The organism is Flavobacteriales bacterium (assembly GCA_020635795.1).
Classification (GTDB): domain Bacteria; phylum Bacteroidota; class Bacteroidia; order Flavobacteriales_E; family Vicingaceae; genus Vicingus.
In genome coordinates this window covers 57,672-115,342 of record JACJZD010000004.1, presented here as the reverse complement: position 1 = coordinate 115,342, position 57,671 = coordinate 57,672, and the positions used below count along the sequence as shown (strand labels likewise).

The following is a 57,671-nucleotide window of genomic DNA, read 5'->3' as shown; positions in this document are numbered from 1 at the left end:
AGGATGGAGAAAAAACACCTAAATCAGCATATATAGTATCAACTACAACTCCAACAGGTGCATTAAAACTAAGTGGTATCGATGAATTAGAAAAAACTGAGCTACCATTATAATTAATATCAACCGAAGCAGTTACTCCTGCTTGTGCATTAGAACCTGGATTAAAGATAAACATCCCTAAATCTAAGGCATTTTCAGTACCATTTGTTGAAAGAAAACTAGGGATAGAAGTATGGTGAGCCATCACAATGTTTGCAGGACTCGATCCTAAATCGTTAACATTTAACCCAACTTTTGTACCAATAAATGCACGTACTCCTCCCATTGCAATAAAATCCCTTAGTTCATCACCTTCATCGCTTCCTATAGATACTACAGGGATAGTTACACTACTACCTACTGTACTTCCTCCCATTGCAAATGGACCTGGATCACGATTAATAATTATCACTCCAATAGCTCCAGCTTGTTGTGCATAATTAGCTTTAATATCGTGCCAACAAAAACTCCTATAAACAACAGCAATTTTACCTGTTATATCATTTATAACTGGTTCACATGCATCTTGCCAAGTGGGATTTCCATTTACATCAATGGTTGTATCAGTCGCATCATCAACAAACATCAATTCAGCTTCAATAGCATTTGTAGCATTCGTCATATCAGGAGTTGACCAACCTGTTACAGAAGGATCCGCCCAAATAGAAGGTATTACTCCTAATAATAAAGGATTGTTTGGGCTTTGTGTGATTTTAACAATAACCTGAGAATAGAATGTATTAATTAAAAATACAAATGGTAATAAAAGGATTATTTTTTTCATAATTCAATTAAATATGAAGCTAATTTACAATATTTTACGAATAAAAAACAAAATAAAAAAAGCCCCGCAATTGCGGGGCTTTTAAAGTCTATTAAAACCATTTTAAAAATTATCTATTTACAGAAACCTTAAATGTATCTTTAGAACCATCAGCAAATGTTAAATTGAAAACATAAGCACCGTTAGAAATTGAAGCAACATTTACTCTTAATGCTTCGTTTCCAATGGTTTGTTTTTCAGAAATTACTAACTTACCTAATAAATCATAAACTTCAATAGTCACATCACCTTTAACACCATTTCTTACTGGAACTCTCAACAAGTTAGCAGCTGGATTAGGATAAGGGGAAGCAACAACATTTGAAGCTACATCATTCTTTACAGAAGTAGCAACATCAAATTTAGCAGCTATTGCTGCTGTTGCGTCATACCCAAAACCGGCAGCATACCATCTAGCAGCTGCACCATTTGCTAATGTCTTAACTGGAGATATTGGTTGTAAGTAATTATTTACCGTCATCGAATAATCTACTTTAGTATCAAAACCTATTCTTACAGAATCTGAAGCATTGTATACACAAAATAAAACTCCTTTCAAGTTAGCAGCACCAGCAACAGTAGACAAATCAAACGGAGAGTCAAATTCTTGATAAACCATTTGTCCTTCTAAATTTCCGTTAGATGAATGATCCCAAAAATAAGTACCACTCGCTTCTTGATTTAAAGCAGCAAACGTAGGTGCAGCAACACTTAAATTAGTATATCCAGCTTCTGTCCATCTATATGCTCTAATTTCAACAACTTCGAAATCAATATTTGAACCAACAGGTAAGCCAGTAAAATACATACCTGTTACATTACCTGTATATGGACCTCGGTAATTGATACAAGCTTCCCAATCATCATATTGAGTTGTTGTTTCATTTAAAGAGTAAGCGGTAGAATGAACAGGTATGCCTGCAGCGTTGGTCGTTGATTTTGCAAAGATATCTTCATTATTTGTTACTCTGTAGTTAAATTTAAACATATTATCAGCTGGATCTTCATCAGTCGAAACAATGTTTAAAGTATAAGTAAATTCATAATTAGCAACATCAACAGTAACTCCATTAGCAGTACTTGGCAATGTAATTTGACCTAGATCAAAATACTGAGAATCAATTACAGTGCCTGCAGGTGCAACAAAGTTTAATGGTGCTGAAGTATTAGTATGGATTGTAGATCCGTCTTTTTTAACCACCACTGATGCAGTTACACCATTTTGAGCATTAACTCCATAGTTAAAAGCAAAAAAACCCAAGTCTAATGCTGTTGGTATTGCTAAATCAGCTGGAACTGTTGAAGATTCAGTCATAACTATATCCGCAATACTAGACCCCATATCATTAGTAAATACTCCTACTTTAGATCCAATAAAAGCTGTAACAGTTCCTGGAGCACAAGTATTAAGTGCTAAATATAAGTCATCACCAGCAACTCTACCAATTTGAACAACAGGAATTGTAACTCTAGTACCATAAGTACCTCCAGCCATACCTACGGCATCACCAGTATGATTAATAATAATAACACCTATTGCTCCTCTTTTTTGGGCATTTAATGCTTTTAACCCAAATTGACAAGTTCCTCGATAAACAACAGCTATCTTTCCTGTTAAATCTTGAGTAATATTGCCATTAGTATCACAACCTAAAGCTGACAAGGGCACATTGTTTAAGGGAGGCGTACCAACGCCTGTTACGATTCCTGGTGTTCCATCATTAATCATTTCTAATGGACCAGAAACTGCATTGTTTCCATCAAAAATATTTGGCAACCCCCAATCAGTTGATGATCCATCGAGATTACCTGCGTATTGAAAAGGATACGTACCTTCTAACCCTGTATTACAAGGTACTGAAGTTAATTTAACTACTACTTGTGAGAAACTCACTGTAGTCGCTAAAACTAACCCCATAAATAGAGTAATTTTTTTCATATTTTTAATTTTTTAGTTGTTATTGAACAAATGTAATGAGCAACTAGAAACTAAAAATATGTAAGGAGTCAATTTTAATCTAAATTTAATTCTTGTACTTGGTTATATATACTAAAAAAGCCCCGCAATTGCGGGGCTTTAAATAATATTAAAGTACTTTTCTAAAGATTATATTATCTGTTTACAGACACTTTAAATGTATCTTTAGAACCATCAGCAAATGTTAAATTGAAAACATAAGCACCGTTTGCAATAGAAGCAACATTTACTCTTAATGCTTCGTTACCAATAGTTTGTTTTTCAGAAATAACTAACTTACCAGCTAAATCATAAACCTCGATAGTTACATCACCTTGAACACCTTTTCTAACTGGAACTCTTAATAAGTTAGCAGCAGGGTTAGGATAAGGAGTAGCTGAAACACTTGAAGAAACTTCATCTTTAACTGAAGTAGCGAGATCAAATACAGCAGCAATTGCAGCAGTTGCATCATAACCAAAACCAGCAGCGTACCAAGTAGCAGCAGCACCATTTGGTAAAGTTTTAACTGGAGAAATTGGTTGTAAGTAATTATTTACAGTAGCAAAATAATCTACTTTGGTATCAAAACCAATTCTTACAGAATCTGATGCATTGTATACACAAAACATAATACCATTAACAGAAGCTGTTGTAGCTAAATCTAATGGAGTATCAAACGCTTGGAAAACCATTTGTCCTTCTAAGTTTCCGTTTGAAGTATGATCCCAGAAATAAGTTCCACTTGCAACCTGATTTAATGGAGAAAATGTTGGAGCTGTTGGAGAACTTAAATCAGTATAACCTGTTTCGTTCCACTCATAAGCTCTAATTTCAACTACTTCAAAATCAATATCAGTACCTACAGGTAACCCTGTAAAATACATACCTGTTACAGTTCCTGTAAATGGACCACGATATAAAATACAAGCTTCCCAGTCATCATATTGAGTAGTTGTTTCGTTTAAAGAGTAAGCAGTAGAATGAACAGGGATACCAGCTGCATTAGTTGTTGATTTTGCATAAATATCCTCATTATTTGTTACTCTATGGTTAAACACAAACATGTTATCAGCAGGATCTTCATCTGTACCAGCGATATTTAACGTATAAGTAAACTCATAAGTAGCTACATCAACGGTTACACCATTTGCAGTATTTGGCAATGTAAATTGACCTAAATCAAAATATTGAGTATCAATAACTGTTCCAGCAGGCGCAACAAAGTTTAATGGTGCTGAAGTGTTTGTGTGAATTGTATTACCATCTTGTTTAATTGTAACAGTAGCAGTAACACCATTTTGAGCATTAACACCATAGTTAAATGCAAAAAACCCTAAATCTAATGCCGCAGGAACTGCTAAATCACCAGGGATGGCAGAAGCTTCTGGCATTACAATATCAGCAATACTTGAACCCATATCGTCATTAAAAATTCCAACTTTAGAACCAATAAATGCAGTTACTGAACCTGGAGCACAAGAGTTTAATGCTAAATACAAGTCATCCCCAGCAACCCTTCCAATTTGTACAACTGGAATTGTAACTGCTGTACCATAAGTACCTCCAGCCATTCCAACTGCATCACCAGTATGGTTAATAATAATTACACCAATTGCACCTCTAATTTGTGCACTCCATGCTTTTTGACCAAACTGACAATCACCTCTGTAAACAACAGCAATTTTACCTGTTAAATCTTGAGTCCAAACTGACATGGATGAATCAATAGTACATCCTAAAGCTGATTTAGGCACATTGTTCAAGGGAGGTGTACCTATACCTACAACCATTCCTGTTGCAGTATCTTGAACCATTTCTAATGGACCAGAAACAGCATTATTACCATCAAAAATATTAGGTAAGCCCCAATCAGTTGATGAACCATCTAATTCACCTGCGTATTCAAAAGGATACGTACCTTCTAACCCTGTATTACAAGGCACTGAAGTTAATTTAACCACTACCTGCGAGAAACCCATTGTAGTTGCTAAAACTAACCCCATAAATAAAGTAATTTTTTTCATTTTCTTAAATTTTTAGTTAGTATTATTTTTATAGTTGTTTGGTCAAAAATACAAATTATTTTTAACACAAAAAAACCATTTATAGAATTTTACCTCCTCATTTAATTAACGGTTAAATATTAGCTTTCCTCGGTTAATTATCATTTAATTTAGACGAATAAAACAATTAATTATATTCCCTACTGTATTGTGGCATTCATTTTGATTTGCTAATTTGGTAGAATAAATACCTTGTTTATGAATTATTTTAAATTATTCGCTTTTGTTTCCATTATTTGTATTGCTTTTAGCTCCTGTACAAAAGAAGATGACAATAAAAATGTTACTGGCACAACAAGCCCTTCTGACCCAAGAAATGTATTTATTGGAAACTGGGTTTGTCAAGAAACAACTGGTACTTCTAGTTCAACATTTGGAGTTGAAATATTTGCTCACTCTACCATTAGCACAAGAATTGTTGTAAGTAATTTCAACAACTTAGGCTTTCAAGCAAGTTTGTGTAATATAGAAACTAGCGGCAATAGCCTTACTATATTTCAGCAAAATTTATCTGGATTTGATGTTGTTGGTTCAGGAACTTTGATTAATAGTTCAACCATTAATTTGACTTATCAAGTTGACGATGGGTCTGGAATTGTAGACAATGTTAGTGCTACATTAACAAAAACAAATTAATACTATCTTAACTTAGCTCCTAAATCATTAGATAAGGCAGTAATCAATTTTTCAATAATTTTATCTACCTGAACATCAGTTAATGTTTTTTCGTTATCCTGAAAAACAAAACTAACTGCGTATGATTTTTTACTATCTTCAAGATTTTTACCCTCATAAACATCAAACAAATTAACTTCTTTCAACAGTCTTTTTTCATTTTTAAAAGCCAATTCTTCAATCTGCTTATAATCAATTTTGTTATCGATTAACAATGCTAAATCCCTACGAACCGAAGGGAACTTTGAAATTTCTTTATACTGCACTTTAACCTTTGATGCTTGCTTTATAAATAAGTCCAAGTTAATTTGTGCATAATAAACTTCATTGTTGATATCGAATTGTTTTTGTGTTTTTTTAGCAACTCTTCCTATTTGTAGTAATTCTTTTTCATTTAATAAATAAGACAACAAATAATCATATACATCATTACCTTGCTGATTAAACACAAAGTTTGCCTTATCTAACCCAAACTTCTCTAACATGGTATTTACCACTCCTTTTAAATGGAAGAAATTGGTTGGCGTTTTTGTTGTATTCCAATTTTCTTGATTCAAATTTCCCGAAATTATTATACTCAAACACGATGATTCTTCAAATTTCTCGTTTTTCTTTTGGTAGGTTTTACCAATTTCAAATAATTTTAGGTTGGGTATTTTTCTATTCTGATTGTAAACTACCGATTCCAACCCATTAAAAAGTAGGTTTTGACGCAAAACGTCTAATTCACTACTTAGCGGATTAAGTAACTTAACCAGTGTTTCTTTTTCTGAATAATAAGATGATTTTGTTAATGAGTTTGATAAAATTTCGTTAAAACCTTGACTAACCAACAAATTACTAATGGTGTTTATCACCTTATCTTTATCTATAGATTGACGGTAAACAAGAGCAGAACTCATCAAAGAAGGAAGTTCAATGTTATTGTATCCATAAACCCGTAATACTTCTTCAATAACATCTATTTCTCGCTGAACATCTGCTTTAAATGCAGGGACTAACAAGGTTAATCTATCGTTAGTTTCATTTTCGATATGTATTTCAAGAGAATTGATTATTTTTTTTATAACTGCCTTATCTAATTTCTGACCAATAATTCGATAGCAATTTTCGAACGAGAACTCAACATTAAATGGCTCTATTTTATTCGGATAAACATCAACAATCTCTGACGAGACCTTACCTCCTGCAACTTCTTGCATGAGTAAAATGGCTCTTTTAAGCGCATAAACCGTTATTTCTGGGTCTGCACCACGTTCATAACGGAAAGAAGCATCCGTATTTAATCCATGATATTTAGCTGTTTTACGAACAGCAACTGAATTAAAATATGCACTTTCTAAAAAAATGTTTTTTGTTGAAGTAGAAACACCCGATGATGCCCCTCCAAAAACACCAGCAATACACATGGCATCTTTTTCATTACAAATCATTAAATCGTTTGCAGAAAGCGTTCTTTCTTTATCATCAAGGGTTATAAATTTTGATTTATCTGCAACCGTTTTTACAACAACTTTATTTCCCGAAATTTTATCAGCATCGAAAGCATGTAATGGCTGACCGGTTTCGTGTAATACAAAATTGGTAACATCAACAATATTATTTATTGGATTTAAACCTATGGCTTTTAATCTATTCTTTAACCAATCTGGTGATTCTTTTACTTCAATTCCTGACAATGTAACCCCCGAATATCGAGGACATTTTTCTACATCTTGAACATCTACTTGAATAGATAAATTGTTATTGTCAATTTTAAAAGCATCAACCGAAGGCCTGGTTATCTTACAATCAGTAGTTAAGTTAATTGCAGCAGCTAAATCTCTTGCAACACCAATATGGCTAACTGCATCAGTTCTGTTTGGTGTTAATCCTATTTCAAATACAAAATCATCTTCTATGTTAAAATAAGTCTTTGCCAACATTCCAACTTTCGTTGAAGGTTCTAAAACCATAATCCCATCGTGAGAAGTACCCAATCCAATTTCATCTTCAGCACAAATCATCCCCTCAGAAAGTTGCCCTCTAATCTTTGACTTCTTAATTTCAAAACTATCGTCTCCATTGTAAAGTGTTGTACCAATAGTTGCAACAACTACTTTCTGACCAACCTCTACGTTTGCAGCTCCACAAACAATATGCAAAGGCACTTCAGCACCCACATTAACTGTAGTTAAATTCAGTCTATCAGCATCGGGATGTTTAACTTTAGTCAACACTTCTCCTACAACCAATCCCTCCAAACCACCTTTTACAGTTTGAATTTTCTCAACACTTTCAACTTCCAATCCTGTATCGGTTAAAATTTGTGCTACTTTATCAGGATGTAAATCGGTTTTGATGTAATTTTTTAACCAATTGTAAGAAATCTTCATTTTGTTTGCATTTTTAGTGGTTCAAAAGTAACTATTTAGTTCTTTCTAATGGTTTTGATTTTTTAACTTTTCTCTTTTTCTTTTCTGCATCTTCATGAAAAAAGTAGCGGATATCAACGGTTATGTAATTTCCCGACAAATTTAACTCCACTTTTTCGTATCGCCTATTACCATTATACAAAACCACTTCTTTCGCCATATGAGAAAATGGACGATGGTAAGATGCTCCTAAGTATATATAACCACTTTTATCAGTTCTATATTCCCAACCAATGTTGGCAATTAAACTTGGTCTTATCCAATCATACATCAACACGTCGTTTTGAAAATTTTCGCTATAAGTATATAAGTCAGAAGGGTAAATATCTAATGCCAAACCTCCTGAAACATTCATAAAAATATACTCTGACAACCTAATGTACACCAATAATGAAATTGGAATTTCGTAATTAACAAGATTGTATTTAGATTTTTCTAAAAAATTTGTGTCTTGGTCATTAATGGACAGTTCAAATTTTCTGTTTAGGTAGTTAATTCCGGATTCAAGCGATAAGTTTTTGGTCATTCCTTTACGAATAACCATTCCAAAACTATAACCTGTTAGTGGCTCTACTCCAAACGTAACATTGTTTTGTTTAATTTCTTGTTTACCTGTATTGAACAACTCACTAGTAATAATTGGTTTAAACTGCACTCCAAAGGTAGTAACCCGTTCTTGAGCAAAAAATGCGTGAGAACAAACTAGTAAAAAATAAAATAAAATGAGTTTTACCCTCATGCTAATTTTTTGAATAATACAAAACTACTCTTTTGAACGAATTTAAGCCAAGAAAATTATTTAAACAGGACAGAATAACTATCTTTAATAAATACGTAACTTTAATGTTATAAATCATTAACCATGAAATTTAGCTTCAAATTAACAATTCTTCTTTTAGTTTTTTTTGTATTTATGCAAAAAGCTTCTGCTCAAAGTTTCAATTCATTTTATGGCAACATTGTGGCAAATTGTGAATTTGATTCCATTCAAAAAAATGTGTTGGATTTTGTAAATTATGGAGTTAAAGAGGTTGGTACCTCTGCTAATGCAAATTCCTTAAATTGGTTAATTAATAAATATCAATCACTTGGGTATACCGACATTAAAATTGACACGTTTAGTTATGCCAGTATGTTTGCTTACAATTTAATTGTAACAAAAACTGGAACTACCTACCCAAATAGATTTGTAATTGTAGATGGGCACTACGACACCAAAAATGGACCTGGGGCAAATGATAATGGAAGTGGTACGAGCATAATATTAGAAACCGCACGTTTACTAAAAAACGTGAATACCGAGTTTTCAATTAAGTTTATTCATTTTAGTGCTGAAGAAGTTGGTTTAATTGGTAGCTCTCATTATGTTAATTCAATTGTAATCCCTCAAAACATGGATATAAAAATTTTATTAAATATTGATGAAGTTGGTGGTGTGAATGGAATGACCAATAATACCATTATTTGTGAACGAGATGAAAACAATAACCCTTCAACCAACAATGTTGCTTCTGCAAATTATACCGATACTTTAGCACAATGTATGCAGCTTTACTCTAATTTAAATACAGAAATATCTTATGCGTATGCTTCAGACTATATGCCTTTTCAAGGTGTTGGAAAAGTAATAACTGGTTTATATGAGAAAAATCAATCTCCTTATCCTCATACCCCAAACGATGTTGTTGCAAACATGGATATGAACTATGTTTTTGAAGTCGCGAAAGGAACCATTGGAGCAACTTTATATTTTGCTGTAGCTTATGATACTGCAACATCTGTAAATACATTTGAAAATACTATAGTCAGTATTTTTCCTAATCCAGCCACAGATTATTTAACGATTGATTTCAAAAAAACCACCGATTCGTTTTATGATGTAAAACTCATCAATATCTTAGGCGAACTTATTTTTAGTGATAGATGGATAAACTCGAAAAATTCAATCAATACATCTAAATTTCCTTCAGGAATTTATTCATTAATTATTGATTCCGGTTCTGAAAGATTTAGTACCAAAATAGTTGTCAAATAAAAAAAGAGGAAGATTACTTCCTCTTTTTCTACTTAAAATCTGACTATGATTATTTTTCATCACCATCCGTCTCCTTGGTATTTTCTTTTTCTAAATCTCCCGATTTAAGTGCTTTCTTATTTCTTTCAGCACGTTGCATAGGGTTTTCTTTAGAGTCGGAATCCCATTTGTATTCACGTTGTTTAAACAATTCGAATTTCGAAGGTTGTACTTTTGCTGGCCAATTGTTATTGGTTAAATCCACATCAGCAGTTTCTAACCAAGGGTCAAGTTCAATACTAATCACTTCTTTTTCGAAGAAGAACGTTTTACTGATTTTTGTATCATTTTTTACCCAAATTTCAGCAGGAATTCTAAGTTCTTTAGTTTCACCATCTTTAAACGTAAAGTTTAAAATTAATGGCATTACTAAACCTCCAATGTTTTCAAATGTTACATTGTAATAATTGATTTTTGAATTTAACAATTCCAAATCCTTTTCATCTAATTTTTTAATGTAATTCTGATAATCTTTTTTATCTAACAACGTAACTTCAAACGGGTCGTAAGTAGAATAAAAGTCATTAATTGACGGGTCTTTCTCATCATAAGTTTGAGTAATGTCCTTTTTGTTTCTAGCTTCCCCAATGTGTTTATGACCTTGTGCTTCCATTTCTTTTTGAAAAGCTTTTTCCATTTCTGGGTTTTTCGAATCTACTTTAAACCATTCCACATTTTTAATGGCAATATCAACGTGGTCGGTTGTATAAAACCAACCTCTCCAAAACCAGTCTAAGTCAACACCCGATGCATCTTCCATTGTTCTAAAGAAATCTTCGGGTGAAGGATGTTTAAATTTCCAACGTTCGGCATAAGTTTTAAAAGCAAAATCAAATAGCTCCCTACCCATTACTGTTTCTCGTAAAATATTTAATGCTGCTGCAGGTTTCCCATAAGCATTGTTGCCAAATTGAAGTAATGATTCAGAGTTCGTCATTATTGGCATAATGTTATTTTTGTCTCCTTTCATATAATCTACAATTTTGTAAGCTGGACCTCTTCTTGAAGGATAGCCTCTTTCCCATTCTTGCTCACACATGTACTGAGTAAAAGTATTCAGTCCTTCATCCATCCACGTCCATTGACGTTCATCAGAGTTGATAATCATTGGAAAGAAATTGTGCCCAACCTCATGTATAATAACACCTATCATGGCATATTTCACTCTTTCAGAATAGGTTCCATCTTCGCTTGGTCGACCTCCATTAAAACAAATCATGGGGTATTCCATTCCAATATTTTTTGAATGTACCGAAATTGCAACTGGATAAGGGTAATCTACCGTGTGTTTTGAATAAGAAGCCACTGTATGTGCCACAACTTTAGTACTGTACTTTTCCCAAAGAGGATTTCCTTCTTTAGGGTAATAACTCATTGCTAACGTCTTTTTACCATTATACTCTACAGCCATCGCATCCCAAATAAACTTTCGTGAAGTTGCAAATGCAAAATCGCGAACATTAGTAGCTGAAAAACTCCATGTTTTTTTTGCAACAGCATGGTTTTTTTCTGCTTCTTCGGCTTCTTTTTGCGTAACAATTATAACAGGCGATTTAAACTCGTTTTGTGCTTTTGCAAACCTGTTTCGTTGTTCTGAGGTTAATACGTTTGAAGCATTCGTTAAACTTCCAGTTGCACCAACAATATGATCAGCAGGAACGGTAATGTTTACTTTAAAATCGCCGAAAGGCAAGGTAAACTCACCACTACCTAAAAATTGTTTGTGCTGCCATCCCTCCACTTCATTATAAACTGCCATTCTTGGATAGAATTGAGCTATGGTGTACAAATAGTTTTTATCTTTTTCAAAATACTCATAGCCCGAACGACCACCAATATCATCACGATTATTAATATTATACCACCACTTGATTTTTAACGAATAAGTTGAGCCTGGATTAAGCGCTGTTGGTAAATCCACTCTCATCATGGTTTTGTTTACTGTATATTTCAAGTCTTTTCCAGCAGCATCTTTAACATATTCTAATTTAAATCCTCCGTCAAAATCATTATGTAATCGAGCTAAATCATAAAAGTTTACTTTTTCATCAATTCTATCTGTTTGAATCAATTTTGTATCTGAATCTTTAGCTCTCATGTTTTGATCAAGCTGTATCCATAAATAAGTCAATTTATCAGGCGAATTATTTTTATAAGTAATGGTTTCAACACCTTTTATGGTTTGTTTTTCGTCATCCAACTCCAAGTCAATTACATAATCGGCTTTTTGTTGATAGTATTGGTGACCAGGTGCTCCAGATGCTGTTCTATAAACATTAGGCGTTGCAAACTCTTCTTTAAGTTGTTTGAATTTATCTATCCGACCTGTTTGTTGTGCCGTAAGTGATGCAGCAAATAACGCTACAAAAACTAGTATTACTATTTTTTTCATCTAATTAGTTATAGTGTAATGTTAAAAGTTGTTCGTTCAGAGTTAAAAGAGTGCGTGTACTTTTTAGCTTTTATTTGAAGATAAAAAATATTCTCCTGACCAGAAAAAACATCAGTTAACAGTGTGTTAGTAATGTCAATGGTCTTGATTTTTTTAACTTTTTCTGATTCAATGTAACAATAAATAAAATCATCATTCCCGACTTCTTTACCAATTAGCTTGAGAGCTAAAGGCTTGTCGTTACATTTAATTGAAAATTTTGAATTGAAGTATGTTGAAAGATAATCGTTGGCATTTTCAAGTTCGGTGGCTTCCCCTAAATGTAGGTTTGGTGTTCCAGATAACTCTAAAGCTTTTTCCAAATCATGACCAATAAACTTTACTGTAAACTGAAAGGTAGCTTCAGTATCGTGATACTCGCCATCGGTAACACTCACGAAAAATTCATGAAAAGTAAACCCAAAGCTCAAAAAAGCTAAAATAATTACAATTAATTTTCTCATTAAGTTTATGCAAATCGAACAACGAAATTACTGATTAATGATAAGATTCTTAACCTTAAATTAATTTAAAAATGACAACGCCTTTGTAATCGCAGCATCCAAGCCCTGAAGGTTATTACCTCCAGCAGTTGCATAAAAAGGTTGTCCACCTCCGCCACCTTGCATTTCTTTAGCTGCTTCTTTCACTATATTTCCAGCATGTAAATTTTTGTCTTTCAATAAATTATCAGAAACTACAATGGTTAAATTCGGTTTATTATTAACTTCTGCTCCAAGCACCAAAAACAAATTATCAATTTGCCCCTTCAATTGGAATGCTAAGTCTTTTATAGCAGCACTATCATCCAAATTTATTCGCTGTGCAATAACATTTATTCCGTTTACAACTTCAACCTTGGTTAATAAGTCTGCTTTAATGGCTTTTGCTTGTTCTTGATTCCCAACTTGATTATCTTTAGCATGTTGTTTTTTAGCCCTTATCAAATTATCAACTATACTTTTGGTTTCTTTAATCTTTTTTAATTGATTAATAGTTTCATCTATCTCTTTTACTGCAAAATTTTCATCAAATTCTTCAAGTTCTGGCATTCCAGAAATTAACTGATATTGTTTAACATATTTTTCTCTATAAGTTACTACTTGCTTCTGTTGCTCTTCAGTGAGTGTCGTTTTAAATATAATTTTATTCCTATCATAGACTTCAATAATTCTTTTCAACCATTCTGCAGCCCCTTTATTTGTCAACGCTTCAACTCTTCTAATTCCAGCAGCAACCGAACCTTCCGATTTTATTTTAAACAAGCCTATTTCTTTGGTGTTTTTTACATGAATACCGCCACACAACTCTTTCGAATCACCAAATTGAATCATACGAACGGTATCGCCATATTTTTCACCAAACAACATCATTGCCCCTTTTTCTTCAGCTTCTGTTATTGGAATGGCTCTAAACTCTTGCAAATCGAATCCGGCTTGAATTCTTTTATTAACTATCTCTTCAATTTTTGCTAATTGCTCATCACTTACTTTTTCGAAATGAGAAAAATCGAATCGTAAATATTCGGCATTTACCAACGACCCCTTTTGTTCAACATGAGTCCCTAACACCTCACGCAATGCTTGATGCAACAAGTGAGTTGCCGAGTGATTACAGGCTGTTAGTTTTCGCGTATTTTTTTCAACTGTTGCAACAAATTCAGCTTCAATATTAGTTGGTAAAACATCAACAAAATGGATAATTAAATTGTTCTCCTTTTTGGTGTCTGTAATTTCAATTTTCTCATTCTCATAAGCTATAAATCCAGTATCACCAACTTGACCACCACCTTCTGGATAAAATGGCGTTAAATTAAACACCAACTGAAATTGCTCTTTACCTTTCGCATTTACTTTACGGTATTTGGTAATGGATATTTTAGCCTCTGTTGAATCATACCCTACAAATTCTTCTTTTTCGCTTTTTCTTAATTCTACCCAATCGCCTGTTTCCATTTTTGTTGCAGCTCTCGAACGGTCTTTTTGTTGCTGTAATTCCGCATCAAACTCATTCATATCTACTTTAAAACCCGCTTCAGAAGCCATTAATTCGGTTAAATCTACAGGAAAACCAAAAGTATCGTACAATTCAAAAGCAAATTTACCGTCAACTGTTTTTTGTTGAGTTGTTGATATGTAATTTTCAAAACGAGAAATTCCTTTTTCCAAAGTTCTGAAAAACGACTCTTCTTCTTCTTTAATTACTTTTTCAATCAATTCTTTTTGCGATTTTAATTCTGGAAAAAAATCGCCCATTTGGTTCACCATAATTGGAACCAACTGGTGAATAAAAGCTTGTTTTTGATCTAAGAAGCTATAACCGTAACGAATTGCACGTCTTAAAATTCTTCGAATAACATAACCTGCGCCTGTGTTTGATGGTAACTGACCATCAGCAATAGAAAATGCAACAGCACGTAAGTGGTCGCTAATTACACGTGCGGCAACATCTTGTTTAGAGCTTGAGTAATTGTAAGTTAACCCTGATATTTCCTCTATTTTTTTGATAAATGGTGTAAAAACATCGGTATCGTAGTTCGATTTTTTACCTTGTAACACCATTGCCAAACGCTCAAATCCCATTCCTGTATCAACGTGTTGAGCTGGTAATTTTTTTAATTCGCCTGATGCCAATCGATTAAACTCCATAAACACCAAATTCCAAATTTCGATTACCTGAGGATGATCGTTATTCACTAAATCTCTACCTGGAATTTCTGCAATTTCAGCTTCATCTCTAATGTCAACATGAATTTCTGAACATGGACCACAAGGACCTGTATCGCCCATTTCCCAAAAATTATCTTTTTTATTGCATTTTAAAATCTTGTCTTCGGTTAAACCATTTTTAAGTAAAAGATTTTTCCAAAGGTTGTAAGCCTCCTCATCCCAAGGTGTTCCATCTTTTTCATCACCTTCAAAAACGGTAAAATAAAGTTTGTTTTTGTCAATTTTATATACGTCAACCAATAGCTCCCAAGCCCATTCTATCGCTTCTTTTTTAAAGTAATTTCCAAAACTCCAGTTACCCAACATCTCAAACATGGTATGGTGATAAGTGTCTACACCAACCTCTTCTAAATCATTATGTTTTCCCGAAACACGTAAACATTTTTGAGTATCAGCTATTCGGGCATACTTAATTTCTGAATAACCCAAAAACAAATCTTTAAACTGATTCATCCCTGCATTGGTAAACATCAACGTTGGGTCGTTTTTAACAACCATAGGTGCCGAAGCCACAATTTGATGTTCTTTTTGTTTAAAAAAATCGAGAAAAGTTTGACGAATTTCTTTTGATAACATACACGTTAATTTTTGTTAAATAACCGTTAACAGCTATTTGGTATATTTTTTATAAATGATAATTGACTAATTTAGCGTCCAAAATTAACATAAATCTTAACATGTCTAAAGTTAAGTACAGATATAATTCACATACTTTAAGCTACGATAAAATTGAAGTCAAATTCAAAGATCGGTTAAAAAAATCGCTTTGGTTTTTGGGCACAGGTTTAGTTATTGGTGTTATTATTTATGGTCTTACTTACTTTTACATTGATTCACCTAAGGAAAAACAACTCAAACAACAAAATGCTTTTCTAGAATCTCAGTACGAATTATTGAATAAAAAACTGGACGATATTTCGATGGTTTTAGAAGACATCCAACACCGAGATGATAATATTTACCGTGTAATTTTTGAAGCAGAACCTATCCCCACAGAAATACGACAAGCTGGATTTGGTGGTGTTAACCGTTATGAAAAACTTGAAGGTTATAATAATTCAGAATTAATTATAGAAGCTGCAAAAAGAATTGACCAACTTTCGAAACAAATTTACATTCAGTCAAAATCGTTTGACGAAGTTTTCCAAATGGCAAAACAGAAAGAAGGTATGATGGCTGCTATACCTGCAATACAACCTATACACAATAAAGATTTAACTAGAATGGCTAGTGGTTATGGAATGAGAATGCATCCTATTTTAAAGTACAAAAAATTTCACGCAGGCATGGATTTTACCGCTCCTGTTGGAACTCCAATACATGCAACAGGAAAAGGAATTGTTATTCAGGCTGATGCTGAATCGAGTGGTTATGGACAACACGTAAAAATTAGTCATGGTTACGGTTATGTTACAGTATATGCACACATGAGCAAAATTAAATGTAGAGTTGGCGACAAAGTGAATAGAGGTGATTTAATTGGATATGTTGGTAATTCTGGATTGTCATCTGGTCCGCATTGTCATTATGAGGTTATTAAAAATAACGAACACTTGAACCCTGTTAACTTCTACTTTAACGATTTAACACCTGAAGAGTACGATAAGATGTTAGAATTATCGAACACTCCATTACAATCGCTAGATTAATGATAAATTACAATCCAAGACTTTGGTTTACACATATTTTTCACGTTTACAAAAGTGACACGTTAAGGATATTACTGCCTGAAATAATTATTGTAGGGGTTTATACATGGTTGTTGAATTATGGGTTAGCTCACTTTTTTCCCGAAATAAATGTAAAACTGTTCAAAAATGCTTTTACCATACATACCTTAATTGGATTTGTAATGGGTTTATTGCTTGTTTTTAGAACCAACACTGCTTACGAACGCTGGTGGGAAGGACGTAAATTGTGGGGAGCATTGGTAAACAATACACGCCACCTTGCAATAAAAACTACTTATATAATCGAAGATAGTAATGAGCGTAAAGCATTTATCAAACTCATTCAGGCATTTCCATTTATTTTAAAAAACCATTTAAGGAATGTAAAGCGTTTTGATGAAATTGATTTAGATGAACTTACCTTAAAAAAACTAGATGCTTTTGCACATTTACCCAATGGCTTAATTAGTTTAATGTATGAACAATTAACCGCTTGGAAAACAAGCAAAAAACTTTCTGATATTGATGTAATGTTACTCGATCAAGAAATTAAAAGCTTTACTGATATTATGGGGGCTTGTGAACGAATTAGAAATACTCCTATCCCTTTTTCGTACACGCTTTTTATCAAAAAATTTATCTTTATTTACATTTTAACCTTACCACTTGGGTTTATTCCTGATTTTGGTTACTGGACAATAGCCATTTCAACTTTTGTATTTTACGTGTTTGTTTCAATTGAAATGATTGCAGAAGAAATTGAAGACCCATTTGGTCTTGATGACAACGATTTACCAACTGATGAGTTGAGTTTGAAAATTCACAATAACATTGCTGAAATTCAAGATAACGGTTAGATATTACTCTTTAATCTTACTCTTTAACGACAACTTCTGTCCAACTTGTGGTTGAGAGCCCATTACCATCCTATTTTTCTTGTAGAGTTTATTTAGTTTTACTCCATAATATTGCGAAATACTTCTCATGGATTCACCACTCTTAACCACATGAAACTCTTCTGCAGCTTTATTTCTTTTAGGCTGCAAATAAACCACTTCTCCTTCAGTTAACTTATCCGATTTATTTAAATCGTTGTATTTCAAAATTTGCCAAACATTCATATTAAAATCTTGGGCAATTGATTTAACATCATCACCTTTATTTACAACAGTATATTTAATTCTATTGTGCAATTTAACCACACGATTGGTATTACTTCCAGCCAATTGTGACGATGATTTCTTTTTTTCAATGGTTTTAGAAGGAACTTTCGCATAATTATCGTAGCGATATAATTCATGTTTTTCAATCAATTGAATTAATAAATCAGCATATTTAGGATTAGTTGCATATCCTGCGGCTTTTAATCCTTTTGCCCAACCTTCGTAATCGGTTATTTTTAATTCAAATAATGAGGCATAACGGCTTCTTGATGTTAAAAATTCAGAGTGGTCTTTAAACGATTCATAAACCGTGTTGTATTTTCTGAAACATTCGTTTTTTTCATCATCATCCATGATAAAAGTTTCGCCCTTCCATGCACTATGACACTTAATACCAAAATGATTGTTTGCATAAAGTGCTAATGGGCTGTTTCCATCACCTGACTCTAAAATACCCTGAGCTAGTGTGATACTTGCTGGAACTCCGGAATGATGCATTTCTTTAATCGCATCGTCTTTATATTTTTCGATGTATTCTTGTCTTGTAATTCTTCGTTCGGCAGGTTGTGCAAACAAGCCTAAACAAAAAACAGACAATACAACTGATATGAATATTCTATACATCATTACAACTACAAAGTTATTCAGTAACAAGGTTTATAAAACACGATTAAAAAATAAATATTAACAACTTATTCTTAAATTAAATCAACGCTTAATCTTTCTTCAAAACCTTTATTTCCTTGTAAACCTCCTGTATGTACTACTACAACTTTTTTGCCATTGAGTTTATCTGTCGTTTTGGTAAGCTGATAAATACCGTACATCATTTTTCCAGTATAAACTAAATCTAACGGTATGTGATGTTTCACATTAAAATCATTGACAAAACCAACCAGTTCGTCAGTTAATTTTCCATACCCTCCAAAATGATAATCCGTATTTAATTTCCAATTGTTGTTTTGAATGGTTTGATTAAAGGAAGTTTGATAATTTTCCAATAACACATTTATATCGTTCACTAAAAACGCCCCTCCTTTTAAAGCGGGAAAACCAATTATCTCTTTTGAATTATCCAACGAAGCAATTATTCCTGCAATGGTTCCTCCAGTACCACATGCACAAGTTATCACATCAAAATCTTGATTAATGTTATTTTTTATTTCAGTACAACCTTTAACTGCAAAAGCATTTGAACCACCTTCAGGAACTAAATAAAAAGTGCCAAATTCTTTTTCTAATTCAGCTAAAAAGGCAGGATTGTATTTATCATCTCTATAAAAACTTCGAGAAACATAGTGGAATTTCATCCCATTATCTGACGCAAGTTGAAGCGTATTATTTAAAGGCAATGTTTCTTCGCCACGAATAATTCCTATGGTTTTCAATCCAAAATAATTGCCCGAAGCAGCTGTGGCAGCAATATGGTTGGAATATGCCCCTCCAAAAGTTACGATTTTAGTTAAGCCTTGATTTTTTGCTTCCTGAATGTTGTATTTCAGTTTACGCCATTTGTTCCCCGAAATCTCTGCATGAATGAGGTCTTCACGCAACACAAACAACCTGATATTTTTTTCAGTAAAAAAATCCTCAAAAACCTCTTGAAGCGGAATATTATTTTCGTTGATTTTAATCATGTTAATTCCCTCATTGTTCTTAACTTCGCCATGCAACATGGACGGGTTTTCAAAAATAGACAAATTAGCCGACGACGAGTATTATTACAGTGCTGAAGGGTACATTGTATTTACCGAAAAGTACCTTTTAAAACGAGGCTATTGTTGCCAAAATGGTTGCAAACATTGTCCTTATGGTTTTAAAAAACAAGGATTAAAATCTAATCCAAAAAAGAAATAAAACAGTCCCCTAATCCAACTCTTTAAAAAAGTAGGGATAACTATTAAAGATAATTAAAACAAGTCAACATATATCTAATTGAACTCTAGAAAGACCATAACTCAACTAGCAAGAGATTTACGAAAAAATCAAACTCCTCAAGAATATCTGTTATGGCAAAACTTAAGAAATCGGAAACTTCAAGGATTCAAATTCAACAGACAATTTCCAATAATTTACGGAAATAACACTAATGGGAATCCACTATTTTTTATTGCAGATTTTTATTGTAACGAAAAAAAATTAATCATTGAACTTGATGGAGAAATTCATAATTTTCAGCAAGAGTCGGATAAAGAACGTGATTATATTTTAAACCAACTTGATTTACATGTTCTGCGAATAAAAAATGAAGAAATTAGTAACATTGCATTAGTTTTAGAAAAGATAAAAAATCAACTCTCCCCTAACCCCTCTCTTTAAAGAGAGGGGAAAACTATCAAAGATAGTTGGGGTGAGTCAAAAAATAGAAGTAACATGGAAAAATATACAGACACGCCTTTAGATAACACTCTCCAATCTAGAGATAAAGCACTTTTTTCAGCTCAACTATTACAAGGAATTCCTAACGAATTACCTTCTGCAAAAACATACGACAATACGGTAAGCCACGCCCCAAAGCGAAAAGACATACTGAATGCTGATGAAAAAAAATTGGCTATTCGTAACGCTTTGCGCTATTTTGATAAGAAACACCATGCTGTTTTAGCCAAAGAATTTGCCGAAGAATTGCAAAAATATGGTCGTATTTACATGTACAGGTTTAGACCCGATTACCGCATGTATGCCCGACCAATAAACGAATATCCAGGAAAATCTGTCCAAGCAAAATCTATTATGTTGATGATACAAAACAACTTGGATTATGCCATTGCTCAACACCCCCACGAACTAATTACTTATGGTGGAAACGGTGCAGTTTTCCAAAACTGGGCGCAGTATTTATTAACCATGCAATATTTGGCAGAAATGACCGATGAGCAAACTTTGGTGATGTATTCTGGACACCCAATGGGATTGTTTCCATCGCATAAAGAAGCTCCAAGAGTTGTGGTTACTAACGGAATGATGATTCCAAACTATTCGAAACCTGACGATTGGGAAAAATTTAATGCCCTTGGCGTAACGCAATACGGACAAATGACTGCAGGAAGTTACATGTACATTGGACCGCAAGGCATTGTACACGGAACAACCATTACGGTTTTAAATGCCGCAAGAAAACAAAGGGAGTTACGAAACACTCCCTCCCCTTCGGGGAGGGCTGGGGAGGGGCTCCTATTTTTAACTGCAGGTTTAGGTGGTATGAGTGGAGCTCAGCCAAAAGCAGGGAACATTGCAGGAGTAGTTTCGGTAACTGCCGAAGTAAATGCTGCTGCAACTTACAAACGCCATGAACAAGGTTGGGTTGATGAAGTGATTACCGATTTAGACGAATTGTGCAAACGAGTACAACAAGCCAAAGACAACAAAGAAATAGTTTCGATTGCTTTTAACGGAAACGTGGTGGATGTTTGGGAAAAATTTGACCAAGAAAGCATTTATGTGGATTTGGGTTCTGACCAAACCTCGCTGCACAACCCCTGGGCTGGTGGCTACTACCCTGCCGGATTGACTTACGAAGAAAGTAACGATATGATGGCAAATCAACCTGAATTGTTCAAAGAAAAAGTACAAGAAAGTTTAAGAAGACAAGTCGCTGCAATAAACAAACACACTCAAAAAGGTACTTATTTCTTTGATTATGGTAACGCATTTCTTTTAGAATCGTCCAGAGCAGGTGCGGCAGTTTATAAAGATTCTGAAGGTAATTTCAGTAGCACTCCTCCCCTTCGGGGAGGGCAGGGAGGGGCTTTTGCCTACCCATCGTACGTGCAAGATATTTTAGGACCGATGTGTTTCGATTTTGGTTTCGGACCCTTCCGTTGGGTGTGTACTTCTGGTAACGCAAAAGACTTGGATACAACCGACAACATTGCTTGTGAAATTTTGGAAGAAATGATGAAAAACTCGCCAAAAGAGATACAGCAACAAATGCAGGACAACATTACTTGGATTAAAGGAGCTCAACAAAACAAATTGGTAGTAGGCTCGCAAGCACGTATTTTATATGCCGACGCCGAAGGACGAATTAAAATTGCTGAAGCGTTTAATAAAGCTGTAGCTGATGGACGATTATCTGCTCCGGTAGTTTTGGGTAGAGACCACCACGATGTAAGTGGAACAGACTCCCCTTACCGTGAGACTTCTAACATTTACGATGGCTCTTCGTTTACTGCTGATATGGCAATACAAAATGTAATTGGAGATAGCTTTAGAGGTGCAACTTGGGTAAGCATACACAACGGTGGTGGTGTTGGCTGGGGCGAAGTAATTAACGGTGGTTTTGGTATGACATTAGACGGAACACCAGATGCCGACCGACGATTAAAAAGCATGCTTTTTTGGGATGTAAACAATGGTATTGCCCGAAGAAGTTGGGCAAGAAACGATGAAGCCCTTTTTGCTATAAAACGCGAAATGGAACGTACACCGAACTTAAAGGTTACCTTACCCAATTTGGTGGACGATAGTGTTTTGGAAAGTTTGTAACCAAAATTCATTTTCAAAATAATGTCGATAAATTACTGTTCCTTCATAGGATACCCTCTATAATTACTAAAAATTTGAAGACAGTTATATCAGAATAAACCTCTCGAACAAAGAATATTTTAAACTGTTTAACGCATTAAATAAATATAAGAAGGAATTTTTGACACTAACTAATTGATTATAAATAATTAATTATCAATTAGTTTTCAAATAAAATAAAAGACCTAAATATCTTTTAATAAAAAAATATTGATTTGCCTTAATATTTTTAGTGTAATAATTTGGCAAATACTGTTAATACTCAATTGTTGGATTTCTGCTTAACAAAATTTGGAAATTAAGAATGCATTGTTAATAAATTTTACCAAACTACCCTATAAGCCCCATCAACAATGAATCAACATTCTGTTGAAAAATATAGCTTTGATTTTCAGGTGATTAACTACTTTTATAAAGTATCTTTGTTAAGATAGAAAAGCACAGCGCGAGCTATGCTTTTTAGTTGAGTAAAAACCGAGACAAGGTTTTGGTTTGCAAGCCAAATATGTAAGAATGTCTGAGTTCTCTATTTTTAGCCCTAATGTTCCCGCATTAGGGTTTTTTATTTCTAAAAATATACGGCAAATGTAATCTAAAATTCATAGCCGGATTGAGATTTTAATAAATTATTTCAAACTTATAAATGTTGATATCGTTTAAAAAAATAAGTAAAACTCAATCTTTTAAAGTCTTTCATCATTTGTTTATAACTTAAATTAAAACCACTCATCATCTCGCAAGCATCCGCTTATGAGTTTTAATTAAACCCATACAAATAATTTAATAAATGAATAATATATTATTCATTTTAATCATATATTGCTATTAAGCACAATATAACATTCATTATTAAGCCAAAATTATAAATATGCTATTTTAAGCACATTATAATATACTTTTTAAATATAAATCGTATATTTGAATATTAAATTATGCAAATATGCTCAACGAATCGGTTAAAATAAAAAATGTTAAGCTACAAATTGGTCAACTCATCAAGGTTTTAAGAAAAAAAAACAAGCTTTCGCAAGAGGATTTGGCTCAGCTGTTAGACCTATCCCGCATCACCATACAAAATTTAGAGTCAGGTAAAAATTTTACCATCGACACCTTGCTAAAAGTTACCCAACATTTTGATTTGTTAGACGTTTTGTACCAACAACTCAACGAACAACTCAACGAACAAAAAAACCTGAAATCGTTTTACTAAACCATGGCAAAAAATAATATCATAGATGTTGTTTGTTTCGGTAAGGAAGTAGGAAAACTGGGTTTTGACGAAAACGAGAACAAGTCGTTTTTTCAATACCATCCCGATTTTTTAAAGGAGAACCGTTACCCTAATTTATTTCCCGATACCGGCGTTATTAAACGAACCCCTCAAATACAGGTGTTTAGTAAATACAACAACGAAACCTTTAGGGGCTTACCACCCGTTATTGCCGATTCGTTACCCGATATTTTTGGAAATATTGTTTTTAAAGCTTGGCTGGAATCTTCTCAAAAAAATTTCAATCAAATTTCAGTCATTGAACAACTGGCTTATGTAGCAAACAGAGGCATGGGTGCTTTAGAATACAAACCTAGTAAACACATCCCCAGCAATACCTCTATCGATATTCATGAAATAACCGAAGTGTTAAAAAAGGTGTTATCGAATAAAACCGCTACTGAATCAGAACAGCTAGACAGCAAAGCCTTATTGAACATTTTTAAAATAGGTACTTCTGCTGGTGGTGCACGACCCAAAATTTTAATTTCGGAACACAAAAATTCGGGTAGAATCATTCCTGGCGACATCAACTATTCAAATAATTACAACCATTACTTGGTTAAACTATCAATTGATGAAGATTTAGGCTACAACCGAGAATTGATTGAATACAGTTATTATTTAACTGCACAGCACTTAAAAATTACCATGATGCCCTCGAAGTTAATCGACAACATGCACTTTGCTACCTTACGGTTTGATAGACAGGAAGGCAAGAAAATACATACCCTTACTGCTACAGGAATTACAGGTTGGGATTTTAAAAACCCCGAAGTATCGAGTTATGAAAATTTATTTGATTTGGCTATTTTCTTGAAAATACCGCACAAAGAAGTTGAAGAATTGTTTAAGCGTATGGTGTTTAATGTTGTTTTCTGTAATTCGGACGACCATTTAAAGAATCATTCTTTTGTTTACAACGAACAAACTGACAAATGGACCATGTCTCCAGCTTACGATTTAACATATGCTCTAAACCCTTTGATGAACTACAAACGAACAAGCAGAGCATTATCCATCAACAACAAAAGAGTTGACATTACCCTAAAAGATGTATTAAAAATAGCCGACAGTTATACCATAAAAAATGCTCAAGGTATTGTAAGTGATGTTCAACAATCAACTTTACTTTGGGAAAACTTTGCAACAGAATTGGAATTACCAACACACATCATCAACAGTATAAAAAAAGATTTTTGTAAACTAGTTTAACATCTTTTCTGAAGTTTAAAACTTTAGAAAAGATTATCATCTGAATTATCTAAAACTTTTCCAACTCGTCGTACAGTTCTTTAACGGGTAAACCCATCACATTAAAATACGAACCAACAATTTTTTCAATACCAATGTAGCCTATCCATTCTTGTATACCATAGCTACCAGCTTTGTCGTAAGGTTTGTACTCGTTAATGTAATAGTCAATTTCTAAATTGGAGAGGGTTTTAAAATACACTTCGGTAATTACAAAAAACGAAACTTGTTTTTCTAAAGAGGTTAAGGTTACTGCTGTAATTACTTCGTGCATTTTACCAGATAAATCGCTCAACATGTGAAATGCATCGTCTCGATCTTTGGGTTTGCCAATTATCCTATCTTCCAAACAAACAATTGTATCGGAAGTAATTACCAATTGGTTGGGTTTTAAATCAACTACAAAAGCACCGGCTTTAAGTTTGCTCAAAAACATAGGCACTTCTTCTCGCTTCAATTCGGGAGGATAAATTTCTTTCACCTCTTTTAAAACAATTTGAAAATCGAGTCCTAAATCTTTCAGCAACTGTTGTCGGCGTGGCGACTTAGAAGCTAAAATAATTTCTTTTTTGAGGTAACCTAAAGGATTCATAAATTAGATAAAAGCGTGTAACCAAAAACCATGGCATACATTATTCCTGATAACATCACCACTTTTATGTTCATGCTTAATTTAGAATAATCGGCTTTCTCTTTAGCCAATTGCAGTTTGTACAACAAATATCCCAACGGAATTTGTAAACCAAACATGAAATAAATAAACGAAGTATTGTCGTTGGTAATGAGTTGTTGATATTGTAAATACCCCAACAACATCATCATAATTACTATGATAAGCTGAGCCACTTTTTTAGCTTTGTCTTTACCATGAACTACCGCCAAGGTATTGCTAAAATATTTTTTGTCTCCTTCGTAATCTTCAATGTCTTTTACAATTTCTCTAACCATGGTACTTAAAAAAGCAAACAACGAAAATCCTAAAATCCAAGCAAAGGTGTTGTAAAATATTTGACTTAGCACATAACTTACATCATCAAACGAAGTACCTTCTTCCAGATAAAAAATAAGGGTATTGCTGGTTTCATCAATAAAATTTTGCTGCAATAAAATTTCGTACAATCCAGCTACTAAAGGTACCAGTGCCGCTAATATTGCCACTACTACATTACCAATTATCACTTGTTTTTTAAACGAAACCGAATAATACCACAACACACCTACCGACAAAATTTGTATAAACACCAACTTTAAACTACCTATTTGATACGCAACATAAGTAGAAATGAGTATAGCAATGCTACTAATTACAATATGAGCACCCATAGCCACTCTACGCTTAATGTACTTTCCAACAATAATTTTATCTGGTCGATTTACTCGGTCAACTTTGGTGTCAAAATAATCGTTTATAATGTATCCAGCAGCAGCAATCATAACTGTTGAAAGCGATAGCAAAAAGAAATCAATATCACTCATTCTAAGCTCTACAGAATTGATGATAAAAAACGGATACAAAATGGCATACCTCACCACGTATTGCGTTAACGCAATAATCAACAAATTCGGTAATCGAATTAATTTTATAAATGCAACCGTAGAATTCATAACTGTAAAAATAAAAAAAGTTATTGGTTATCAGCTATAGGTTTTGTGTTAACTATTCGTAAAATCTTTGTAACTTTCAACTTGTAAGATATTACTACGGTGGACATACATCAAATACTGATAAAATATTGGGGTCATACCGAGTTTAGACCTTTGCAAGAAGACATTATTACCAATGTTTTGGAAGGTAAAGATACGCTTGCTTTGTTGCCAACTGGAGGTGGAAAATCCATTTGTTTTCAAGTTCCTGCTTTGGCTAAAGAGGGGATTTGTGTAGTTATTTCTCCTTTAATTGCTTTAATGAAAGACCAAGTAGAAAACTTACTCAAACGAAACATTAAAGCTGCAGCCATTTTTTCGGGTATGACGAATCGTGAAATTGATATTACGCTGGACAACTGTGTGTATGGCAATTACAAGTTCTTGTATGTTTCGCCCGAACGAATAGAAACCGATTTGTTTAAAGCTAGGTTGGAAAAAATGAACGTGAATTTGTTTGCTATCGACGAATCGCATTGTATTTCGCAATGGGGTTACGATTTCAGACCATCATACTTAAACATTGCCAAATTGCGAGAATATAAACCAGACGTTCCGTTTTTAGCTTTAACTGCCACAGCTACAAGCCAAGTGGTGGGAGATATTCAAGAGAAACTGAAATTTAAAAAAGAGAATGTTCTCCAAAAAAGTTTTGAGCGTAAAAACATTGCATACGTGGTTATTTATGAAGAAGATAAATACAAACGATTGCTTCGTATTTTAAACAAAATTAAAGGCACATCGGTGGTTTATGTTGGAACTCGAAAACGCACCAAAGAAATTGCTCAATTTTTGGTTCAACAAGGCGTTTCTGCCGATTATTACCACGCTGGTTTATCTAACCACGAACGTAGTGCAAAGCAAAACAACTGGATTACCAATAAAACAAGAGTAATTGTATCTACCAATGCTTTTGGTATGGGGATAGACAAGCCTGATGTGAGAACAGTAGTGCATTTAGATTTACCCAATTCGTTGGAAGCTTATTTTCAAGAGGCAGGGCGTGCAGGGAGAGATGAAGAAAAAGCTTATGCCGTATTACTGGTTGAGCAAGCCGATAGATTAGAACTGGAAAAACAAATCATCAACAGTTTTCCAGAAATTGAAACCATAAAAACCACTTATCAAGCATTGGCCAACTTTTTTCAAATACCCATTGGTTCGGCTTTAAACGAAAGCTATTTTTTCGACATCAATACCTTTTCAAAACAATACAATTTTCAGTCTTTTACCGTTTATAATTGCTTAAAATTTTTAGAGAAAGAAGGTTATTTAATGCTGTCGGAAGCCAATTATAATCCATCACGCGTAAAAATTGAAATTAACAAAAACGATTTGTACGATTTTCAGTTAAAAAACCCAACCATCGATATTTTTATTAAAACCTTGTTACGTTCACATTCTGGTTTATTTGAGGAGTTTGTAAAAATTGATGAGTTTGATTTGGCTAAAAAATTAAAAACCACACGTGAAAAAATTATAAAGGTGTTGGATTACCTACTTCATCTCAATATTATTAGCTATACCAAACAAACCGACTTACCGCAAATTACTTTTTTAACTCCAAGGGTAGAAACAAAATCGTTATACATATCTAGACAACATTATAGCGAGCGTAAAGAAGTTTCTATTACCAAAATGGAAAGCGTGATTTATTACGCTTATAGTAAACACAAGTGTCGTAGTCAAATTTTATTGGGTTATTTTGGTGAAACCAACAGCTACCGTTGCGGCGTTTGCGATGTATGTTTAGAACGAAACAAATTAGAGTTGAGCGATGTAGAGTTTTCGAATGTATCGGATCAAATAAAAAAAATATTAGGTGTGGAACATCTGCCTATTACAGCATTGGTAAATAAAATTAAAGGAGTACGAGAAGATAAGGTGATTAAGGTTATCCAGTGGCTTACCGAAAACGAAAAATTAATGTATAACGATAAGAATTTATTAGAATGGAGAAAATAACGTGGTTTTACAAACACTTTAACGATTTGTCAGTATTAGAATACCACCATATTTTGTTTTTACGAACCGAAGTTTTTGTTGTAGAACAAAATTGTCCTTACCAAGAAGTTGACAAAAAAGATGTTGTTTCTTACCATTTGTATGGAGTAAATGCTAACAACGAAGTTGTTGCTGTTACCCGAATTGTTCCTCAAAATGTTTCCTATAAAGAAATTTCTATAGGACGAGTTGCCATTAATAAAAAATATAGAGGAACAGGATTGGCTCACGAATTGATGTTGAAAACATTTGAAGCTGCTGGAACCATTTTTGGAAAACAAGCCATTCGAATTTCTGCACAAGAATATCTATTGAATTACTATTCCAAACACGGTTTTAATAAAGTTGGAGAGATGTATTTAGAGGATGACATTCCTCATATAGAGATGTTGAGGCCTATTCCTGCGGAATCGTCAGCTTCCTAATTTTTTTGATAGGTCCAGGACAAAAACTCTGGTGACATTCTACACAACGATTCACCAAATTATTAAAGCCTTCAGCTTTATTTTCAGTACTACTAAACAAGGTATTTGCTTGTTCAATCATTAACTTGGTGTAGGCTTCAAATTCAGGAGTTTTAACATTTGCATCAGTTGGAGTTGCCGTATGTATTCGTTCCAACTCATTAATGTATTCTTGAGTAATGTTGCCTTTGTTATCAGTAATCAACTGTTTTATACCTTCGGCATCATCATACATTTTACGCATTAACAAAGCCAATTCACTATCACCATTTGGATTTATTGGTGAAACCTCAACATCTTTAGTACAATCTTTTTTTTCTTTAGAGCAAGATGCTTCATCTTTTTCGCAATCGTTATTACACGCTGCTAAAAACAAAGAAAAAATCCCGATAAAAATCGGGATTAATAGTTTAATGCTCATGTCCTTCATGGTCTTCGTGTCCTTCATGATTTTCATGTGATTCTTTACCGTTTGTAATTTTTTCTTCCTTAATAATTACACCAACTGCTTCAAAAGAGTAATTAATTTCTGGTTCTGTTACAGCATCTATTTCTTCTTGAGTAGCTTCTGCATCTTGCAAATAATGTTTTAACTCCTCTACCGAAGTAGTATCAATACGTGCAACACCCTGAATGTAAGCTAATCTTCCAGCAGCATCTTTAGGCATAAAAAAACCGTAATCTTTAAACGTAACACGCATCTCCATATCGTTACCTAAATCTAATGTCATCCAACAACCTTTTTTAGCACATACTTCAGTAATAGTAGCCATCAATTTGGTTTCTAACGAATCTTTTCCTTCAAATTGAGCTAAAAATTCAGCAACTGTTAACGCGCCTTCTTCAGTAATATCTTCACCGTGTTTAGTAATAATCACTTCAACATTTTCAGTAACTTCTTCTGGGTGTTCGTGGTTAGAACATGCAAACAATAAAATTGTACTTGCTGCAATAATTATTTTCTTCATTTTAATTTGGATTTTTATATTCAGTTGCAAATATAATTCTTTGAGAGAATTAAAAGCTAATTTTTATCATGAAATGAAAAAGAACATGTTTTTGAGTAACTTTAACACACTATGAGTTCAATTCAAAAACATACATTTTATTTATTATTTTCACTATTAATGAGTTCAACAGCCATGTCGCAAAATAACTACAACAAATTAAATGATGCCGAAAAATATGTAATCATAAATAAAGGTACCGAAAGACCATTTACTGGCGAGTACACTTCCAACAAAGCCAACGGGCAATATTTATGTAAACAATGTGATACTCCTTTGTACAACTCAAAAGACAAGTTTGAATCGCACTGTGGCTGGCCAAGTTTTGATGATGAAATAAAAGGTAGCGTATTAAGAGTGCCAGATGCTGATGGAAGACGTGTAGAAATTGTTTGTGCCAATTGTAAAGGGCACTTAGGCCATGTTTTTGAAGGAGAAGGGTTTACATCAAAAAACACACGTCACTGTGTGAATTCTATTTCATTGAAATTTGTGCCACTAGAAAAATAAAAACCTATATTTACGTTGTTATTTAATCCTCTTTATTATGAAAAGAAATTTACTATTTGGTCTATTAATTTCAATTAATAGCGTTTTATTTGCCCAAAATCCTGTTGCTGATTTTAATTATACCAATGTTTGTTTAGGTTCTCCAACATCATTTATTGATTTAACAACAAATACACCAACAACTTGGGATTGGGCTTTTGGAGATGGAGGAATATCTACTGTTCAAAATCCTACATATACTTATTCTAACCCTGGTAGTTATAATGCTACATTAATTGTTTACAACGGTGCCGGATACGATACTATTACTAAAATTGTTAATGTTTTTCCAAATCCAAGTGTTAATGCCGGTGCTAGCCAAACCATTTGTTTAGGCTCTGCTACTACTTTATCTGCAAGTGGAGGAACAACATACAATTGGTCGCCAACTACTGGTTTATCTTCACCAACAGTTCCAAACCCTTCTGCCTCACCAACAACTACAACAACCTATACCGTAGCCGTAACTGATATAAACGGATGCTCTGCAAATGACATGGTTAATATAACTGTTAATCCGTTACCAATTGTTAATTATACTTCACACATTAAATGTGAAGATAGTGGTGGATTTGCAACAGTTAATTTAACATCTATGGATAATTACATAAGTGGTGGACAAAATACTGTTAACTGGTATTTAGATGGTTCGTATACCACAGCCATTCCAAACCCTACAGCTTTTAATACTGATTCAACTATTGTTTATACTCAAATTATTGATGTGAATGGTTGCGTCAACTCTAACATCGTTGAAGTGAACATTCCAATAAATGATATTTCTGTTTCGCCGATGCCTGTTGATTTAACATGTCATGGAGTTTGTGATGGTTCAATTACTCTAACACCTGCAGGAGGAAATCCACCATATAACTACAACTGGACTCCTGGAGGAATGACCACTCAGAACTTAAATAATCTTTGTGCAGGGACATACACGTATACAATAATAGATGCAAATGCATGTATTCAATTTGATGACGTAGTAATTAACGAACCTCTTCCAAGTTCAATCATAAATGGAGTGATTTATTTTCAAACTGTTCCTGTAACTGCTGGTATTGCTCAATTAATCCGTAAAGATGGTAATTTACCTAGTGATATGACAGTTATTGATTTAACTGCAGTTAACCCAGCAAATGGTGAATTTATTTTCGATGAAGTACCCATTGGTAATTATATTATCAAAGCTTTAGGTGATACAAGTATTTATAATTGCGCACCTACTTATTCTGTTGGTACTGCTCAATGGCAGTTGGCTCAAGTTTATAACATCGCCAACAGTTGTAACGACTCTATCTATGTAGATATTGATTTAATAGAACTACCTAATTTAAGTGGTTTAGGAACCATTAACGGCAGATTAATTGAATCGGGTGGTCCTTTATTAAAAGCACCAGGTGAGCCAATACCTGATATTGATATTACTGTTGATCAATCCCCTGGAGGTGGTATTATGTCCGCAACAACAACTGATATTGATGGTTATTTTACTTTTACTGATTTACCAATGGGTACATACATAATAAGAGCTGATATGTTTGGTTACGGAATGGACACTTTACAAACAATTACGTTTAATGGCACAAACAACAACTATGATGTTACGCTATGTTCTAATGACACCATTAACATAGTTGATATGTGTAACATGACTATTACTGGCGTTAATGAAGTAGTGACAAATAGTTTATGTAACATATATCCTAATCCTGCTAAGGATTTTCTAAACATTAGTAAAAATAGTGTTGGAAACATCAAAATTGAAATAACTGATTTAACTGGTAAAATAATCTTTACAGATGCTTTACAAAACAATTTTGAGACCATAGATATTTCTTCATTCAAAAAAGGAATATATATTGTTACGTTGTCTAATCCGAATGTTAAATACATTCAGAAGTTAGTGATAAACTAGGTAATTAATTACCTAGTTCTATTTCTGTTATTATTGCTTATTGGACGATTTCCAGTATTGTTCTTGTTCGGGTTTGGTCGTCTAAAATTTCTTGTATTATCTTTTGGTTCGCTTGGAATGTTTTTCGGTTCAAAACCCTCAATAATTTCTGAAGGAATTTTTTGACCCAACAATTTTTCTATTCCACGCAAATAATCTAATTCTTCGTGGTCAACCAACGACAATGCTTCACCGCTTGCTCCTGCTCTTCCTGTTCGTCCAATTCGGTGCACATAATCTTCAGAAATATTTGGCAACTCAAAATTAATAACATGAGGCAACAACGGTATATCTAATCCACGAGCAGCAATATCGGTAGCAACCAACACTCTAATCGTTCCTTTTTTAAATCCATCTAACGCAGCAGTTCGTGCATTTTGGGCTTTGTTACCGTGAATAGCTGCAGATGTAACACCTTGTTTACCTAATTTTTCACTTAAACGATTTGCTCCGTGTTTGGTTCTAGTAAAAATCAATACTTGTTGCCAATCCCCTTCTTTAATCAACTTTATAGCCAATTCTGTTTTCATGCCTTTATCTACACGAATAACTTTTTGTTCCACTTTTTCCGCCGTACTATTTTCAGGTGTCGCCTCAACTGATACTGGATTATTTAAAATGGTATTGGCCAATTTTTTTATGTCTTTCGAGAATGTTGCCGAAAACATTAAGTTTTGTCGTTTTTTAGGCAACAAAGCAATTATTCGTTGAATATCGCGTAAAAAACCCATGTCTAACATACGGTCGGCTTCGTCTAAAACAAATATTTCAACGTTGGCTAACGACACCAATTTTTGATTGTGTAAATCCAACAAACGACCAGGTGTTGCCACCAATAAATCTACTCCATTACGAATGGTGTTGGCTTGAGGTTTTTGATTAACTCCTCCAAAAATTACAGTTGAACGAAAGTCAATAAACTCACTATATTCTCTTACATTTTCGTAAACCTGTGCAGCTAATTCCCTAGTTGGTGTTAATACCAACGAGCGAATTGGTCGGCGGCTCAACGGGGCACTTTGTGATAATATTTGTAAAATAGGCAAGGTAAACCCAGCTGTCTTTCCTGTCCCGGTTTGTGCCGAAGCTAAAACATCTTTACGCTCTAAAATTGGGGGAATTGCTTTTTGTTGTATTGGTGATGGTTGGGTATAACCTTTTTTTTCGACAGCTTTTAATAAGGCTTCTGACAAACCTAATGATTGAAATGACATATAAAATTTTTAGAAAATGACATTAAATTTTTTGTGTCATCTCGGTATTAAGCCACAAAAGTACGGCTAATTTTCTGCTATTTGGAAGTAAGCTAAATATAAAACAGGTGATGGGTTTAATTCCATCGTCTATTTTGACGAAATTCTATTCTTTAACTATCTTTTTAATCTGAACTTGTTTATCGTTCCAAACTTTTACAAAATATACCCCTTGAGCAAACGACGTAGTATTGATTTTTGAAGTGTTGTTACCTTTAAACATTGGCTGTCCTGTAATACTAATTACTTCTACTTGATAAGTGGAGAAGGTGTTTGGAACACTAATTTTTAATTCATTACGAATGGGGTTTGGATAAACCACTACATCTTTACTAGAATTCAACACATTTATGCCTGTTGTGGTTATGGTAAGATTTAGAATAATTGTACTATCACAACCTTCTGCACTAGCTAAATATTGATAATATGTTCCAGTAGAGTCGTAAGTAATTCCATTTAAATCGTAACTAGTAACCGCAGATTCTGTTAAAATAGTTTCTTTGTTTGGAATAGAATCTACAAACGTATTGAATACTGTATTGGTGTAAATAGGTAAATTAGAATCAAAATAAATACCTACTGAATTTTCAACCTTTGTTTGATGAGCAATGTTATTTATTGGTTCTACTCTAAAAATTACATATCCATGGCTTTCTTCTTCATTAGAAGTACTGTCTGGCAAATTAATATTATCGAATTTAAAATTTAAAACATTACCGTTTTCTACCTCAGTTATTAATCCTTCATGGCTCTGACCAATTACTCGAACTGTATTAATATCTAAACTAGCATTTAATGTATCTAAAACGTAAATATCGATTGCTGGTGCTGTACCTGTGTTTTGAAAATGCACAGTATAAACCAACTCTTGATTGTTTAACACATAGTTTTTATCACATTCTCCTTTAGGATAAACGTCTTTATAATTAGGGTCGTAAGAGTTTATAACTGCTCTACAATAATTTTTATAGTTGTTTGTTGTATTTACATCTCCTAAAGTTGGAGTTATTTGTATATCAAAACAAAGGGTATCACCAATATTCACACCACCATTAGTTGTAACATAAACATAAGGTCTAAAATGTGCTGAATCGTAATTTAAAGTTGGCGTATTCCAAATTAAAGTATCACCACTTATGTAATCTGGTACAGGGTAAGAACTATACATAGTAACTCTATTATCGAGCACTAACGTTAATTGCCCTGTAGTATCAACACAGCCATCATTAAAAACATTCAAATCAATTCTTGTTGTTTGATTCGGCCGAAAAGAGCCTGATGAAATGTTAGCTTCTAAATCAAAATTAGAAGGAGAACTTGCCCCATTTACTAAAACAGTTTTTGTTTTAACACACCCGCTACTGTCTGTTAATGTTAAGGAGTAAACACCTGAAGTTATCGGTGAAATAGAACTTGTGGTATCACCACTACTCCAATTATAAGTAAATGGTGGGTCTCCACCTAATATATTTACTTCAATATTACCTGGTGATATACATGCAATAGGGAGAATATTTGAAAAATCAAAATCCATAAACATACACGGTGTAGGTATTATACATTCAGCATCCACATAAGCATAGCTATAATGACCACCTTGAGCACAGTCTCCTGTAGTAAACTCTATAGTTACGTCTTGTCCAACATAAGAAGATAAGTCTACATATTGAGTATGCCAATCCAAATAAACTCCTCCTACATATGGGATAAAATCAGGATCACCTCCAGACGATACTGGCAAATATGTTAACCCTTTTAAATGAATAGTATCACCATTCACATTAAACATTCTTGCAGTAAAATAAGGTTGTTCACTAAGTGTATGTCCAGCATCATTTAGTACAACTGCATAATGATATGCAAAAACATTATTCACAGTATCTACTTCAAAAGTTTGTTGAATTCGGGCTGCACCATTACCTGTTCCAGTTCCATTACCTAATTGTAATGAATAATTTCCTCCTCCAGGAAAAACTTTAGGAAAGCCACAAACTGCATCATTACCAATTGAAACTATATTGTGGTTAGTCGAAGAATCGCATGTTGAGATGCCTGATGAAATAAAAGTATAAGGCTGAGGCGGTGTAGAAGCGGGCACTGTTCCTTTAATAATTTGCCAACCAGAACAATCACCAGTTTCAAAATTACCATTAACTAAGGAGTCGTTTTGCGAAAAAGCTAATAAGCTTATAAAAAGTAGTGGAAAAAGTATGATTTTTCTCATAATCAGTAATTTAAAAAACTAAATGTACTGATTATTTTTATGGTACCAAAAAAAATATCCATAACTACTCAGGTAGAAAATATCGTTATTCTTCTATCACTATTTTCACTTCTCCCTTCGATTTCTAATCTCCTGCGAAGGTACCTTATAAAAACTGGTTCCCTGCATTTGCAGGGACGAAGATAACGAAAAGACAGTCTTGATGACTAGGAAGAAAAGATTGCGGGCTTGACCCGCAATGACGACCTAAAAAAACTTTTATCCTTTCGGATTGGCATACATTTTTATATCAGCTGCTGTAATGGTTTTATCGCAAAGAATAATCAAACGCTCAATGATGTTTCGTAATTCACGAATGTTACCTGTCCAGTTTACATTTTTAAGTTCTTCTAAAGCCGCTTTATCAAAAGATTTTAGCGCTACACCATGATCTTGGCACAACATTTCTAAAAAATAATTTGCCAACAATGGGACATCATCTTTACGCTCATTTAATGACGGTACATGAATAAGGATTACACCTAAACGATGATATAAATCTTCTCTAAAATTATTTTCAGCTATTTCTTTTACCAAATCTTTGTTGGTTGCAGCCAACACTCGAACATTTACTTTTATTTCTTTTTCGCCACCAACTCGAGTAATTCTACTTTCTTGTAAAGCTCGCAATACTTTGGCTTGAGCAGATAAACTCATGTCACCTATTTCATCCAAAAACAACGTACCGCCTTCGGCTTGTTCAAAACAACCTTTACGGTCTTTTATGGCTGATGTAAACGCTCCTTTTTCGTGTCCAAATAATTCACTTTCAATTAATTCGGATGGAATAGCAGCACAATTTACTTCAACAAAAGGAGCTTTGGAACGTTCAGATTGTTCGTGTAAACTACGAGCCACCAACTCTTTACCCGTTCCATTTGCACCAGTTATCAAAACCCTAGCATCGCTTGGAGCAACTTTAGCAATCATTTCTTTTACTCGTTTAATCCCTTCTGATTCGCCAACTATTTGAGTAGTTCCTGATTTATCGCTTATTTTACGTTTGAGCTTTTTGGTTTCTTGCACCAGTTCTTTTCTATCAATGGCATTACGAACGGTTACTAACAACCGATTTAAATCTAATGGCTTGGCAATAAAATCATAAGCTCCTTTTTTTAATGCCTCAACAGCAGTTTCAATGGTTCCATGCCCCGAAATCATTACAATAGGAGTATCTATTCCAAAATCGATGCTTTTTTCCAATACTTCCAAGCCGTCCATTTTTGGCATTTTAATGTCGCACATAATCAAATCGTATTTCCCCGATTTAATTTTTTCTAATCCCGAAGGACCATCTTCTGCTTCATCAACCTTAAATTTTTCATACTCTAAAATTTCTTTCAGGGTATTTCTAATTGGTCGTTCGTCGTCTATGATTAATATGTTTGCCATCTTTTTGTTTTTAGTTCTTGGTGTTTAGTGTTTAGTAGTTGCTTATTTGAAAAACCAATAACCATACACTAAAAACTATACACCAAATTTATCCTTTAAAAAAAAGCCATTTCCAAAGCTCTTTATAACTTACCTTTTTTCCGTACATTAAAATTCCTGTTCGGTAAATTTTTCCAGCCATCCAAGTGGTGCCAACAAACCCTAATATCAATAAAACCATTGATAAAAGTAACTCCCAAGTTTCTACTCCAAATGGAATTCTAACCATCATAATAATAGGTGAAGTTAATGGAAATAAAGATAACCAAAATGCCATTGCTCCATCAGGGTTTTGAATAACGGTTTGTGCAACCACAAAAGCAAATATTAGAGGAATGGTTATAGGCATCATAAATTGTTGCGTATCCGCTTCGCTATCAACCGCAGAACCTACTGCTGCAAACAAAGCGCCGTACAACAAATACCCTCCTAAAAAGTAAAACAAGAACGAAACTAGCAACTTAACAATCGGAATTTCATCAATTATGGATTGGATTTGTCCAGCCATATTTGTTGTATTTACATTTCCTGCTCCTTGTGCTTTCATCACTTCTTCTATTGCAGCAGTATCAGCCACTTCAATATTTTGATTTAATAGCACTTGTGCTATAGAAATAATAATTCCTGTTAAAATAATCCAGAGTAAAAACTGTGTTAAGCCAACCATAGCAATACCCACTATTTTACCCAACATTAACTGAAAAGGTTTAACCGAAGAAATAATTATTTCAACAATTCTACTTGTTTTTTCTTCAATAACACCTCTCATTACTTGAACACCATATAAGAAGATAAACATATAAATAATAATGGCTGCACCAAATCCCAAAACTGTACTAATTGTGGAACTCTTGGTTTCTTCAGCACCATCAGCGTTTCTAAAAATGGTTTCGACCGTAACATTGGGTTGAATTTTTTCAAGCTGTTCTCGAGATATATTAAACTGCTCTTTCAATTCAATATTTCGTATCCCATCCTCAATGGTTGTTTCAATTTTTGATACTGTGTTGATTCCTGGCTGTTTTTTGTAATACATCTTCGCTGTCGACTCTTTTCCTATCCCAGTTATATGTAAAATGGAAGTGTATTTTGATTCATAAAATGAATCTTTTGCCATTTCAATATCTACAAATTGCTGCTCAAAACGTAGTGTTTTTGTGTCTTCAAATTGGTCAATAAACAAGCCTGTTTCATCAATCACTTCAATAATTTGAAAGTCTTTATCTTTCATGCCTATCCAAACAGGAACTATCATTAATGCAGCCATTAATAACGGTCCTAATAAGGTCATGATTACAAATGATTTCTTTTTGACTCTTGTTAAGTATTCGCGTTTTATGATTAAAAATATTTTATTCATCTGAACCTCCTTCACTTAAATCTGCTGGATTAATTTCGCCTACTTTTTGAATAAAAATTTCATTCATACTAGGTGTTAATTCATGAACAGAAATAATTCTGACATGGTTAAGCAATGCTCCTATTAAAGCATTCACACTCATTTTATCATCTGTTCCTTTTACTTTCACATGAGTTCTACCCCTATCGGTAGTGGTTGATAAAATTTCGAAACCAGTCCATAATGCCGTTGAAAAAGCAATCATGTTGCCTTCAAAAATTATTTCATAACTATTTGAACGATAAGCATCTTTAATTTCGGTTACTTTTCCGTCTAAAATTTTTTTTGATTTGTTAATTAACGCAATATGGTCGCATATTTCTTCCACCGATTCCATGTTGTGCGTAGAAAAAATAATGGTAGAACCCTTCTCTCTCAATTCTAAAATTTCTTTCTTAATTAAATTGGCATTGATGGGGTCAAAACCACTGAACGGTTCGTCTAAAATCAACAATTTAGGTTCGTGTAATACCGTAGTAATAAACTGTACTTTTTGCGCCATCCCTTTCGAAAGCTCTTCTACTTTTTTATTCCACCAACCATCTATTTCAAATTTTTGAAACCATTGCTTTAGTTTAATTGTAGCTTCTTGTTTGCTCATCCCTTTTAATTGAGCAAGGTACAACGCTTGTTCACCAACCTGCATTTTTTTATACAAACCTCTCTCTTCTGGCAAATACCCAATTTGTCCAATATGTTTTGGCGATAATAATTCTCGTTCAAAAAAAACTTCCCCTTTATCGGGTGCAGTTATTTGATTTATAATTCTAATCAACGAAGTTTTTCCAGCTCCATTCGGACCTAAAAGCCCAAAAATACTCTGCTGAGGGATATGCAACGACACATTATGTAGAGCCGTATGAGATGCATAATTTTTATAAACCCTTTTTACATGTAAAATATCCATGAGGGTAAAATTAATAGTTTAAAAATTGTTTTTAATAAGAAATACACAAATGGCAAAAAAAGGTGTTAAAATGCACATTTTACCCATAAAACATACCGTTTAAAAAATAAATAACACCAAAGTCTTTAAAATAGACGTAAATCATATTTTAATCTATTTTATTTAACTAAATTGCACTATAAATTTAAGAATATAACGAAGTATATTAAATTTGTATTTGTTTAAAATCAGTAAGTTATGAAAAGATTTTATTTTGTTTTATGTATTGTGCTAATCTTCTCAATACTAAAAGTAAACGCTACAGCTATCACTATTGGTAATGGTGTTTCTACAAACACTCCCACCACCTACCCCGCACCATATGGAAACTGGTACTTTGGAGCAAAACATCAGTTTTTAATTTTAGCGAGTGAATTAAATGCTGCAGGAATGACTGCTGGTACTATTACAAAACTTTCGTTTAAAGTTAATACTCCAAATGGCGTTACCATGCAAGGATTTACCATTGCTATGAAACAAACTGCCTCAACCACAATTTCGGCATTTGAAACCGGATTAACAACTGTATTAGTACCACAAAGCTACACCGATGTTACGGCATTGAATACCCATACTTTTACAACTCCTTTTGTGTGGAATGGTACATCTAATATTATTGTGCAAACTTGTTTTAACAATACCAGTTATACTCAAAATGCTATGTTTCTTTTAAGTTCGACTTCTTTCCAAAGTTCCATTTGGACTTATGCCGACCAAGCTGGGGTTTGTGGAAGAACTACTGTGGATGGATTTGCTTCTCAACGACCAAATATGGTTTTTGAATGGAATGGTTTAAACTTACCTCCAACTGCAAGTTTTACTGCAAATCCAACAACCAGTTGTTCAGGTTTAGTTTCATTTACTGATTCATCAACTGACAACCCTACAAGTTGGCTTTGGTATTTTGGTGATGGTACTACAAGTAATTCACAAAATCCATCGCACACTTACTTAAGCAATGGTGTTTATAATGTTTCGCTTAAAGCTTGTAATGCTAATGGTTGCGATTCGGTTTATTATCCAAATTATATTACTGTAAATACTTCAGGATCATTTCCAGTTGCTGCTTCATGCACTCCATCAACTTTAACGTATTGTTGTGGTTTTGGTATAAGTAAAGTCATTTTTAACACCATAAATAACTCTTCAAACGATGGAATAGATGGTTATAGCAGTTTTACCTGTGCCCAAACTACTGTTTATGAAGGTCAGTCTTATTTGTTGAAAATTGAAACTACAGCACCTTCAACACAAAACTATACAGCATGGATTGATTACAACAACGATGGTGTATTTAATAATACCAACGAAAAAGTGTTAACCAAAACATCACAATTAAATGTTACCTCAACTATTAATATTCCTACTGGAGCAGTACTAAATACTCCTCTTCGAATGAGGATTTCTGCTGATTACGATTTTAGTGCACAACCAACTGCTTGTGGAAATTTAGATTACGGACAAGCAGAAGATTATACTGTTATTATCAATCAAAATTCCAATCCTCCAACACCAATTTTTGTGGCGGACAATACTACATCATGTAGTGGAACAATATGTTTTACCGACCAATCAATAAATGCTCCTACAAGTTGGCTATGGAATTTTGGAGATGGTAATACCTCTAATCAACAAAACCCTTGTCACACATACAGTTCAAGCGGTGTTTATACCGTTTCATTAACAGTTTCTAATACCAATGGAACAAATACAGATTCAATTGTTAATTACATTACAGTTAATACTGCTTCACAAGTCGTTAGTGCATCTTGCTCACCTTCAACCTTAGCTTATTGTTGTGGTTATGGTATAACTAATGTTAATTTTAACACCATTTCTAACAGTAGTAATGATGCTGCCGAAGGGTATAAAGATTTTTCTTGTACAAAACAAACTACCGTAAATGAAGGTAATTCATATTTGCTTTCTATTTCAACAGGAATAAGTAATGCACAAGATACCAGAGCTTGGATTGATTTTAATAATGATGGAGTATTTAACAACACTAATGAATTGGTTTTAAACTCCTCTAGCCAATATAACCCTAGCGGAAATATAGTAATTCCAACTGGAGCTGTTTTAAACACTCCATTGAGAATGAGAATTTCTTCTGATGTAGTTGGAACGGCTCAATCGGGTTGTACCAATAACGATTTTGGTCAAACCGAAGATTATGGAATAATCATTCAACCAAATAATACTGCTCCAAATAGCAATTTTACTGCTTCTCAAACTACTGCTTGCTCTCAAACTATCAATTTTACCGATCTAAGCACTAATTTACCTACAACTTGGAAGTGGTATTTTGGCGATGGAACTACAAGTAATTTACAAAATCCATCTCACTTGTATTTAACACAAGGATACTTTACTGTAAGTTTGGTTACCACTAATGCTTTTGGTTCTGATTCTACTGCTTTTATCAACTACATTAGAATAGTTTGTTTTGATACTATTCCGATTACTGGTAACAATTTAATTACTCAATGTAATGGAAAGTTGATGGACAATGGAGGTTTATCTAACTATGCTGACAACTCTGATGGTTCAGTTACTATTCAACCAGTTGGAGCATCAAAAGTGAGTTTAACATTTATTTCATTCGATTTTGAAAACAACTTTGATTCGATAGTTGTTTATGACGGACCATCAATAGCAAGCCCACGTATTGCTAAGTTTACTGGAACTACCATACCATTTCCGATTACTTCTACAGGAAATAGTATAACAATTAGACAAAAAAGTGATTTCACATTAAACAGAGCTGGATTTGAATTGGATTGGTCGTGTCTACCTGTAGGTATTGATGCTGTTGCAACAAACGAAACTGAATTTAAGGTTTATCCAAATCCAGCCAAAAACATTGTAAATATTAAAGCTCCAAGCGGAACTAATATAAAAATTGACCGCATAATGCTAATTAATACTGTTGGACAAGTAATACAAGATTATAGAATTTCGGATACATCAATACAACTTAATGTTGAAGGACTACCTAAAGGTTTGTATTTTATAAACATCTCTTCAAATAATACTGAAGTAATCAAAAAATTAAACATACAATGATTCGCAAGTTTCTAGCATTTTTATTATTTATTTCCTTTGGAACATCCCTATTAGCATCGCATCTAATTGGTGGTAGCCTTGGATATGAATACCTTGGTAAAGTCGGGGCAAATTACCGTTACAAAGTAAAGCTAACCGTTTACAACAACTGTGACACCAATTCTCAAATCCCATTACCAGTTCCAACCCAAACCGTTGGTATCTATCTTCAAGATATACCTAACAACCCTATGGGGGGAGGAAACAAAACATTTTTCCAATCATTAACCTTAAATTTAATTGACAGTAATGAAGTAATACCTCCTACATCAAGTGGCTGTGCTATTGGCCAATCTGTTTGTATATTCAAGGGAGTTTATGAAGCTACTGTTGATTTACCTCTAAATTTTAATGGTTATCATTTGTATTTCGAAAATTTTGCTAGAAATGCAGCTATTACAAATTTGTCTAATCCTGGAGGAACTGCAATGGCATTTCATGCATACATTGCACCTTCGTTAGTAAACAATAGTACCCCAGTTTTTCTTGATGATCCCGTACCTTTTTTATGTGTAAACGATACGGTATCTATTCTAAACACAGCAATAGATCCTGATGGCGATCAATTGATTTTTTCTTTTGTAACTCCAATGGCTGGTAACGGAACAAATCCAAGTCCACTACCTTGGGCTATTACACCAACACTTTATAATGGTGGGTACTCTACTGCACAACCCTTTGGTGCTGGTGGTTTCTCATTTATAAATGGCGGAAATGGTTTAACACAATATATGGCTCCAAACCTTGGCAATTACGTTGTAGCTGTGGAAATTAGAGAGTTTAGAGCTGGGAGATTAATAGGTGTATCTCGTAGAGATTTGCAATTATTAGTTATAACTTGTCCTCCTAACCCTGCTCCAAATTTATCATCTACGGGTGGAAGTGGTACTACTCAATATAGTATAGAAGAGTGTGGAAGTTTAAATTTCCCTGTAACATTTACTGATGCCAATGGCGATAGTTTGACATTAACAGCTACAGGACAAATATTCAATTCATCTTTTGTTAATCCGCCTGCCACCATCGATTCTTTAGTTGTTGGAGATTCCACCGTTACAGCAAGTTTTAATTGGCAATCATCATGTGGAACATCACAAGCCTTGCCTTATTTGTTTAATATATCTGTTACGGATAATGGTTGTCCCCCTAAAACAACTAACGTAATTTATGAAATTACAGTAACCCCTCCCACACCTCCAACCATTATTAATGGAACAAATACAGTCTGTGCCAATAGTACCTCAACTTATACCACCAACACCATAACTGGGTCCACTTATAATTGGAATATTATAGGAGGAAGCATAAACTCAGGACAAGGTACAAATTCAATTAATGTAACTTGGGGTTCGGTAGGAACTGGAACTGTTGAAGTAAACAGTCTAAGTGCTTGTGGATGCCCTTCTGTAATTATTGATACTAATGTTACCATAATAGCTCCTCCAATTGTAAATGCTGGTTCAGACACCAATATTTGTTTGGGTGATACTATCCAAATTGGAGGAAGTCCAACAGGTCCATTCGGCTCCACTTATTTGTGGACACCAAATACTAACATTAATAATACTGCTGTTCCAAATCCATTAGTTTGGCCTAGTATTTCTGGAAGTTATATTGTTACCGTTACAAATAGTGTTTGTACTGCAAAAGATACCATAAATATTACCGTTGGCTCGATTACGTTAGATGCTGGTAATGATACCAGTGTTTGTATTGGTGGCTCGGTTCAGCTCAATGCAACAGGTGGAAATATTTATAGTTGGAGCCCTGTTACAGGATTATCAAATCCTAATATTGCTAATCCTGTAGCTACACCATTAACTACAACTACCTATCAAGTAACTGTTACAGATGCATTAGGATGTTCTGGAATCGACACCGTTTTAGTGACTGTTCATCCGCTTCCTACTATTAATGCGGGTAATGATACCGCTATTTGTATCGGCTCTTCGGCGCAGCTTAATGCTACTGGGGGTACAAATTATTTATGGACGCCTTCGGCTGGCTTGTCGGATACCACCATTAGTAATCCTATTGCTTCGCCAACTGCTACTACCACTTATTTTGTTTTTGCTACCGATATCAACTCTTGTGCGAACTTCGATTCTGTTATTGTTTCGGTTAACTCGCTACCTATCATTTCTGCTGGGTTTGATTCTACCATCTGTGTCGGGGATACTACTCAGCTTAATGCTTCGGGAGGTAATACTTATGCTTGGTCGCCTAGTGCTGGATTATCAAACCCCAACATTAGTAACCCGCTTGCTTTCCCTTCTGCTACTACTTCTTACATCGTTACTGGTACGGATATTAACCTTTGTGTTAATACCGATACCGTTGTCGTGAATGTTAATTCGCTGCCAACTGTTAATGCTGGTAATGATACTTCGTTCTGTATTGGTGGTTCGGTACAACTTAATGCTTCGGGGGCTACTTCTTATTTGTGGACGCCTTCGGCTGGTTTATCGGATACTACCATTAGCAATCCTATTGCTAGCCCTGGTTCTTCTACCAACTACATGGTTACGGGTACTGATGGTAATTCTTGTGTTAATACCGACACCGTTTTAGTGACTGTTCATCCGCTTCCTACTATTAATGCTGGTAATGATACTGCTATTTGTATCGGCTCTTCGGCGCAGCTTAATGCTACTGGTGGTACAAATTATTTATGGACGCCTTCGGCTGGCTTGTCAGATACCACCATTAGTAACCCTATTGCTTCGCCAACTGCTACTACCACTTATTTTGTTTTTGCTACCGATATCAACTCTTGTGCGAACTTCGATTCTGTTATTGTTTCGGTTAACTCGCTGCCTATCATTTCTGCTGGTTTTGATTCTACCATCTGTTTTGGTGATACTACTCAGCTTAATGCTTCGGGGGGTAATGCTTATGCTTGGTCGCCTATTGCTGGCTTATCAAACCCCAACATTAGTAACCCGCTTGCTTTCCCTTCTGCTACTACTTCTTACATCGTTACTGGTACGGATATTAACCTTTGTGTTAATACCGATACCGTTGTCGTGAATGTTAATTCATTGCCAACTGTTAATGCTGGTAATGATACTTCGTTCTGTATTGGTGGTTCGGTGCAACTTAATGCTTCAGGAGCTACTTCTTATCTTTGGACGCCTTCGGCTGGTTTATCGGATACTACCATTAGCAATCCTATTGCTAGTCCTGGTTCTTCTACCAACTACTTGGTTATGGGTACTGATGGTAATTCTTGTGTTAATACCGACACCGTTTTAGTGACTGTTCATCCGCTTCCTACTATTAATGCAGGTAATGATACCGCTATTTGTATCGGCTCTTCTGCGCAGCTTAATGCTACTGGGGGTACAAATTATTTATGGACGCCTTCGGCTGGCTTGTCAGATACAACCATTAGTAATCCTATTGCTTCGCCAACTGCTACTACCACTTATTTTGTTTTTGCTACCGATATCAACTCTTGTGCGAACTTCGATTCTGTTATTGTTTCGGTTAACTCGCTGCCTATCATTTCTGCTGGTTTTGATTCTACTATCTGTGTCGGGGATACTACTCAGCTTAATGCTTCGGGGGGTAATGCTTATGCTTGGTCACCTATTGCTGGATTATCGAACCCTAACATTAGTAACCCGCTTGCTTTCCCTTCTGCTACCACTTCTTACATCGTTACCGGTACGGATATTAACCTTTGCGTTAATACCGATACCGTTGTCGTGAATGTTAATTCGCTGCCAACTGTTAATGCTGGTAATGATACTTCGTTCTGTATTGGTGGTTCGGTACAACTTAATGCTTCGGGGGCTACTTCTTATTTGTGGACGCCTTCGGCTGGTTTATCGGATACTACCATTAGCAATCCTATTGCTAGCCCTGGTTCTTCTACCAACTACATGGTTACGGGTACTGATGGTAATTCTTGTGTTAATACCGACACCGTTTTAGTGACTGTTCATCCGCTTCCTACTATTAATGCAGGTAATGATACCGCTATTTGTATCGGCTCTTCTGCGCAGCTTAATGCTACTGGGGGTACAAATTATTTATGGACGCCTTCGGCTGGCTTGTCGGATACCACCATTAGTAATCCTATTGCTTCGCCAACTGCTACTACCACTTATTTTGTTTTTGCTACCGATATCAACTCTTGTGCGAACTTCGATTCTGTTATTGTTTCGGTTAACTCGCTGCCTATCATTTCTGCTGGGTTTGATTCTACCATCTGTGTCGGGGATACTACTCAGCTTAATGCTTCGGGAGGTAATACTTATGCTTGGTCGCCTAGTGCTGGATTATCAAACCCCAACATTAGTAACCCGCTTGCTTTCCCTTCTGCTACTACTTCTTACATCGTTACTGGTACGGATATTAACCTTTGTGTTAATACCGATACCGTTGTCGTGAATGTTAATTCGCTGCCAACTATCACTATAGGAACAACGGATACCGTTTATCGTTGTATTGGAGACTCAATACAACTAATTGCCACAGGCGGAATAAATTACGTTTGGACACCAAATACTTTTATTACAAATAATTCAATTTTTAATCCATTTGTATATCCACCAAATACAATAACCTACTTTGTAAAAGGAACAGATGCCAATTCTTGCTCTAATACTGATTCTATTATTGTTTCTGTATTTACTATTCCTGACCTTACTAATACCACAATTTGTATTGGCGATAGTCTACAGTTAAATGCTTTTGGTCCGTCAAATGCGGCATACACCTGGTCTCCAACTATAAATTTATCTAATCCAAACATCTCTAATCCATTTACCAATACACCTAATACTATTACATATACAGTTACAGTACAAGATATCAATGGCTGCTCAGATTCTACTTCGTTAACCGTTGTTGCTGTTGATAAACCAATTGCAGATTTCACTTTTGAAACATCTTTAGCTTGTGATGGAATATTAGTTAACTTTAATAACCAAAGTTTATTGGCAAATTCATTTTTATGGAATTTTGGAGATGGTCAAACATCTACATTAGTAAATCCTAGCCATGTTTTTAATTATGGAACAAGCAACAATACCGTTTTAACTGCAACAAATCTAAACGGATGTTTTAGTACATTCTCTTTACCAATTGTTAATGGCAACTTTGAAGATTTATTTGATGTTACTCCATCAAGTGTTTTTACTCCTAATAGGGATGGATTTAATGATTTGTTTAGACTCGATTTACCTAAGAATTTAAGTACTTGCGTAAATGTTCAAATATTTAACCGTTGGGGAATGTTGGTTTTTGAAGCAATCAATCAGAATATTGGTTGGGATGGACGAACAACAACAGGTGATGAAGTACCAGCTGGAACCTATTACTACATTGTAGAAATTAATGGAATTACTAAAAAAGGTGCCTTAACGCTATTTAGATAAACCACAAAAATTATTAAGAACAAAAAAGGTGATTCAAATGAATCACCTTTTTTAGTTAAACAAACCTTGTCTTTTATCTATTTGACACTTCTTTAAATGGACGTAAAGTATGTCCAGTATAAATTTGTCTAGGTCTTCCAATTGGTTCTTGGTTAACTCTCATTTCAATCCATTGAGCAATCCATCCTGGCAAACGACCTACAGCAAACATTACAGTAAACATTTCTGAAGGAATACCTAATGCACGGTAAATAATACCTGAGTAGAAATCAACATTTGGGTAAAGATTTTTTGATTTGAAATATTCATCTTCCAAAGCCGTTTTCTCTAATTTTTTTGCAATATCTAAAATTGGATCATCAATACCTAAAGCATCTAAAACATCGTCAGCTGCTTTTTTAATGATTTTTGCTCTTGGGTCAAAGTTTTTATAAACTCTGTGTCCAAAGCCCATTAAACGGAATGGATCATCTTTATCTTTCGCTTTAAGAATGTATTTTTCAACATCTCCACCATCAGCTTTAATTGCTTCTAACATTTCAATTACAGCTTGATTAGCACCACCATGTAATGGACCCCATAATGCAGAAACTCCAGCAGAAATTGAAGCAAATAATCCAGCATGAGAAGAACCAACAATTCTTACGGTTGATGTAGAACAGTTTTGTTCGTGGTCGGCATGAAGGATAAACAATTTATCCAATGCATCCACAATAATTGGATTTGCTGTATATTTTTCGGTTGGAATAGCAAACATCATGTGCATAAAATTCTCAACATATCCTTTTGAATTATCGTAATAGTTCAAAGGGAAACCTTCTCTTTTTCGATGAACCCACGTTGCTAAAACAACAAATTTTCCTAATGTTTTACAAACAGCATTATAAATCGCTTCTTCAGAAGTTACATCAACTGGTTTAGAATTGAAAGCTGTTAATGCACTTGTTAATGAAGATAAAATACCCATTGGATGAGCACTTTTAGGAAATCCATCAATGATGTCTTTCATTTCCTCATTTACTAAAGTATATTTTCGAATGTTGTTTTCGAATTTTTCTAATTCAGCCTTTGTTGGTAAATCGCCAAAAACTAATAAATAACAAACTTCTAAAAATGTAGCTTTTCCAGCTAAATCTTCTATCGAATATCCTCTGTATCTCAATATTCCTTCTTCTCCATCAAGAAAAGTAATTGCACTTGTACAAGCACCTGAATTTTTATACCCTGGATCCATGGTTATATAACCAGTTGCTCCTCTCAATTTAGTAATATCAATTGCTTTTTCGTTTTCAGTTCCCTCTATAACAGGAAATTCGTAAACTTTCCCATTAAGCTCTAATTTTGCTATTTCAGACATGTTTTATATTATTAAGATGTGAATGTTCTATTCGGCTCATGCGAATTTAATTAAGCTAAAATTAATTAGCAAACAATTGGAATAAAATAAATGTAATATTTTCATTTCTTCTAAAAACTAACAAAGCCTTTAGAAAACTAAAGGCTTTGTTAACAATTTATCTTTAAAATCCGCTTATTTCAAAAACTTCAAATCTCTACCCAAATATCTGGCAGTTGAACCAAGCGCTTCTTCAATTCTCAATAGTTGGTTATATTTTGCCATTCTATCAGAACGAGATGCTGAACCCGTTTTAATTTGACCAGTATTTAACGCTACCGCTAAATCAGCAATGGTGGTATCTTCAGTTTCGCCCGAACGATGACTCATAACAGACGTAAAAGAAGCTCTATTTGCCATATCAACAGCATTAATAGTTTCTGTTAATGAGCCTATTTGATTTACTTTAATTAAAATAGAATTGGCTGATTTTTCTTCAATTCCTCTTTTTAATCTTTTTACATTGGTAACAAATAAATCGTCACCAACTAACTGAACTTTATTACCAATAGCGGCATTTAATTGTGCCCATCCAGCCCAATCATCTTCATCTAAACCATCTTCTATCGATAGAATCGGATATTTTTTTGTCCAATCTTTCCAATAACTTACCATTTCTGAAGAGGTTAATTTATCTCCTGTCGATTGATGGAAATGATATACCTTTTCTTTGGCATTGTAAAACTCTGAACTAGCAGCATCCATTGCAATAAACATATCATCGCCTGGTTTGTATCCTGCCTTTTCAATCGCCATTAAAACTGTTTCAATCGCCTCTTCATTCGATTTTAAATTTGGAGCAAAACCACCTTCATCACCAACATTTGTAGAATGACCTTTAGATTTCAGTACTTCTTTCAAGTGATGAAAAACCTCTGTTCCCATTCTTAACCCTTCACTAAACGATGATGCACCAACTGGCATAACCATAAACTCTTGGAAATCAATACTATTATCAGCATGAGAACCTCCATTTAAAATATTCATCATTGGAATAGGCAACATATTGGCATTGACCCCTCCAACATAACTATACAACGGAATTCCTGTCTCTTCAGAAGCAGCTTTAGCACAAGCCATTGATACTCCTAAAATGGCATTAGCACCTATGTTACTTTTGTTTTCAGAACCATCTAAGGCAATTAATGCTTTATCAATTCCAGCTTGATCTAAAACATAAGCTCCCATTAATTCTTCATTAATAACTGTATTTATGTTTTGAATCGCTTTCAAAACCCCTTTACCCATGTATCTGCCTTTATCTCCATCTCGTAATTCTACTGCCTCGTATTTACCAGTTGATGCTCCAGAAGGAACAGCTGCTCTACCTAAAACACCATTTTGAGTGATTACATCAACTTCAACAGTTGGGTTACCTCTAGAATCTAAAATTTGTCGTGCATGTACTTGTGCAATATAGCTCATATTTTTATAGTTTGAAAGCCCCCTTAATCCCCCGAAGGGGGAAATGAGGCGAAATTCATATTATTTCTTAATTTTTCTAATATTAAAAAAACTTAATCCTTATTTTAGAGTTAGCTCACCCTCCCTTCGGGAGGGATGGGGTGGGCTTATTTTTTCTCTTTTACTAAAACTTCGTCAATCATACCATATTCTTTGGCTTCTTGTGCAATCATCCAGTAATCTCTATCGCTATCTTTCCAAACAGTATCGTAATCCTTACCCGAATGTTTAGCAATTATATCGTACAATTCTTTTTTTAATTTTTGGATTTCTCTTGCAGTAATTTCGATATCGGATGCTTGTCCTTGAGCTCCACCTAAAGGTTGGTGAATCATCACTCTTGAATGAGGAAGGGCTGTTCTTTTTCCAGCCGCACCAGCACACAATAAAACAGCACCCATAGAAGCTGCCATACCCGTACAAATAGTTGCTACATCTGGTGCAATATACTGCATGGTATCATAAATACCTAAACCTGCATAAACACCACCACCTGGTGAGTTTACATAAATTTGAATATCTTTTTTTGCATCAACCGACTCTAAAAAAAGCAATTGTGCTTGAATAATATTTGCTACGTAATCGTTAATTCCTGTTCCAAGAAATATAATTCTATCCATCATTAATCGAGAGAACACATCCATAGAAGCTACGTTCAATTGACGCTCTTCAATAATAGTTGGAGAAATATAATCGGCATGAATCGATTGATATTGATCGTATACTGAGCTACTTATACCTCTGTGTTTAATAGCATATTTTCTAAATTCGTCTTTGTCAAACATAGTTGTTATGGTTTTAAATTGTAATTAAATTGAAGCCTCTAATTTAGTATTTTAAGATTTATTTATTTATGATTTTTATACAAAGATTTAAACAAAAAAGCCCCGCAAAATTGCGAGGCTTTTCGTGTTATTTTTTGCCGTAAGCTATTTTGGCAAAATCTTCATAAGAAATTTCTTTCTTATTTAATTTAAAGATGCTTTTAAACAACTTCATCATTTTCATATCGTACATCATCATATAAATGTTACGAGCTTCCTCTTGGTTTTGCAACACTCTGTTAGCAGTTTCTGTTAAATCTTTATCGTCATCGCTTGGTAATCCCATGCTTGCTAATTGTTGTTTTAGCAACCCTTTGGTATGCTCAACAACATCTTCAAAAGAAACTTTAATGTCGTATTTTTTAATGATTTTATTTTCCACCAACTGCCATTTTAATTCTTTAGCGTATTGGTCATACTCTTGTTCAATTTGTTCTGGAGTAACTGGATTCTCATTACTTGAGGCAATCCATCTTTTTAAGAAACTATCAGGAAGTTGTAGACTTAGCTTGCTTAACAGCTCATCTTGAATATCTGTCTTTAGTTTTCTATCGCTATCCACAACCAAACCTTGCGACATTTGTTCTTCAATTTTACCCCTAAATTCTTCAACCGATTTTACATTGTTTGGTCCAAAAACTTTATCAAACAAATCTTGGTTAACTTCTGCTGGTAAAATTTTGTTTATTTTTTCAACGGTATATCTAAACTTGTTGTTGATGTTTTTTAATTCGTTTGGTTTAACACCTAAAGCAGCAGCAACATCCGATTCGTGTTCCGATACTTTTTTAGGGTCTAACTCAATAACTGAACCAGCTTTAGCTCCAACTAACGATTTTTGAAGCGACGAATCGGTAACTGATTTGATAATAACTACTGATGAATTGGTAATTCCACCTTCTTTTACCTGTCCGTTTTCTAACTCTTCAAATTTACCAAACAACATATCATCTGCATCTGCAACTTCTGGATTGGTCATTTTACCATATCTTCTCGATAAATCTTCAACATATTTATCAATATCAGCTTTAGCAACTTTTATAATGTACTGGTCAAACTTAAATTTATCAGAAAGTTCAACTTCAAACGAAGGTGCCAATCCAACATCATATCTAAATTCAAAATCTTTTTGATTTTCCCAGTCAATTTTTTCTTGCTCGTCTAATTTTGGAAGTGGATTTCCTAAAACATCCAACTTTTCTTCAGCAAGGTATTTTTGTAACGATTCTGATAAAACTTTATTAATTTCATCAACCATAGCGTTAACACCAACCATTTTCTTTACCATTCCCATTGGCACATGACCCTTTCTAAATCCAGGCACCGAAGCTTTATTTCTGTAGTCTTTTAATACTTTATCTACATTTTTTTGATAATCCGACTCTGACAACTGTATTTTGATTACAGCATTTAAATTGTCAATTTTTTCTTGTGTAATGTTCATTTGAGTTTTGGCTTTAGTCCAGTAATTGTTCAATTTTTTAATACGATTCCGCTTTTCAGCAGAATAAGTTCTACTAACCACTACATAAGGAGTGGAGTTTCACTAAATTTAAAAAAGGTACAATCCCGATAGCTATCGGGACTCGTACCTTTTTCTTTTGTACAGGCGGAGAGACTCGAACTCTCACACCTCGCGGCACTAGATCCTAAGTCTAGCGTGTCTACCAATTCCACCACGCCTGCAAAAGGACTGCAAAAATAATATTTTTTAATTAGTTGACAAGATGTTTTTGAATATTTGATTAAATTTATTGATTATGACCAAAGCCCAACAAATAAAACTCAAAGCCTTGATAAAAAAGTACAACTTGATACTTAAAGAATCGATGGAAATTGCTTTGATGGAAGATTTGTTTAACCTTATTATTGTAAATGCCGATGATAAAGATTTTGAGCTAAAGGATATGCTCTTGGATAAAGAAAATCTAAAAAGTTATATTATCAAGGAATTCATTCGACTTAACAACAAGCCAATTACTTCTCAGCTAAAAGACATGGAAGAAATTAAACTAAAACTGGTAAAGAATAAACAGCAAAAATTAAATCTTTAAGCTATCATTCCTGCATTTGCTTTCTTTTTTGCAATTGCAGCCTTAATATCATCTAACTCACCTTTTGGTATAGCTCCAATTAATTTTTTAGTGTATTCCGTTTGTGGATTGTTGTAAATCTCATCAGCAAGTCCCATTTCCTCAATCTTACCCTGGTTCATTACCACCATTCTATCGCTCATAAACTTAACCACCGATAAATCGTGAGAAATAAAAATATAAGTAAACCCAAATTCTTGTTTTAACTCATTTAACAAGTTTAGTACTTGGGCTTGGACAGAAACGTCGAGTGCAGAAACCGACTCATCGCAAATAATAAAACGAGGGTTTAATGCTAACGAACGTGCAATACAAATACGTTGACGTTGACCGCCTGAGAACTCATGTGGATAACGGTAAAAATGATGTTCTGGTAAATTTACTCGTCTTAACAACTCCATTACTCTTGCTTTTCTTTCAGCATCATTTGCCAATACATTATGAACTTTCATTGGCTCCATAATAGCTTCACCAATGGTAATTCTAGGGTTTAATGATGAATAAGGGTCTTGAAAAATAATTTGCATTTTTTTTCTGTACTCCCTCATTTCTTTAGCACCTAAATTGGTCAAATCATGACCTTCAAAAATAATTTGTCCTTCGGTTGGTTCCAACAATTTTAAAATAGTTCGACCCAAAGTGGTTTTACCACAACCCGACTCACCAACTAAACCTAAAGTTTCACCAGGGTAAACATCAAAAGTAATATCGTCAACTGCTTTAACATATTCGGTAGATTTACCAAACAAGCCTTTGCTAATTGGAAAGTATGTTTTTAAATTTTTTATTTGTAAAACTGGCTCTTTTGCATACAATACTTTGTGTTGTGCAGCAGTTTCCTCTGCAGAAATAATCAAACTATTGGTAACTTCTTCAACCGATTTGTTGGTTTCATGCATTACTCCTTCTTTATCAACCGTCATAAAATCAGCTACCGTTGGTAACCATTTTAAACGTTTGTTCAGTGGTGGGCGACAAGCCAATAATCCTTTTGTATATGGATGTTGTGGATTGTTAAAAATGTCTAACACCGATCCTTGCTCAACCACCTTACCTTTGTACATTACTACCACTTTATCAGCCAATTCAGCAATTACACCTAAATCGTGTGTAATAAACATAATACCCATATCATGCTCTAACTGCAATTTGTTCATCAATTCCAAAATGGTTTTTTGAACTGTAACGTCTAAAGCTGTAGTAGGCTCATCGGCAATAAGTATTTTAGGATTGCACGACATCGCCATAGCAATCATTACACGTTGCTTTTGTCCACCTGAAATTTGATGAGGGTAAGTATCGAAAATTGCCTCTGGACGAGGTAATTGTACTTTTTTAAACAACTCAATGGTTCTTAATTTCGCTTCTTGCTTATTCACTTTTTGATGAACAATAATTGCTTCAGCAACCTGATCTCCACAAGTATATACAGGATTTAACGAAGTCATGGGCTCTTGAAATATCATGGCAATTTCGTTACCACGAAGAGTCCTCATTGTTTTTTCATTCGCTTTTGCTAAATCTACTATTCCACTCGATGTGTGAAATAGAATTTCTCCAGAAGCAATTCTTCCTGGAGGGTTTGGTATTAATCTCATTACAGAAAGTGAAGTAACCGATTTACCAGAACCCGATTCACCAACAATTCCAATTGTTTCTCCTTTATTTAAAGTGAAAGAGATATCATTTACGGCTTTTACCGTTTCGTCTTCAGTTCTAAATTCAGTAACTAAATTTTTAATTTCTAGTAATGTTCTGTTTTCCATAAATAGACTTATATACTGTAAAAAGGCTTTAAAGATAAGTGTAAAAACGAATTAATACAACTATTGAAGACATTACCTAACAAAAGATTAGATGAAAGCCCTATTATAGCTTATTAATCAATAGTTTAAGTCGCTAATTAGTATAGAAATGTATCCATACTCTTGGCTATCGTTAATCATAGCTATCTCTACTCCATTAGCAGTTTTTTTACTTTTTGTTCTCCAAGAGGTGTAACCATCGTCGGCAACTTTTCCAGTACCATAAGTATCGGTAAAATGTTTGGTTAACTCAACAAACAAATTGTTGGCATCTTCAATTTTATCAAAATAAGCCGAAAGTTCAATTTCGTACAAACTGTTTTCAGAAAAATCGTATGAAATGGTATAACTATTACCCATATCCATATTGTAATCGTAATACAAATATTCAGGCATGTTATCAACCAAAAACTCTTTGTTTTCTAGTTGCTGAACCTCTTCGATTGTACTACCAATTTCTACTCCTCTAAAAACTCCTTGGTCTGATTTTATTATAGCATCGAAATGCGGAGATGTAGCTTTTTTACACGAAAAAATAGTTAGAATAATAATTAACGAAAAAAGGCTTTTCTTTTTTAACATTTTGAATTTCATTTGTTTAGCTATAAAAAATATGTGCTGAATCGATTAATTGCTCGTTTTTAAATTTCAAAAATAACTGGGTTAAAGCTACGACATCTTTTTGACAATAATTTGCAATTCTCTCCAAATCATTTTCTTGCCAATAAACCTGATTTACCATACTGCCATCAATGTCATCTTTTGGAGTTGGAATATTAAAAAGAGTTGTCAGCAAACTTAGCGAAGTAAAATGTTTATAATCACCAAATTTCCATAATTGCAAGGTATCTAAATGCTGAACTTCCCAAGGTTTTTTACCAGCTAAATCTAAAATACAAGGAATACTCAAACCATTTACCAACCCTCTCCGAGCAATATAGGGATAGTCAAACTCTTTTCCGTTATGAGCACAAAGTATGTGCTGAGGTGTATCGTAATGTTTATTCAACAATTCAAAAAAATCGGCTAAAAGCTCGGCTTCATTATGGTTATAAAACGACTTTAACCTTAGTTTTTTAACTCCCAATTCAATTTTAATAAAACCTACTGAAATACATACGATTTTACCAAACTCGGCATAAATACCAGCACGAGAGTATGTTTCTGATGGAGTTTCGTCTTCTTTAGAAATAAATTTTGATTTATGCTCCCAATGTTTCTTGAAATCATCAGAAAGCTCATCGAACGACTTAACCGCCGAAGTGGTTTCAATATCTAAAAATAAAATCTTTTCGAGATTGATGTTGTCAAGCATTTTTAATCAGTATTAAGTGACAACCAAAGGTATGAAAAAAGTTTTGATAGAAAATTACTTAATCAATATGCCTTTTTTGAAAATAATAGGTACAGCTATTAAATTCTCCTCTTTTATGGTTTCTGCCAAAAAAATGTATTTCTTATCTAACAATTCATTGTCTTTAAAAAAACTCAACCAATACTCGTTATGTAATCCAAAAACATTCTCCATTATGGGTTCAATTTTAACAAAACTCATGGGTTCAACATCTCCTAAAGCATGACGAAGTGT

The 57,671-nt window shown here is 34.1% G+C and carries 43 protein-coding genes and 1 tRNA gene (2 of these 44 cut by a window edge); 16 read left to right on the top strand and 28 right to left on the bottom strand.

The genetic code is table 11. From position 1 onward, the window contains the following. From H6589_10815 to H6589_10805, 3 genes are all read right to left on the bottom strand, one after another. On the bottom strand, positions 1 to 823 hold the beginning of the coding sequence (locus H6589_10815; protein MCB9175088.1) for a T9SS type A sorting domain-containing protein. It extends 962 nt beyond the left edge of the window; 823 of the gene's 1,785 nt are visible here — the first part of the coding sequence; the start codon lies at positions 821 to 823; the stop codon falls past the left edge of the window. Positions 824 to 932: 109 nt separating this feature from the next. Next, positions 933 to 2,801, bottom strand: coding sequence for a T9SS type A sorting domain-containing protein (locus H6589_10810; GenBank protein ID MCB9175087.1), 1,869 nt, complete (start codon positions 2,799 to 2,801; stop codon positions 933 to 935). A 173-nt stretch (positions 2,802 to 2,974) separates the two neighbouring features. Further along, entirely contained in the window at positions 2,975 to 4,846 is a 1,872-nt protein-coding gene (locus H6589_10805) for a T9SS type A sorting domain-containing protein (GenBank protein MCB9175086.1), read from the bottom strand. 237 nt (positions 4,847 to 5,083) lie between these two features. On the opposite strand from H6589_10805, the gene H6589_10800 reads away from it, so the two are divergent. After that, a complete protein-coding gene (locus H6589_10800) occupies positions 5,084 to 5,521 on the top strand; it encodes a hypothetical protein (protein ID MCB9175085.1) in 438 nt (145 codons plus the stop codon). Between the two features lie 2 nt (positions 5,522 to 5,523). Here H6589_10800 and H6589_10795 read toward each other — a convergent pair whose 3' ends face one another. Continuing rightward, positions 5,524 to 7,935 (bottom strand): phenylalanine--tRNA ligase subunit beta, encoded by a 2,412-nt coding sequence (locus H6589_10795; GenBank protein ID MCB9175084.1) that lies wholly within the window; start codon positions 7,933 to 7,935, stop codon positions 5,524 to 5,526. Positions 7,936 to 7,966: 31 nt separating this feature from the next. Then, the gene (locus H6589_10790) at positions 7,967 to 8,713 is read right to left on the bottom strand and encodes an outer membrane beta-barrel protein (protein MCB9175083.1); all 747 of its coding nucleotides are present in this window, start codon (positions 8,711 to 8,713) and stop codon (positions 7,967 to 7,969) included. A gap of 123 nt (positions 8,714 to 8,836) precedes the next feature. Here H6589_10790 and H6589_10785 point away from each other — a divergent pair, with 123 nt between their 5' ends. After that, positions 8,837 to 10,009 (top strand): M28 family peptidase, encoded by a 1,173-nt coding sequence (locus H6589_10785; protein ID MCB9175082.1) that lies wholly within the window; start codon positions 8,837 to 8,839, stop codon positions 10,007 to 10,009. A gap of 49 nt (positions 10,010 to 10,058) precedes the next feature. Here H6589_10785 and H6589_10780 read toward each other — a convergent pair whose 3' ends face one another. Genes H6589_10780 through alaS form a run of 3 tightly spaced genes read right to left on the bottom strand, consistent with a single transcriptional unit; the run spans position 10,059 to position 15,784 of the window. Further along, complete coding sequence (locus H6589_10780; protein MCB9175081.1) at positions 10,059 to 12,440, bottom strand: M1 family peptidase; 2,382 nt, start codon at positions 12,438 to 12,440, stop codon at positions 10,059 to 10,061. 8 nt (positions 12,441 to 12,448) lie between these two features. Next, positions 12,449 to 12,943 (bottom strand): hypothetical protein, encoded by a 495-nt coding sequence (locus tag H6589_10775; protein MCB9175080.1) that lies wholly within the window; start codon positions 12,941 to 12,943, stop codon positions 12,449 to 12,451. Positions 12,944 to 13,003: 60 nt separating this feature from the next. Further along, entirely contained in the window at positions 13,004 to 15,784 is a 2,781-nt protein-coding gene (alaS, locus tag H6589_10770) for an alanine--tRNA ligase (protein ID MCB9175079.1), read from the bottom strand. 101 nt (positions 15,785 to 15,885) lie between these two features. Here alaS and H6589_10765 point away from each other — a divergent pair, with 101 nt between their 5' ends. Then, positions 15,886 to 16,857 (top strand): M23 family metallopeptidase, encoded by a 972-nt coding sequence (locus H6589_10765; GenBank protein MCB9175078.1) that lies wholly within the window; start codon positions 15,886 to 15,888, stop codon positions 16,855 to 16,857. Next, positions 16,857 to 17,735, top strand: coding sequence for a hypothetical protein (locus H6589_10760; GenBank protein ID MCB9175077.1), 879 nt, complete (start codon positions 16,857 to 16,859; stop codon positions 17,733 to 17,735). The genes H6589_10765 and H6589_10760 overlap by 1 nt, the downstream gene beginning before the upstream one ends. A 3-nt stretch (positions 17,736 to 17,738) precedes the next feature. Here H6589_10760 and H6589_10755 read toward each other — a convergent pair whose 3' ends face one another. Continuing rightward, positions 17,739 to 18,665 (bottom strand): glucosaminidase domain-containing protein, encoded by a 927-nt coding sequence (locus H6589_10755; protein ID MCB9175076.1) that lies wholly within the window; start codon positions 18,663 to 18,665, stop codon positions 17,739 to 17,741. 74 nt (positions 18,666 to 18,739) lie between these two features. Continuing rightward, a complete protein-coding gene (locus H6589_10750) occupies positions 18,740 to 19,678 on the bottom strand; it encodes a 1-aminocyclopropane-1-carboxylate deaminase/D-cysteine desulfhydrase (protein MCB9175075.1) in 939 nt (312 codons plus the stop codon). Between the two features lie 37 nt (positions 19,679 to 19,715). Between H6589_10750 and H6589_10745 the strand changes: the two genes are divergently transcribed. The 5 genes from H6589_10745 to H6589_10725 all read left to right on the top strand — a co-directional run bounded on the left by H6589_10745 (position 19,716) and on the right by H6589_10725 (position 25,053). Continuing rightward, on the top strand, positions 19,716 to 19,898 hold the full coding sequence (locus tag H6589_10745) for a hypothetical protein (GenBank protein ID MCB9175074.1): 183 nt from the start codon (positions 19,716 to 19,718) through the stop codon (positions 19,896 to 19,898). 78 nt (positions 19,899 to 19,976) lie between these two features. Then, positions 19,977 to 20,360 carry an endonuclease domain-containing protein gene (locus tag H6589_10740; protein ID MCB9175073.1) on the top strand — a complete coding sequence of 128 codons (384 nt, stop codon included), beginning with the start codon at positions 19,977 to 19,979 and terminating at the stop codon, positions 20,358 to 20,360. A 54-nt stretch (positions 20,361 to 20,414) separates the two neighbouring features. Then, complete coding sequence (locus H6589_10735) at positions 20,415 to 22,529, top strand: urocanate hydratase (GenBank protein MCB9175072.1); 2,115 nt, start codon at positions 20,415 to 20,417, stop codon at positions 22,527 to 22,529. Between the two features lie 979 nt (positions 22,530 to 23,508). After that, entirely contained in the window at positions 23,509 to 23,778 is a 270-nt protein-coding gene (locus H6589_10730; protein MCB9175071.1) for a helix-turn-helix transcriptional regulator, read from the top strand. A gap of 3 nt (positions 23,779 to 23,781) precedes the next feature. Beyond that, on the top strand, positions 23,782 to 25,053 hold the full coding sequence (locus H6589_10725; GenBank protein ID MCB9175070.1) for a type II toxin-antitoxin system HipA family toxin: 1,272 nt from the start codon (positions 23,782 to 23,784) through the stop codon (positions 25,051 to 25,053). Positions 25,054 to 25,102: 49 nt separating this feature from the next. Here H6589_10725 and maf read toward each other — a convergent pair whose 3' ends face one another. Beyond that, positions 25,103 to 25,684 carry a septum formation protein Maf gene (gene maf, locus H6589_10720; protein ID MCB9175069.1) on the bottom strand — a complete coding sequence of 194 codons (582 nt, stop codon included), beginning with the start codon at positions 25,682 to 25,684 and terminating at the stop codon, positions 25,103 to 25,105. Then, the gene (locus H6589_10715) at positions 25,681 to 26,697 is read right to left on the bottom strand and encodes a geranylgeranylglycerol-phosphate geranylgeranyltransferase (protein ID MCB9175068.1); all 1,017 of its coding nucleotides are present in this window, start codon (positions 26,695 to 26,697) and stop codon (positions 25,681 to 25,683) included. Before H6589_10715 ends, maf begins: the two co-directional genes overlap by 4 nt. A gap of 99 nt (positions 26,698 to 26,796) precedes the next feature. Here H6589_10715 and H6589_10710 point away from each other — a divergent pair, with 99 nt between their 5' ends. Continuing rightward, complete coding sequence (locus H6589_10710; protein MCB9175067.1) at positions 26,797 to 28,701, top strand: RecQ family ATP-dependent DNA helicase; 1,905 nt, start codon at positions 26,797 to 26,799, stop codon at positions 28,699 to 28,701. Next, on the top strand, positions 28,698 to 29,165 hold the full coding sequence (locus H6589_10705; protein ID MCB9175066.1) for a GNAT family N-acetyltransferase: 468 nt from the start codon (positions 28,698 to 28,700) through the stop codon (positions 29,163 to 29,165). The genes H6589_10710 and H6589_10705 overlap by 4 nt, the downstream gene beginning before the upstream one ends. Here the strand turns inward: H6589_10705 and H6589_10700 are convergent. Then, positions 29,137 to 29,625, bottom strand: a complete 489-nt coding sequence (locus H6589_10700) for a hypothetical protein (GenBank protein ID MCB9175065.1) — start codon at positions 29,623 to 29,625, stop codon at positions 29,137 to 29,139. The genes H6589_10705 and H6589_10700 overlap by 29 nt on opposite strands. Further along, positions 29,615 to 30,172, bottom strand: a complete 558-nt coding sequence (locus tag H6589_10695; GenBank protein ID MCB9175064.1) for a DUF4920 domain-containing protein — start codon at positions 30,170 to 30,172, stop codon at positions 29,615 to 29,617. Before H6589_10695 ends, H6589_10700 begins: the two co-directional genes overlap by 11 nt. A gap of 111 nt (positions 30,173 to 30,283) precedes the next feature. Between H6589_10695 and H6589_10690 the strand changes: the two genes are divergently transcribed. Next, positions 30,284 to 30,721, top strand: coding sequence for a methionine-R-sulfoxide reductase (locus tag H6589_10690; protein MCB9175063.1), 438 nt, complete (start codon positions 30,284 to 30,286; stop codon positions 30,719 to 30,721). Positions 30,722 to 30,758: 37 nt separating this feature from the next. Continuing rightward, positions 30,759 to 32,678: a T9SS type A sorting domain-containing protein gene (locus H6589_10685; GenBank protein ID MCB9175062.1), complete on the top strand. Its 1,920-nt coding sequence runs from the start codon at positions 30,759 to 30,761 to the stop codon at positions 32,676 to 32,678. A gap of 8 nt (positions 32,679 to 32,686) precedes the next feature. Here the strand turns inward: H6589_10685 and H6589_10680 are convergent, their stop codons facing one another. From H6589_10680 to H6589_10660, 5 genes are all read right to left on the bottom strand, one after another. Continuing rightward, complete coding sequence (locus H6589_10680) at positions 32,687 to 33,931, bottom strand: DEAD/DEAH box helicase (GenBank protein ID MCB9175061.1); 1,245 nt, start codon at positions 33,929 to 33,931, stop codon at positions 32,687 to 32,689. A gap of 145 nt (positions 33,932 to 34,076) precedes the next feature. Continuing rightward, positions 34,077 to 36,194 carry a T9SS type A sorting domain-containing protein gene (locus tag H6589_10675; protein ID MCB9175060.1) on the bottom strand — a complete coding sequence of 706 codons (2,118 nt, stop codon included), beginning with the start codon at positions 36,192 to 36,194 and terminating at the stop codon, positions 34,077 to 34,079. A gap of 258 nt (positions 36,195 to 36,452) precedes the next feature. Continuing rightward, entirely contained in the window at positions 36,453 to 37,625 is a 1,173-nt protein-coding gene (locus tag H6589_10670) for a sigma-54-dependent Fis family transcriptional regulator (protein ID MCB9175059.1), read from the bottom strand. 88 nt (positions 37,626 to 37,713) lie between these two features. Further along, positions 37,714 to 39,024 (bottom strand): ABC transporter permease, encoded by a 1,311-nt coding sequence (locus H6589_10665; GenBank protein ID MCB9175058.1) that lies wholly within the window; start codon positions 39,022 to 39,024, stop codon positions 37,714 to 37,716. Further along, positions 39,017 to 39,964 (bottom strand): ABC transporter ATP-binding protein, encoded by a 948-nt coding sequence (locus H6589_10660; GenBank protein MCB9175057.1) that lies wholly within the window; start codon positions 39,962 to 39,964, stop codon positions 39,017 to 39,019. The genes H6589_10665 and H6589_10660 overlap by 8 nt, the downstream gene beginning before the upstream one ends. Positions 39,965 to 40,207: 243 nt before the next feature. Between H6589_10660 and H6589_10655 the strand changes: the two genes are divergently transcribed. Continuing rightward, on the top strand, positions 40,208 to 43,075 hold the full coding sequence (locus H6589_10655; GenBank protein MCB9175056.1) for a PKD domain-containing protein: 2,868 nt from the start codon (positions 40,208 to 40,210) through the stop codon (positions 43,073 to 43,075). Further along, positions 43,072 to 48,501 carry a gliding motility-associated C-terminal domain-containing protein gene (locus H6589_10650; GenBank protein MCB9175055.1) on the top strand — a complete coding sequence of 1,810 codons (5,430 nt, stop codon included), beginning with the start codon at positions 43,072 to 43,074 and terminating at the stop codon, positions 48,499 to 48,501. The genes H6589_10655 and H6589_10650 overlap by 4 nt, the downstream gene beginning before the upstream one ends. A 73-nt stretch (positions 48,502 to 48,574) precedes the next feature. On the opposite strand, the gene H6589_10645 is transcribed toward H6589_10650, so the two are convergent. The 5 genes from H6589_10645 to H6589_10625 all read right to left on the bottom strand — a co-directional run bounded on the left by H6589_10645 (position 48,575) and on the right by H6589_10625 (position 53,871). Then, positions 48,575 to 49,858, bottom strand: a complete 1,284-nt coding sequence (locus tag H6589_10645; protein ID MCB9175054.1) for a citrate synthase — start codon at positions 49,856 to 49,858, stop codon at positions 48,575 to 48,577. A 174-nt stretch (positions 49,859 to 50,032) separates the two neighbouring features. Beyond that, entirely contained in the window at positions 50,033 to 51,322 is a 1,290-nt protein-coding gene (eno, locus tag H6589_10640) for a phosphopyruvate hydratase (GenBank protein ID MCB9175053.1), read from the bottom strand. A gap of 146 nt (positions 51,323 to 51,468) precedes the next feature. Then, positions 51,469 to 52,146 carry an ATP-dependent Clp endopeptidase proteolytic subunit ClpP gene (gene clpP, locus H6589_10635; protein ID MCB9175052.1) on the bottom strand — a complete coding sequence of 226 codons (678 nt, stop codon included), beginning with the start codon at positions 52,144 to 52,146 and terminating at the stop codon, positions 51,469 to 51,471. Between the two features lie 127 nt (positions 52,147 to 52,273). Then, on the bottom strand, positions 52,274 to 53,629 hold the full coding sequence (gene tig / locus H6589_10630) for a trigger factor (protein MCB9175051.1): 1,356 nt from the start codon (positions 53,627 to 53,629) through the stop codon (positions 52,274 to 52,276). Positions 53,630 to 53,789: 160 nt separating this feature from the next. Continuing rightward, positions 53,790 to 53,871: transfer RNA gene (locus H6589_10625), tRNA-Leu, on the bottom strand. Positions 53,872 to 53,945: 74 nt separating this feature from the next. On the opposite strand from H6589_10625, the gene H6589_10620 reads away from it, so the two are divergent. Next, positions 53,946 to 54,239 (top strand): hypothetical protein, encoded by a 294-nt coding sequence (locus H6589_10620; protein ID MCB9175050.1) that lies wholly within the window; start codon positions 53,946 to 53,948, stop codon positions 54,237 to 54,239. On the opposite strand, the gene H6589_10615 is transcribed toward H6589_10620, so the two are convergent. From H6589_10615 to H6589_10600, 4 genes are all read right to left on the bottom strand, one after another. After that, the gene (locus H6589_10615) at positions 54,236 to 56,044 is read right to left on the bottom strand and encodes an ABC transporter ATP-binding protein (protein ID MCB9175049.1); all 1,809 of its coding nucleotides are present in this window, start codon (positions 56,042 to 56,044) and stop codon (positions 54,236 to 54,238) included. The genes H6589_10620 and H6589_10615 overlap by 4 nt on opposite strands. A gap of 117 nt (positions 56,045 to 56,161) precedes the next feature. Then, entirely contained in the window at positions 56,162 to 56,677 is a 516-nt protein-coding gene (locus H6589_10610; protein MCB9175048.1) for a hypothetical protein, read from the bottom strand. Between the two features lie 4 nt (positions 56,678 to 56,681). After that, a complete protein-coding gene (locus tag H6589_10605; protein ID MCB9175047.1) occupies positions 56,682 to 57,398 on the bottom strand; it encodes a 3'-5' exonuclease in 717 nt (238 codons plus the stop codon). A gap of 54 nt (positions 57,399 to 57,452) precedes the next feature. After that, positions 57,453 to 57,671: the 3' portion of a hypothetical protein gene (locus H6589_10600; protein ID MCB9175046.1), read on the bottom strand. It continues 189 nt past the right edge of the window; only the last 219 of its 408 coding nucleotides appear in the window; its start codon lies beyond the right edge, outside the window — the gene reads right to left on this strand; it ends in the stop codon at positions 57,453 to 57,455.

Excerpts from the sequence above, each read along its gene's own strand:
- H6589_10810 (MCB9175087.1), bottom strand. The coding sequence starts at position 2,801 with ATGAAAAAAATTACTCTATTTATGGGGTTAGTTTTAGCGACTACAGTG.
- H6589_10805 (MCB9175086.1), bottom strand. The coding sequence starts at position 4,846 with ATGAAAAAAATTACTTTATTTATGGGGTTAGTTTTAGCAACTACAATG.
- H6589_10800 (MCB9175085.1), top strand. The coding sequence starts at position 5,084 with ATGAATTATTTTAAATTATTCGCTTTTGTTTCCATTATTTGTATTGCT.
- H6589_10795 (MCB9175084.1), bottom strand. The coding sequence starts at position 7,935 with ATGAAGATTTCTTACAATTGGTTAAAAAATTACATCAAAACCGATTTA.
- H6589_10790 (MCB9175083.1), bottom strand. The coding sequence starts at position 8,713 with ATGAGGGTAAAACTCATTTTATTTTATTTTTTACTAGTTTGTTCTCAC.
- H6589_10785 (MCB9175082.1), top strand. The coding sequence starts at position 8,837 with ATGAAATTTAGCTTCAAATTAACAATTCTTCTTTTAGTTTTTTTTGTA.
- H6589_10780 (MCB9175081.1), bottom strand. The coding sequence starts at position 12,440 with ATGAAAAAAATAGTAATACTAGTTTTTGTAGCGTTATTTGCTGCATCA.
- H6589_10775 (MCB9175080.1), bottom strand. The coding sequence starts at position 12,943 with ATGAGAAAATTAATTGTAATTATTTTAGCTTTTTTGAGCTTTGGGTTT.
- alaS (MCB9175079.1), bottom strand. The coding sequence starts at position 15,784 with ATGTTATCAAAAGAAATTCGTCAAACTTTTCTCGATTTTTTTAAACAA.
- H6589_10765 (MCB9175078.1), top strand. The coding sequence starts at position 15,886 with ATGTCTAAAGTTAAGTACAGATATAATTCACATACTTTAAGCTACGAT.
- H6589_10760 (MCB9175077.1), top strand. The coding sequence starts at position 16,857 with ATGATAAATTACAATCCAAGACTTTGGTTTACACATATTTTTCACGTT.
- H6589_10755 (MCB9175076.1), bottom strand. The coding sequence starts at position 18,665 with ATGTATAGAATATTCATATCAGTTGTATTGTCTGTTTTTTGTTTAGGC.
- H6589_10750 (MCB9175075.1), bottom strand. The coding sequence starts at position 19,678 with ATGATTAAAATCAACGAAAATAATATTCCGCTTCAAGAGGTTTTTGAG.
- H6589_10745 (MCB9175074.1), top strand. The coding sequence starts at position 19,716 with ATGGACGGGTTTTCAAAAATAGACAAATTAGCCGACGACGAGTATTAT.
- H6589_10735 (MCB9175072.1), top strand. The coding sequence starts at position 20,415 with ATGGAAAAATATACAGACACGCCTTTAGATAACACTCTCCAATCTAGA.
- H6589_10730 (MCB9175071.1), top strand. The coding sequence starts at position 23,509 with ATGCTCAACGAATCGGTTAAAATAAAAAATGTTAAGCTACAAATTGGT.
- H6589_10725 (MCB9175070.1), top strand. The coding sequence starts at position 23,782 with ATGGCAAAAAATAATATCATAGATGTTGTTTGTTTCGGTAAGGAAGTA.
- maf (MCB9175069.1), bottom strand. The coding sequence starts at position 25,684 with ATGAATCCTTTAGGTTACCTCAAAAAAGAAATTATTTTAGCTTCTAAG.
- H6589_10715 (MCB9175068.1), bottom strand. The coding sequence starts at position 26,697 with ATGAATTCTACGGTTGCATTTATAAAATTAATTCGATTACCGAATTTG.
- H6589_10700 (MCB9175065.1), bottom strand. The coding sequence starts at position 29,625 with ATGAGCATTAAACTATTAATCCCGATTTTTATCGGGATTTTTTCTTTG.
- H6589_10695 (MCB9175064.1), bottom strand. The coding sequence starts at position 30,172 with ATGAAGAAAATAATTATTGCAGCAAGTACAATTTTATTGTTTGCATGT.
- H6589_10690 (MCB9175063.1), top strand. The coding sequence starts at position 30,284 with ATGAGTTCAATTCAAAAACATACATTTTATTTATTATTTTCACTATTA.
- H6589_10685 (MCB9175062.1), top strand. The coding sequence starts at position 30,759 with ATGAAAAGAAATTTACTATTTGGTCTATTAATTTCAATTAATAGCGTT.
- H6589_10680 (MCB9175061.1), bottom strand. The coding sequence starts at position 33,931 with ATGTCATTTCAATCATTAGGTTTGTCAGAAGCCTTATTAAAAGCTGTC.
- H6589_10675 (MCB9175060.1), bottom strand. The coding sequence starts at position 36,194 with ATGAGAAAAATCATACTTTTTCCACTACTTTTTATAAGCTTATTAGCT.
- H6589_10670 (MCB9175059.1), bottom strand. The coding sequence starts at position 37,625 with ATGGCAAACATATTAATCATAGACGACGAACGACCAATTAGAAATACC.
- H6589_10665 (MCB9175058.1), bottom strand. The coding sequence starts at position 39,024 with ATGAATAAAATATTTTTAATCATAAAACGCGAATACTTAACAAGAGTC.
- H6589_10655 (MCB9175056.1), top strand. The coding sequence starts at position 40,208 with ATGAAAAGATTTTATTTTGTTTTATGTATTGTGCTAATCTTCTCAATA.
- H6589_10650 (MCB9175055.1), top strand. The coding sequence starts at position 43,072 with ATGATTCGCAAGTTTCTAGCATTTTTATTATTTATTTCCTTTGGAACA.
- H6589_10645 (MCB9175054.1), bottom strand. The coding sequence starts at position 49,858 with ATGTCTGAAATAGCAAAATTAGAGCTTAATGGGAAAGTTTACGAATTT.
- eno (MCB9175053.1), bottom strand. The coding sequence starts at position 51,322 with ATGAGCTATATTGCACAAGTACATGCACGACAAATTTTAGATTCTAGA.
- clpP (MCB9175052.1), bottom strand. The coding sequence starts at position 52,146 with ATGTTTGACAAAGACGAATTTAGAAAATATGCTATTAAACACAGAGGT.
- tig (MCB9175051.1), bottom strand. The coding sequence starts at position 53,629 with ATGAACATTACACAAGAAAAAATTGACAATTTAAATGCTGTAATCAAA.
- H6589_10620 (MCB9175050.1), top strand. The coding sequence starts at position 53,946 with ATGACCAAAGCCCAACAAATAAAACTCAAAGCCTTGATAAAAAAGTAC.
- H6589_10615 (MCB9175049.1), bottom strand. The coding sequence starts at position 56,044 with ATGGAAAACAGAACATTACTAGAAATTAAAAATTTAGTTACTGAATTT.
- H6589_10610 (MCB9175048.1), bottom strand. The coding sequence starts at position 56,677 with ATGAAATTCAAAATGTTAAAAAAGAAAAGCCTTTTTTCGTTAATTATT.
- H6589_10605 (MCB9175047.1), bottom strand. The coding sequence starts at position 57,398 with ATGCTTGACAACATCAATCTCGAAAAGATTTTATTTTTAGATATTGAA.